Genomic DNA, 57,671 nt, shown 5'->3' with positions numbered 1-57,671 from the left:
GATGCATTATTGATTAGCCAATCATTGGTGACATTAGTTAGCAAGCAACTTGCAGAACAAGCTGCAATCGAGTCATTAGGCATCGCTATTTTAGATGTTTCCATTGCAGCAATTGCACCTTCACCTGAAACCCTCAAAGCATTAGAAGCACAAGCGAGAGAATCCATTTTGAAAGAAGCGGATGACGCTATCTATGCCAGACGAAAATTTTCTGTCGAACAAGAAAGGACGATTAAAGAAGCTGAGCTAGAAACTGATTTATCTGTGCAGGCCAAAAAGCAGCAAATTGAAGAAGCTCGCCTTGATAATGAACGTAAGTTGTTACGTGAACGTGCAGAGATTAAGCAAGAAGAATTAACAGCACAGGTGAGTGCGGAAGCAAAACGTAATGAGTTGGTGGCACTTAGCGTGGAAAACCAACGGATCCAATCTGATGCAGATGCCTATGCGATTGAATCTAAAATGAAAGCTTATAGCCAATTACCAGTGGAGAACTTAAAAGCGCTTGCGTTGGCGAAAATGGGACCAGAGCAATTGATGGCAATGGCATTTGAATCATTAGCACAAAATGCAGGAAAAATTGGCGAGTTAAATATTTCCCCTGATTTATTTGGACAGCTAATGAAAAAAGGGGCGAAATAATGAATAAGATTGATGATGCCCGATTCATTCTCGTGATACGTAAAACTCGCTTACAGGAGCTCATTGAACGTTTCAATACATGGCCTCAGGCAAAATTTTATTTGGAACATAATCATGTGGAAGTCGATGATTACTTGAATGAACATGATTTATATCAGCGGCAATTAGTTCAAGCTGAATCAATTTTGAAGTCTTTAGGCCGATTTCAATTATTGGAAAGAAAATTATTACCAAGCTACCAATTTTCTAAGCAGGACATTATCGTCGTGATTGGGCAGGATGGCTTAGTGGCTAATACGTTAAAGTATTTAAAAGGGCAGCCCGTTATTGCGATTAACCCCGATCCTGCAAGGTGGGATGGAAAACTACTGCCATTTGAAATTAGTCAATTACAGGAGGTGGTAACGAAAACATTGAAAGGTCAGGTTGAACAAAAATCAGTGACCTTTGCACAGGCAACAACCAATGACGGGCAATCACTACTGGCGGTGAACGATTTATTTATTGGCCCGAAAAGCCACACATCGGCACGTTATTTATTGAACTGGAATGGAGAACAAGAGTTTCAATCATCCTCTGGAATTATTATATCGACCGGACTTGGGTCAACGGGGTGGTTTCAATCTATTTTAGCGGGGGCACAGGCAATTATGGGAGGGAATAATCATCCGTTAGCACAAGGATTTGGCTGGGAGGAATGTAAGTTACAGTTTAGTGTTAGGGAGCCGTTTTTAAGTAAAACGACAGGAACCAGATGGGTATTTGGCACGATAGAGCCGAGCAACCCGTTAGCGGTGGAGTCATTAATGCCCGATAACGGCGTTATTTTTTCCGATGGTATTGAAGATGATTTTTTACAATTCAATGCAGGTTGTATTGTGACAGTGAAAATTGCAGATGTACGAGGGTTATTAGTTGCTTAGCTAGTTTCCCCACCTCATTTATAGACATCGAGGTGGGGTTAACATCGTTACTTTTGACGCCTATTCATAGCAAAACCGAGAATACCAAATACCACGACCACTCCCCACATCGGATAATTACTCCAACGTGCGTAAGGAGTCAGCCCTGTTGTTGGGGTGACTTCAGTAGCCAGTGTTGCCGTTTTAAATTGTGGCAGCATATCCTGAATAGAGCCATCTGCACTGATCACTGCGGTGATACCATTATTGGTTGAGCGCAACAGTGGGCGGCCTAACTCCAAAGAGCGCATCCGTGCCATTTGGAAGTGTTGCCAAGGGCCTATGGATTTTCCAAACCACGCATCATTTGAAACAGTAAGTAAGTAGTCGCTATCAGGCTTAAAGTTATCTCTGACCTGTGTACCTAAAATAATTTCATAGCAAATCGCAGCCGTTAGATGAATATTACCAACTGCTAATTGCGCTTGTTCATAATCGCCACGGCTAAAACCCGACATCGGCAAATTAAAGAACGGTGCGATAGGGCGCAGTAAATCTTCTAAAGGTACATATTCACCAAATGGCACTAAATGGTGTTTGTTATAGCGGTTTTTAGATGGATATAAATACGGTTTTTTATCGCCTAATACAATGATTGTATTATAAAAAGTATATTCACCATCCATCGGGCGTGCATCCACAATACCCGTAATTAACTGAGTGTTCGACTCTGCCAGTAATTGGTCGAGAGATTTAAGCCACGTTTGGTTGTCGAGCTCAACGGAAGGTACTGCCGATTCAGGCCAAACAATCAAAGACGCTTTACCGATATAAGGGCGAGAGAGCTCCATATAGGTGTCTTTGGTTTGTTGTAAGAAGCTGGCTTCCCACTTCATTGATTGGGGAATGTTGCCTTGAACCAGTGCCACTTCCATTTTCTTGTCTTCAAGGGAGGTAAACCATTGTACATTTTTGGCAATTAATGGGGCAAAAATTAAGGCAGCCGCAACAGCGAGCGCGATAAAGCTGCGGCGTAGGATAGCGAGTACTAGCAGACCACTGATGCTAAATAATAGCAACGTAATCATTTCCACCCCAAATATAGGAGCGAGAGCTTTCATCGGCCCATCAATTTGGCTATAACCAAATTGCAGCCATGGAAAACCAGTGAGAACCCAACCACGTAAAAACTCAGTAACCTGCCACAGTGCTGGGGCAAAAAAGACTAAACGCCAAATATTGGCATGTGGGGCAAATTTAGCCATCAATGCGCCAAAAAGCCCGGTATAAAAAGAAAGGTATGCCGCTAAAAGAATAACAATAAATACGTTAACAGGGCCTGGCATGCCGCCAAAATCTGCAATGCTGACGTAAACCCAGTTAACGCCACTACCGAATAGGCCAAATCCCCAAGCAAAGCCGATAGCAAAAGATTGCTTGACCGTGCGCTGCAAGGTCAGTAATTGGAGGAAAAGGATAGAAAGTAGTGCGGCAGGCCAGATGTCAAAAGGCGAAAAAGCCAGCGTTCCACTGGCTCCGAAAATTAAAGCCAGCAGTAACTGCAACCGCTGACTTTGATAAATAGACGTTGAGTTCATTAAGTCTTTTCTTCTTCCAAAGTTGGAACTGGCGCGTCGTCTGGGATTTTTACGTGAAGCAGAAGGATCCGGCGACTATCTGCCATCGCAACTTTAAATTGATAGTTGTCTATGGTTATGGTTTCACCACGAGAAGGTAGATGACCAAAGGCTTGCATAACGAGGCCACCGACCGTATCAACTTCTTCGTCACTAAAATGAGTCCCAAAGGCTTCATTGAAATCTTCAATCTGCGTCAGGGCGCGGACAGAATAAGAATGGCGGCTAAGCTGGCGAACATCAACATCGTCTTGGTCGTCATACTCGTCTTCGATTTCGCCTACGATGAGCTCTAAAATATCTTCAATGGTTACTAGACCAGAAACACCACCAAACTCATCAATAACGATAGCCATATGATAGCGTTGAGAGCGGAATTCTTTGAGTAGTCTGTCTACTCGCTTACTTTCAGGTACAACAACCGCTTGGCGTAATACCTTATCGATACTAAAAGGCTCTGCGTCGGTACGCATAAATGGCAGTAAATCTTTTGCCATCAATAACCCTTCGATATGGTCTTTGTCTTCACTAATAACAGGGAAGCGTGAGTGAGCAGAGTCAATAATGACATCAAGGCACTCATCAAGCGTTTGATTACGTTTTAAGGTAACAATTTGGGAACGCGGGATCATAATGTCGCGCACGCGTTGATCCGCGATATCCATTACCCCTTCAAGCATTTCGCGGGTGTCAGGATCGATCAAATCGTTCTGTTCAGAGTCGCGGATTAATTCGACCAAATCATCACGATTTTTAGGTTCACCATGAAATAGGTGATTTAACAGTGCAAAGAACCCTTTCTTAGGACCAGGGTTATCGCTACTCGAAGAGTTATCGTCGCTCATGGCGGTTAATTTTTTTTTCCTCAAAAAATACTCGTCATACTTCGAACCGCAGCGTTGTTGGCTGCACTCGGCTACTCGAATCACATACTTATGTATGCTCATCGAGATATCCTAGCTTGCCGCTTAGCTGCAATTCGAATTATTTAGAGTATTCACTCGTCGTATCTCGAACCGCAGCGTTGTTGGCTGCACTTGGTACCAAAAGTAGCCCAAGTCAAAGTATTTGGAGCTTAGGTTAGTTAATAAAAACAGTTTGCTACATTCTTTTTTAGCACAAAATTGACGGTTTATCTGCAAAATAACCGTCAGTTTTTTGTAAAATAATGCTTTCTTTGAGAAAGATATCTCAAAAAATTATAGTTAGGTCACTCTTTTTCTGCAAGATATGGGTCTTCGTAGCCTAATTCAGCCAGAATTTCGGTTTCTAAACTTTCCATTTCTTCTGCTTCATCATCTTCAATATGATCATAGCCTAAAAGATGAAGGCAACCATGAACGACCATATGAGCCCAGTGTTCTTCTGCCGTTTTTTGTTGCTCGATAGCTTCTTGCTCAACAACTTGGCGACAGATAATTAAATCACCGAGCAAAGGCAGCTCAATTTCTGGCGGAGCCTCAAAGGGGAATGACAACACGTTGGTCGGTTTGTCTTTGCCACGATAGGTTAAGTTTAAGTGATGGCTTTCGGGTTCATCAACCACCCTAATAGTGACTTCACTTTGTGCTTGAAATTTAGGCAAAACAGCTGTTAACCAACGCTGAAATTCGGCTTCAGGAGGCAAGCCTTCAGGGTTTTCGCACGCAATTTGTAAATCGAGAATAATGTCACTCATTTATAGATTTTCCTGCTTTTCAAATTGCTTTTGCTGTTCTTTTTCTTCACGTAACTGTTGGCGACGTTTATTGTCTTGTTCTTCCCATGCTTCATAAGCCATGACGACTTTGGCAACAACAGGATGACGAACCACATCTTCACTGTGGAAGAAATTGAATCTTAAATCATCGACTTCGGAGAGCACTTCAATGGCATGACGTAATCCTGATTTACTACCGCGAGGCAAGTCAACCTGAGTAATGTCTCCCGTCACAACCGCTTTAGAATTAAAGCCAATACGTGTTAAAAACATCTTCATCTGCTCGATGGTGGTGTTTTGGCTCTCATCTAAAATAATAAAAGCATCATTCAACGTACGGCCACGCATATAGGCCAGCGGCGCGACTTCGATAACATTACGCTCAATCAGTTTTTCAACTTTTTCAAAGCCTAACATTTCGAATAGCGCATCATAAAGTGGGCGCAGGTAAGGGTCGACTTTTTGGCTGAGGTCGCCCGGTAAAAAACCAAGTTTCTCACCTGCTTCAACAGCAGGGCGCGTAAGCAGAATGCGGCGAACTTCTTGGCGTTCTAAGGCATCAACTGCCGCGGCTACCGCTAAATAGGTTTTCCCAGTTCCCGCAGGGCCAATGCCAAACGTAATATCATGGTCTAAAATATTGGCGATATATTGCGCTTGATTTGGGGTGCGTGGTTTGATCACACCACGTTTAGTCTTAATATTCACCGCTTTACCGTAGTCAGGAACGCTATCGGCGGATTGCTCTAAAACACGGCTATCCAGAATGGCTAAGTGAATATTTTCAGGGTCGATATCAGGGATAACACCGCGCACAGGCGCGGTATCAACATACAGTTGACGCAAAATTTTGCTGGCCGCTTGAACGTTCAGCGGCTTACCCGATAACTTAAAACGGTTATCACGGCGATTAATTTCGATAGCAAGGCGGCGTTCTAGCTGCTTGATATTATCGTCAAATGGCCCGCAGAGGCTCATTAAACGTTGGTTATCTGCGGGTTCTAGAAAGATTTCTTGTGTTGCGATTTGCAAATTTTTTGTCTCGGTCACTGAATATCCTATGGTTGTGGCTTAGGGCTGAAAACTACCAACACCTAGCTCATCTTCTTTACGGGTGCGTGCAATAACAGACTCTGGCGATTCATGAACGCGAAGACCCATTTGATCTTCTGTACGAATGACTTTACCGCGTAATGAGTTGGTATAAACATCCACAATTTCGACATCCACAAATTTACCAATCATATCCGGTGTACCTTCAAAGTTCACAACACGGTTATTTTCAGTACGTCCAGACAGCTCCATAACATTTTTACGCGATGTTCCTTCAACTAAGATACGTTGAATGGTTCCCACCATTTGGCGGCTGAAGCTTAATGCCTGCTGATTAATGCGCTGTTGCAGTAAGTATAGACGCTGTTTTTTCTCATCTTCCGTTACGTCGTCAGGTAAATCTGCAGCGGGTGTGCCAGGACGTGCGGAATAAACAAAGCTGTAGCTCATGTCAAAATTCACGTCAGCAATCAGTTTCATGGTTTTTTCGAAGTCTTCGGTTGTTTCACCGGGGAAGCCCACGATAAAGTCTGAACTGATAAGAATACCAGGGCGTGCTTCGCGTAGTTTGCGAATAATGGCTTTGTATTCAAGTGCCGTATGAGCACGTTTCATCATCGTTAGAACGCGGTCTGAGCCACTTTGCACGGGTAGATGCAAGAAGCTGACTAATTCTGGAGTATCCCGGTAAACTTCGATGATATCGTCAGTAAATTCAATTGGGTGGCTAGTGGTAAAGCGAACACGGTCGATACCATCAATAGCTGCAACTAAACGCAGTAATTCTGCAAATGAGCAAATTTCACCATCAAAGGTCTCACCGCGGTAAGCATTCACGTTTTGACCCAGTAAGTTAACTTCACGCACACCTTGTGCAGCTAACTGTGCGATTTCAAATAGAATATCATCACAAGGGCGGCTAACTTCTTCACCACGGGTATAAGGCACTACGCAGAAGGTGCAATACTTATTACAGCCTTCCATAATCGAAACGAAAGCCGTTGGCCCTTCAGCACGAGGTTCGGGTAAACGGTCAAATTTTTCAATTTCAGGGAAGCTGATATCAATAACTGGGCTGCGCGTACCTTGAACTTGGTTAATCATCTCAGGCAAACGGTGCAAAGTTTGCGGGCCGAAAACGATGTCAACGCTTGGTGCACGTTGGCGAATAAAATCCCCTTCTTGTGAAGCGACACAGCCGCCTACACCAATAATAATGTCAGGGTTTTTGTCTTTAAAAAACTTCCAACGACCAAGTTGATGGAAGACTTTTTCTTGTGCTTTTTCACGAATTGAACAGGTATTAAGCAGTAATAAATCTGCTTCTTCAGCAATTTCAGTGAGTTGATAACCATGGGTATTTTCTAATAAAGAAACCATTTTGGATGAGTCATACTCATTCATCTGGCAACCCCAAGTTTTAATGTATAGCTTTTTATTCGTCGACATGTCGTATATCCGGTGTTTTCGAAGCGGCTAGTGTAATGGACTCCGAAACGCGTTGTAAATCCAAAGTCCTACCCTTTATATTTGGGAACTCGCATGCATTTTGATTAAGGACATCATTGTATGATGGGATAAATGCAAAGATATTTAAAATAATATCACCACACGAAATCTAAGGGCAGGCAATTTGCCTATTGTTTTAAAATTAGCACGTATTGTATTCATTTGCGGCATCAGTGACCAGAGGATGTTGCAAAATTGTGGTTGTTTTTTGTGCAAATTAAAGTGTTTTCGGCAAAATACACTGTTTGTAAGGTTATAAAGATGAAGGGCTCGAATAACCTCTAAGCCTTCAATGCTTATATTTCCTGTGAGGATCATCATTTTTCGGTACAATACCTTTATCAACGTGGTCACTGTTATCAAACAACAATCTTTATTAAACAATAAATAGTAGCGAACGTATGAATAAATTAATCGAATCTTATGATGTTGTCGTCGTTGGCGCAGGTATGACTGGCGCGGCAGCAGCATTGGGCTTTGCTCAAGAAGGCATGCGAGTCGCTTTGCTTGAAAAAGCACAACCTGCGGCCTTTGACCCACAAAGTGCTCCAGATGTTCGTATTTCTGCGATTAGCCGTGCTTCTGTTGAATTGTTGGAGCAATTAGGGGCTTGGCAACATGTTAAGACAATGCGAAGTGCTCCATATCGTCAGTTAGAAACATGGGAAGAGCCAGAGAGCAATGTGGTTTTTGATGCTCAGAGTCTTGGGTTGCCTGAACTTGGGTTTATGGTAGAAAACCGTGTGTTACAGCTTGCATTATGGCAAGAATGTGAAAAATACAGCAATCTAGACCTTGTCTGCCCTGCGAGACTTATCAATTTATACCAACCTAAGTCACAAGAAGAGTGGATATTAGCATTAGATGATGGCCGAGCTCTGCAAGCTAAGCTTGTTATTGGAGCTGATGGCGCGAATTCGCAGGTCCGCAAAATGGCAGGGATTGGTAGCCGTGGCTGGCAGTATCGCCAATCATGTATGTTGATTAGCATTCAAACACAGCAGTCTCAGCAAGATAAAACATGGCAGCAGTTTTTTCCATCAGGGCCTAGGGCATTTTTACCGCTGTATGATAATTGGGCTTCATTAGTCTGGTATGACAGCCCTGCAAAGATTAGGCGTTTACAAGGCATGTCAATGGAACAGTTGACGGGAGCGATTTCTGAAGCTTTCCCTGAACGTTTAGGGCCTGTTACCGCAATTGCGTCAGGGGCATTTCCACTGACTCGTCATCATGCTCGTCGCTATGTAATAGATGGATTAGCATTGATTGGTGATGCCGCTCATACCATTAATCCATTAGCGGGGCAGGGAGTGAATTTAGGCTACCGAGATGTTGATGCGTTGTTGAAAGAAGTGATTTACGCGCGCGAATACATACAACCTTGGCATTCCCTTGATGTATTGAAGCGTTATCAACGCCGTCGTTTGCCTGATAATTTAATTATGCAAGCTGGAATGGACGTATTTTATATGGCATTTAGTGAAAAGTTACCAGGATTGAAAATAGTTAGGAACCTTGGGTTGATGGCGGCACAGCGTGCTGGAGAAGCGAAAAAGCTGGCGTTGAAGTATGCTTTAGGTTTATAGAAATTATCTTGAATATAATAAATAGGCCGCTAATTAGCGGCCTATTTATTATTAAGTGAAGAAGTTATGGTTATTTATTATTAGCTAAATCAACCGGCTGAATATTACTTGTGTCTGTATTGATGCTGTCATCTTCAGTAATCACTGAATCTAATGTTTCATTTTTTGCTGAAAATGCATGAGCCAGTTTTTCTGTGTCGAGTTCTTTTTCCCAACGCGCAACAACGATACACGCACATGCGTTACCCACTAAGTTAGTTAATGCACGGCACTCAGACATAAAACGGTCGATACCTAAAATAAGCGCCATACCTGCGACAGGAACGCTTGGCACCACCATCAGTGTGGCTGCTAAGGTAATAAACCCTGCACCCGTCACACCAGCTGCACCTTTTGAGCTGATCATCGCAACTAACAGCAACGAAATTTGTTGCCAAATAGTGAGCTCAATATTAGTGGCTTGGGCAATAAACAATGCAGCCATCGTCATATAAATATTCGTACCATCAAGATTGAATGAATAACCCGTTGGGATAACTAACCCGACAACCGATTTTTCACACCCTGCATGCTCCATTTTGCGCATTAAGCTTGGCAGTGCCGCTTCGGAAGAAGAGGTACCTAAAACTAACCATAGCTCGTCTTTGATATATTTAATTAGCGCAATGATGGAGAAGCCGTTGTATTTAGCAACTGCACCCAGAACAAGTAAGACGAACAACAGTGAGGTAATATAGAACGTCATAATCAGCATCATTAAGTTGCCGATAGAGGATATTCCATATTTACCAATAGTAAATGCCATTGCGCCAAATGCCCCGATAGGTGCGAGTTTCATGAGCATCGCAACCATTTTGAACACAGGTTCAGAGAAGTTTTGTAGTAGTTTTACAATGGGCTCGCCGTGTTTACCTGTTGCAGCTAATGCTAATCCGAAAATGACAGCAATAAATAGAACTTGCAGGATGTTGCCGTTTACTAATGGACTAATGACGGTATCAGGGATGATATTCATCAAGAAGCCAACTATCGAAGATTCGTGTGCTTTTTCAACGTAGGTGGCAACTTTAGTGCTATCAAGGGTTGCCGGATCAATATTAAGGCCTGAACCTGGGCGAATGATATTCGCGACGATAAGACCGATGACGAGGGCGATGGTCGAGAAAGTGATGAAGTAGAGCATCGCTTTACCTGCGACGCTACCAACGGCCTTCATGTTTGACATGCCAGATATACCAGTAACAACAGTTAAGAAGATAACTGGCGCAATAATCATTTTAACGATTTTGATGAATGCATCACCAAGCGGTTTTAATGATTCTCCAATGTTTGGAAAAAAGTGGCCAAGTGCGATACCCAGAACGATGGCTACGATTACCTGAACATATAAAATCTTATATATTGGTTGCTTTATCATGTTTCGCATAAATTTTCTCTGTAAAAATGTTGCGTTTGGCAATTTATAATTATTAGGTTTAAAACTTTTATTAGAGTTTCTGAGAACTAATTTAGTTGGAATGGAAGAAGGGGCTGAATCTATTAGTACCAGAGGTTGATAATAATTTAACTGGTAATAATCATACCTAACTACAATTCGAGCGCAGATTACCACTTTCAGCAGTTATAGAGAAATGATTGAAGTCACATATTTGATAGAAAAGTTATGCAAACGTAAATTTTATGAGCTAAATGTTGCTTTAATATCACTTTAAGCGATTAAGCTATTGGTTATCCGATAATATTGGAATTAAATAAATAAAGAAACTACCAAAAAGTCATCATTTAAGCTAAAAATAGAGATAGAAATATAAAAAACAGTAGAGATGAAGCCTCAACCTATTAAAAAATGGAGTTATCTGCTATTTTTTTATTTTTTATTTAATTTATCAATAAAATCGATAAGCAAAATTAAGATAGTTTAGGCAGAGAAAGAGAGAATAGGCGTTAATTTAAGTGATATTGAAAAGAGAATGGCTGGGGTACCAGGATTCGAACCTGGGAATGCCAGGATCAAAACCTGGTGCCTTACCGCTTGGCGATACCCCAACAAAAGAAATGGTAGCTACGACGGGATTCGAACCTGTGACCCCAACATTATGAGTGTTGTGCTCTAACCAACTGAGCTACATAGCCATATATAATTTCTTTGAAATGAATTGTGCAACTCTAGGTAGGATAGTAGATGGCTGGGGTACCAGGATTCGAACCTGGGAATGCCAGGATCAAAACCTGGTGCCTTACCGCTTGGCGATACCCCATCCGGGAATTCTACTATTGATTGTTTTAAGATGGCTGGGGTACCAGGATTCGAACCTGGGAATGCCAGGATCAAAACCTGGTGCCTTACCGCTTGGCGATACCCCAATCTTAAATTCAATGCTACCGAGAAGGAAAATGGTGCGGGAGACAAGACTTGAACTTGCACACCTTGCGGCGCCAGAACCTAAATCTGGTGCGTCTACCAATTTCGCCACTCCCGCAAATAATGGTGGCTATGACGGGATTCGAACCTGTGACCCCAACATTATGAGTGTTGTGCTCTAACCAGCTGAGCTACATAGCCATCTTTTTTTGCATAACCTTCGTCGGCGTTGCGGGGCGCATTATGCTAATTACAGACCCGACAGTCAACAGCTTTTTGCACTATTTTTTAGAAAACGTGACTGTTTGTTTGTTGAATAATCATTTTGTCGATAAAGCCAGCAAAAAACAAGCCCGTATTTGAAAAAAATCACTTTTTGTCTTAGACGCTAGATAAATGTAATTTGGTTATGGTGTGAAATAAAACAGCGAAAGAGCTAAAAAATTTGTGTGGGGGAACAAAACGGAGGAATGGGGAGTATGCTAAAAGTGATGTATGGAATGCAGCGTTCAGTTTATAGACAATAAAAAAGCAGGTATCTCAACCTGCTTTAAAAAAACACGCCAAAAATTAGCTTTCAAACAGTTTTTGTAATAATTCACCATTGAGCATCGCGCGTTTAGTGAGTGCGAAAGCGCCTATTGCCGAGTTATGAACTAGCTGCGATGTGACGATGGGAAGATTTTCCCTAAATCCTTTTAAGGCTTGTGTATCAATGCAGCTTTGAATTGCGGGTAACAGAATTTGTTCTGCTTCCGTGATATCGCCTGCAATAACGACTTTTTCAGGGTTAAATAAGTTTATAGAGATAGCTATCGCTTTACCGATTTGCCGGCCAACGTGCTGGATAACTTCCGTAGCAAGTGGATCTCCCTTATTAGCGGCTTGGCAAATATGGGAAATCGTACAAGTTTCCAATGTAAGGGAGCTCGAATAGCCTTGTTCTAAACGCTGTTTTACGCGGGCTTCAATCGCTTGGTTTGAGGCAATGGTTTCTAAACAACCAAAATTACCGCAATGGCAAAGTTCGCCAAGAGGGTCAACTTGAATATGCCCAATTTCCCCGAGGTTACCTCGATGGTTGAGTAATATCTCTTTATTGATGACTAAACCCGCCCCTGCGCCTCTGTGGATGCGAACTAGTAGAGAGTCTTCGCAATCACGAGTAGCACCAAAATAGCTCTCAGCGAGGGCTAGGCTGCGAATATCATGCCCTGCATAACAGGTAATTTTAAAGTGTGCTTGTAAATTGTCGATGAGATGCCAATTGTCGACCTTGATATGTGGCATGTAGTAAACAATCCCACTATTTGGGTTAACTAACCCAGGGAGAATAATAGAAATCGCAATCAGCTCTTTTAAGCGCTTGTGATTGTGCTCAATAAAATCATCAAGAGCGGCAATCAACTTTTGTTCTACGGCTTGCTGAGAAGGCTCTGTGATAGGGTAATGGGCATCGACAATCATTTTGCCACCTAAGTCGTATAAGGCGATGGTGGCATCATAGCGCCCTAAGCGGACGCCAATCGTGTGAAAATTTTTGTGTTCAGAAACAATAGATATGGCACGACGGCCTCCAGTAGAGGCCTGTTGGTCAACTTCTTTAATTAAACCACGTTCGAGTAACTGGCGAGTGATTTTAGTCACACTGGCTGGGGCAAGTTGGCTTTGCTCCGCGATTTGAATTCTTGATATCGGGCCATGTTGGTCAATTAAACTATAGACGACAGCGCTATTTAGTTGTTTGACGAGATCAATATTACCAATTTGCTTCAGCGAGTGGCTTTGATTCATTAGCTAGTTACTCATTTTTTGTAGACTTCTGCTCCGTTAACATAGGTTGCAAGGACGTCGAAGTCGTGGTTAAACGCGGTTAAATTCGCAATTTTACCCGGAGCAATAGACCCTAAAGTCTCATCAACTCCAATGGCTCTTGCGGGGTAGAGCGTTGCCATTCTCAGTGTTTCATCTAATGGAATACCCACGTACTCTACACTGTTTCTCACTGCTTCTATCATGGTGAGTGACGAGCCGCTGAGTGTGCCATTTTCATCTACACATAATCCATCGCGGTAGTATATGGTTTTACCCGCGAAGATAAAATGATCCATTTCACCAGTTTGAGGATCTATTCCTGCCGGCGCTGTGGCATCAGTCACTAAAATTAATTTATCACCTTTTAAGTGCTTACTATTACGGATATTTGCCCACTGAACATGTAAGCCATCAGCAATAATTCCTGCATACACTTCAGGAGTGTCATAAATAGCACCAACTAAACCGGGGCCACGGCCTGAAATATATGGCATGGCGTTGAAAAGATGCGTTGAAAAGCGAATTCCGGCTTTAAAGCCCTGTTTAGCCTCTTCATACGTTGCATTTGAATGCCCAGCAGAAATAACAATGCCGGAATCTTTCAATTGATGAATGTAATCAAGTTCAACCATTTCAGGCGCTAAAGTGATTTTAGTGATGGAGTCTGCATGAGCAGCTAAATAATCAATCATCTGCGCGGATGGTTGGCGGATAAATTCAGGGTTATGTGTGCCTTTTTTAATAACATTAATATATGGGCCTTCTAAATGGAGCCCGAGAGCTTGGTTCTTGTGGTCTTTTAAGTACTCAGTCATGACCTCAATACCATGCTTCATCAATTCGTCAGAGCAGGTAATCAGCGTTGGCAGGTAACTGGTACATCCTGTACGCTCATTGGCTTTTTGCATGATATCCAAATTCTTTAATGTGACATTTTCTTTATTATCATTGAATTGGACACCACCACAGCCGTTGACTTGCAGGTCAATAAACCCTGCAGATAACGTCGCACCTTGTAGGTCATGTTGTGGAATATGGGAAGGTAATTCAGAGACAGGACAAACATCTTTGATGATTTCACCATCAATGACGACCGCATGGTTATCCAGTCTTTCATGACCTGTATAAATAATGCAATTTGTTAATGCATACATGGCTTAAAACTCCTGACCTCTGGAAAGTGGGTCACCGATCAGCCTTCGCTGATCGGGTGATTGATAAATATAATCTTAGTTAAACTTTTCAATAATTTCAGATTCTAGCTGTTTGAAATATTTAAGCGTTTTAACTTTTAATTCGAGTGTTGCGGGTTCATCACAGACGACCAGTGCTTTTGGGTGCATTTGCACGCAGCTCACTGTCCACATATGGTTAATTGAACCTTCAACTGCGGCATGAACTGCGTTCGCTTTATTCGCACCCGTTGCAAGTACCATTAACTCTTCAGCATCCATTAATGTGGCGACACCGACAGTTAAAGCAAATTTTGGTACTTGATTGATATCATTATCAAAGAAACGTGAGTTAGCTTGGCGCGTTTCTGGTGTCAATGTTTTAATGCGGGTGCGTGAGTTCAATGAAGAACCGGGTTCATTAAAAGCAATGTGACCGTCGTTACCTACGCCGCCCATAAATAAATTAATTTTGCCGTAAGATTTAATTTTATCTTCATAACGTTGGCATTCCGCATCAACATCTGGGGCATTACCATTCAGTAAATTAATATTTTGCGCTTGAATGTCGATGTGGTTAAAGAAATTTTCATGCATAAATGTGTGATAGCTTTGAGGATGATTAGCTGGAATACCAATATATTCATCCATATTAAATGTTACCACATGCTTAAAACTAACTTTTCCTGCGTTATATAAAGCAATCAGTGCTTTATAAGTGGCAAGAGGGGTACCGCCTGTTGGTAACCCAAGAACGAAAGGGCGATCAGCAGTAGGGTTGAATGCGTTGATTTTGTCAGCGATATACTGTGCGGACCAAATGCCAACATCATGCGCATTATTAAGTGGAATTAGCCTCATGTCTCAATTACCTCTAATAAGTCTGTGAAATCTTTCATGTATATATGTATCCCTGATGTTATTCATTAGATATAGGAATACTCGTTATACTTCAAATTTATTGTGCATTATCACTTGGTTGACATGCTATTTTTGTTTCAGGACATGCATTCAAGTGTGCTGAGAATATACAGGTTAATAGTACAAATAAGTTATTTTTAATCATAAAATAAGTTTTCGATAATAGCTAGTAATTTAGTCATATCAGTAACTCTTTCGTTGACATTTATCACAAATCGAACCTATTTATTTTGCATCGCGAAACAATTAATTTAGACTATGAAATTGATACTCTCAATAACCTAAATTATGATTTAGGTGTGTGAACAATAAGATCCCGTAAATGGGGCAAAAATAGGGCGATAAAGGGGGAGTTTGTGAATATTCTTAGCTACTTACAGCGGATTGGTAGGGCACTTATGGTGCCAGTTGCTGTACTACCAGCCGCAGCAATCCTGATGGGGATTGGCTATTGGATTGACCCAGATGGTTGGGGAGCCAATAGTGCAATCGCAGCGTTACTGATAAAATCGGGTGCGGCTATTATTGATAATATGTCCGTACTGTTTGCTATTGGTGTTGCTTATGGAATGTCAAAAGATAAGGACGGTGCGGCTGCGCTGACCGGTTTTGTTGGCTTTTTAGTCGTGACAACACTGTGTTCGCCGGCATCTTATTCCATGATCATGAATGTTCCGTTGGAAAGCGTTCCTGCGGCATTCGGTAAAATAAATAACCAATTCGTGGGTATCTTAGTTGGGGTATTGTCTGCTGAATTGTACAACCGCTACAGTGGCGTAGAGCTACCAAAAGCGTTGTCTTTCTTTAGCGGTCGTCGCCTCGTGCCGATTTTGACATCATTCTTAATGATCATCTTAGCCTTCATTCTGATGTATGTTTGGCCGGTGGTATATAATGGTTTGGTTTCTTTCGGTGAAAGCATTAAAGATTTAGGTTCTGTGGGAGCGGGTATTTATGCCTTCTTCAACCGTTTATTAATTCCTGTTGGTCTACACCACGCACTTAACTCTGTGTTCTGGTTTGACGTTGCTGGGATCAATGATATTCCGAACTTCTTAGGCGGCGCTAAGTCAATTGATGCCGGCTTGGCAACGGTAGGTATCACTGGTCGCTATCAAGCAGGCTTCTTCCCAATCATGATGTTTGGTTTACCTGGTGCGGCATTAGCGATTTACCACTGTGCTCGCCCGGAAAATAAAGCCAAAGTGGCTGGTATTATGATTGCTGGTGCGTTTGCGGCATTCTTCACCGGTATCACTGAACCACTTGAATTCTCATTCATGTTCGTGGCGCCAATTCTGTACGTAGTCCACGCATTGTTAACGGGTATTTCGGTTTATATCGCAGCAACAATGGAATGGATTTCAGGGTTCGGTTTCAGCGCAGGTTTAGTCGATATGTTATTGCAATCACGTAACCCATTAGCCGTTCAGTGGTATATGTTGATTGTTCAAGGCTTAGTCTTCTTCTGCATTTACTATGTCATTTTCCGTTTCATGATCCGTAAATTCAACCTGTTAACACCAGGCCGTGAAGAGAGCGCAGGTGATGAAACGATTGATGGTTATGACGAAAGCATTAGCCCTGCCGATAACAGTGACAGCGATATTCAAAAAGAAGCTCGCCAATATGTTGCAGCGGTTGGTGGTAGTGATAACATCGTCAGTATTGATGCTTGTATTACACGTTTACGTTTAGGCGTTAAAGATTCAGCAGTTGTTAACGATGCGATGACTAAACGTTTAGGCGCTTCAGGTGTTATCCGCTTAAGCAAACAAAATGTGCAAGTGATTGTCGGTACACGTGCTGAATTGGTCGCAAAAGCAATGACTGAAGTAATTGCAAAAGGCCCTATTGCCGGTTCTGCACCAGTTGCAGCAGCAGAAGAGAAAAAAGCCGCAGAGCCTGCGAAAACAAAAGGTAATGTGATTTTATCTCTGGTTGCGCCAGTCAGTGGTCAAGTGTTCTCCCTTGATGATGTGCCAGATGAAGCGTTTTCTAGCCGCATTGTGGGCGATGGTATTGCCATCAAACCAACAAGCAGCGAAGTGTTAGCGCCGGCGTCAGGTACGGTGGTGAAAATTTTCGAAACTAACCACGCATTCTGCCTTGAAACAGAAAACGGTGTTGAACTCATTGTTCATATGGGGATCGATACGGTTGCACTGAAAGGCGAAGGTTGCGCACGTTTAGTGGAAGAAGGTGCCGAAGTAACCGCTGGCACACCAATCCTGAACTTAGACCTCGCGTTCCTTGAAGCCAATGCTAAATCAATGATTAGCCCTGTTATCATCAGCAATATCGATGATTTTTCTGGCGTCGAAATTTTAGTTGAAGGTGACGTGAAAGCAGGTGAAACCGTTATTTATAATGTTCTGAAATAATTCAGTTTAATATTATAAGTGAGTAAGAGGGTGGCTTAGGCCACCCTCTTTGTTTATGCAGCTTAAATAAGAAAAAGATAATCATATAGGGCATAACAAATAATGATAATCACTATCAATTGAGTCCAGTGTATAAAGAAAATATAATTAATTGTTAGCTTTGTGGAGAGGCTGAAATACGAGAGTAATTAAAATAAAAGCGCCTAAAAGCAATATAACAAAGTATCTATAAGGAGAAAAAATGGGATTAAAAATTCATCTGGTTTGGTTTGATAAACAAACAGAAGAATATGTTGGTGAAGAGTATTCTCTTGACTTAGGGGATGATGGTAGCATTATAGAAAAAACTATTAACCCTGAAGAAAACATTATTAATAATGGTTGTTTTGATGTGCTTTCTGATTGGGCCTCTAATCTTCAAAAGCATATAAAACATAAATTTAAATTTAATAAATATGATTATCAAGTTTCATTCGATTATCGAGAAGAATGGTAATTATTTATATTTATAAATTATTAGTAAATCATTTAATTTGCTTTTTTTATGCAGGTTAATATTTACCCATAAAAATGGGGGGTATATAAAATAATTGGTAAATAATTTATTTATTTAAAATAAAGGTAAAAATCTGTAGAAATATTAGGGATTTATTCAAAGTAATAACATAAGGAATATGTATTATGACAGAGTCAATAAAGCACCTACAGATCCATAAACTAGAAGATATGAATATTCATAGAAACTTAGGCGCAGGTCATGACCCGATGCAGATAGGACCACCCAGCATAACCATTCATGTGGCGCCTAAAGGTAGTCCAATTTACAATCAGTTAGGAGAAGACACGGGGAATACATCACAATGGGGACATACCTATATTAGTATTCGAGGCATTAATCCTGTGACACATAATTATGAACAAATTAGCATGGGACTTAGTCCAGGAGAAGATTGGGGGTCATCAAAAGATAATTTGTCTTTTAATGATCATGTTCGTTATAAAAGTGCTTCCACATTGACGATAACATCAAATAATCAACAGTTTTTTAGTCATTTCAATAATCTATATACGGCTATGCATGATTATAAAACAGGAAAAACGCAGCCTCCGAATTATAATCCATTTAGTTTAACTGGGGAAAAAACGTGCGGTAAATTTGTTCAGTCAGAGCTAGAAAAAGCAGGCATGCAAGGTATTAATATCCCCTTTTGGCCTGATGATGCTTATGAGAATTTAGACAATTTGGCTGATGATTACGAAACACCATTAGTAATTGATTTAGGTGGTAATGGTGTACAAACTTTAGTAGATAGTTTTGGCGTTGAATTCGATTTTAAAGGAAATGCAATTAAGTCGCGAACAGGCTGGGTACACCCAGATGATGGATTACTGGTGTGGGATAAAAATAAAGATGGCATGATTAATTCAGGTAACGAATTGTTTGGTAACAATAGCCTACAGATTAGTAATACACGACTGAAAGATGGCTTTTCTGCTTTATCTGAATTGGACAGTAATACTGATAGAATTATTAATTCAAGTGATAAGTTTTGGTTGGAGTTAAAAGTCTGGCAAGATAAAAATTCGGATGGTATTAGTCAATTCCATGAATTAACAAATTTAAGTAATATGGGCATTAACGCAATTGAGTTGAATGCAAATGAGCTCAATTTTTATGATGAGAATGGTAATTTCCATAAATTAATGGCTAAGGTAAGTTGGGATAATAATAAGCAAACTGAAGTCGTTGATGTATTATTTCACCAGCGAGCGAATACGATTAATTTACAACAAAATTTTAATCAACTTATTGATAATATGGTTGGTTTTTCATTCCCCTCAAATGATGACTGTATCTTTTTAATTGCAGACACCATAACAAGCTATCCTCATGCAACTTCACTCTTTACCAATGATTTAGGAAAAATCTCGTGAGGTTGCTTTCATGGTCTATCGTTATAGGAGCGTTCATTATCGGGACTCCAACTTGGGGAGGGAATACAAATCCTCCTTTAATTCCAACTGTAAGAGATCGTCTATATACCATTGGGTATAATGAAACAGAACTACGTTATGACCCAGACCTACCTAAAAAAGTTTCTTATCCTGCAAACCAACAGCAAGTGCTTGAGTTATATCATCGGGCATTAAAAAATAATAATGAAGATGATAATTATGCCTTATTTTCTTTTTTCAGAATTGGTTGCACCGATTTTAAGCATTTACATAATGTGAAAGCTGCAAAAGAAGAGTGTGCACTGGCAAATTTCTTTTTGAAGAGAGTATTAAAAATTAATTCTAACAATGGGTTAGCTCTGTTATTTACAGGGGTAAACTATCAGCATGGTAATGGGGGGGAAGTAAATATGCCAGAAGCAATTTCATATTATGAACGAGCTTACCACCTTCATGGTAATAAGGTAATTGTAGCAGGAAAAAATCTTTCGACGATTTATTTACATGGACTCGGCGGGATCCCTCAGGACTTTAATAAAGCTAAATACTATTTAGAAATGGCCGCAAGAGATAACCCAAAGGGGCAAGATGCATATTACCTCAAGAATTTTGATACATATGTTGATTTACTTAAAATATCAAATGAAGGTGATAAATGTAAGCAACAAAACTCTAATAACCGTATCTGGGTAAAAGAATGTAATGATAAAGTAGAAAAGAAAATAGAAGCGTACTTAAAAAAACATAGAGGAAATCAGAAAGAGAAAGATGCGATTGGTTAATTTACCAAAATTTTATTTTATGACTAGTATGAAAGGTAGTTATGAATAATACGTTAAAAATAGAGTGTAAAAACACTCTATTTTTCGTATTAAAAAATTGCATTTATTAATAACATTGGCGAAATCTCAAACAAGGTTGTCAAATCTGCATAAGCAAGGGGCTTTTTTCATCGATAAGATATTTTCTCAATGACTGATGAGGAATTTTCTGTGGAACTGCTTCTGTGCTTATTTGGCTTTATTTCGGGGATCACCACCGCACTATTTGGTTTTGGTGGCGGCTTTATCACCGTTCCACTGTTATATGCGCTAATTACCTTAGTATGGGGGCCACAAAGCGATGCAGGAACTGTGGCGATGCAAATCGCGGTGGCAACATCCACTTGCGTGATGATTTTTTCATCAACATTATCAAGTCGCGCTCATTATTTAAAAGGAAATCTCAGCTGGCCAATTATAAAGCCACTTATTATCCCTATTTCAGTGGGGGGGATATTTGGGGCGATTGTGGCGTTATCGGTAGATAATGCATTAATTCGTTGGATATTTATTGGCTATCTCATCATCACTATTTTAGATTGTTTTATTCGTCCCGGTTTTATGAAGACAGAATCTACGGGGATACAACTCTCTCGTGGTGGTATTTTTGCAGATACTCCGATTGGTGTGGTGATTGGCGCGGTAGCGGCATTTTTAGGTGTTGGTGGCAGTGTGATGACTGTTCCATTAATGCGGCGCCGTGGTGCCAGTATGATCCAAGCCGCTGCCTTTGCGAATCCATTGACATTACCAATGGCGATCACGGGTACATTAACCTATTTTTATTTCGCTATTGATAAACACATTGACCTCGGATCGGGCTTTCTGGGGATGATCTATATCAAAGGGGCATTAATTTTAATTGTGACATCGTGGCTAGGGATACGTTTTGCTTCTTTATTAATGCCTTACCTTAGCGATAAACGTCATGCCCAAAGTTATCCACTACTGTTACTCGTGGTTTTAGCTGTTATGTTACTGGTTTAAAATCGCGTATTTCGGTAGGCAAAAATGAGGTTTTTGTCCTAAATTCCTTCTGATCATCGCTTTTGCCGCACTTGGCGCAATCAAACGGTTGTTTCCTGATTGATTATGGTAGAATATATTTAGTTACTACACGCTTTTAGCGCGCTTTTGGCATTGAGGAATGATGACAATGAATGAGGCAGATGCTCGCCCAACAAATTTTATCCGTCAGATCATAGATGAAGATCTGGCGACCGGAAAACACACGTCAGTGCATACGCGTTTTCCACCTGAACCGAATGGCTATTTACATATTGGTCATGCGAAATCAATCTGCTTGAATTTTGGCATTGCCAAGGATTATCAAGGCCAATGTAATTTACGTTTTGATGATACCAACCCTGTAAAAGAAGATGTCGAATACGTTAACTCGATTCAAGAAGACGTTAAATGGCTTGGTTTTGAGTGGAGCGGTAATGTTCGCTATTCCTCTGACTACTTTGATACCTTGTATCAATATGCAATTGAGCTGATCAAAAAAGGCTTAGCTTACGTTGACGAGCTCAGCCCAGATCAAATTCGCGAATATCGTGGAACATTGAAAGAGCCGGGTAAAAATAGCCCATACCGTGAGCGCCTTATTGAAGATAACTTAGCATTATTCGAAAAAATGCGTGCGGGTGGCTTCGAAGAAGGAAAAGCGTGTTTACGTGCGAAAATCGATATGGCATCCCCATTTATGGTGATGCGCGACCCGGTTTTATATCGCATTAAATTTGCGGAACATCACCAATCTGGCAATAAATGGTGCATTTACCCAATGTATGACTTCACGCATTGTATTTCTGATGCATTAGAAGGTATTACACACTCTTTATGTACCTTAGAATTCCAAGACAACCGTCGTTTATATGATTGGGTATTAGACAATATCACCATTGATTGCCATCCACGTCAGTACGAGTTTTCTCGTCTGAATTTGGAATACACGGTGATGTCTAAGCGTAAATTAAACCAATTAGTCACTGAAAAACACGTGCATGGTTGGGATGACCCTCGTATGTTAACCATATCAGGCTTACGCCGTCGTGGTTATACTGCAGCCTCTATCCGTGAATTTTGCCAACGTATTGGTGTGACAAAACAAGACAACAACGTTGAAATGGCCTCTTTAGAGTCCTGTATTCGTGATGATCTGAATGAGTCAGCACCACGTGCTATGGCGGTTATTGACCCAGTTCGTGTAGTGATTGAAAACATGCCAGCGGGTGAAGAGATTTTAACAGCGCCAAACCATCCAAATAAACCGGAGATGGGAACGCGCCAAGTGCCATTTAGCAATGAAATTTATATCGACCGTGCAGATTTCCGTGAGGAAGCGAACCGCCAATATAAGCGTTTAGTATTAGGCAAAGAAGTTCGTTTGCGTAATGCATACATTATTAAAGCAGAGCGTGTTGAAAAAGACGCAGATGGTAACATCACAACCATCTACTGTACTTATGATGCAGGCACATTAAATAAAGACCCAGCAGATGGCCGTAAAGTGAAAGGCGTTATTCATTGGGTAAGTGTCGCTCACGCATTACCTGCAGAAATTCGTCTGTATGACCGTTTATTCACTGTGCCAAACCCAGGTGCAGAAGACGATTTCTTATCGGTTATCAATCCAGATTCACTGGTTATTCGTCAAGGTTTTGTTGAGCCGAGCCTGAAAAATGCCGTGGCAGAAAAAGCGTATCAGTTTGAACGCGAAGGCTATTTCTGTGCGGATAACAAGTTAAGTAGTGCAGAACATTTAGTCTTTAACCGGACTGTGGGGTTGCGTGATACTTGGGCGAAACTCGAAAATTCTTAATTTGATGTCCCCGTCATACTTTGCACCACAGGGGTGTTGGCTTCATTAAGTTACTCGAGTCACATACTTATGTATGCTCACGGGATAACTTAATTTGCCGCCTACCTGTGGTACAAATTATTTAGGGGCCAGATCGAGTATTAGCACAAAAAACGCTGACAAATAAATGTCAGCGTTTTTTATAGTAATCTACAAAGCCTACAAAATCTGAAGAACCTATTTGGATTTGCTATCCACTTTTTCTTTTAATAATTCATGCAGATATTCATTCGCGGAAGTCACATTACCTTGCGCATCTTTAACTTGATACTCTTCGCCAGTAATGGACGATTTTGAAGCTACGTTATCAATAAATTGTTCTACAGTTTTGAGACGTTTTTCTGTTTTACGCAGTTTTAATCGCAAATGAGACTCTGCGTCAGCGGCAGAATATTCAGTGCCATTACGTGTAAAAGTAAGGTTTTGTTGTTTACCAAGCTCAGCTAATAATGATTCAGTACGCATTTTTTCTTCAGGGCTTAACGCAAGGGCTTGAGTAGTCACAAAAACACTTAAAAAAAGGACTAAAGCAGATGAAAAACGGTTTGATAGTTGGGCTGTGAGTGATTGCACGAATTTCTCTCCATAGAAAAAAGGTGAGTAAATTATAAGCAGTCTTTTAATTTAAACTATCGGTAAGATTCCTAGAATTCAATAAATGGTCATCTGTTAAGGCATAAACCGATAACCAATTCCTGTTTCGGTTAATAAGTGAATAGGGCGTGCTGGATCATTTTCTAATTTTTGCCGTAGATGGCCCATGTAGATGCGTAAGTAATGATTATGTTCCACATAATTAGGCCCCCAGACTTGCAGTAATAAGTGCCTCTGAGTTAATACTTTACCGCTGTTAGCCACGAGTTCACTGAGTAAACGAAATTCAATCGGGGTTAGATGAAGTTCTTCATTTTGTTTGGTCACGACACGATTAATAAAGTCGATGGTAATATCCCCAAACTGGCATTTTGAGTTTTCTTGAGTGGCTTTGCCGAAGCGCCGTAAAGCCACTCTAACTCGAGCCAGTAACTCACTAATTCCGAAGGGTTTTGTGAGGTAATCATCAGCACCTGCATCCAATGCTGCCACTTTTTGTGATTCTTCTTCACGAGCGGATAAAACAATAATCGGAATACTACTCCACTGACGTAGATCACGAATTAAATCAAGCCCATCACCATCGGGTAAGCCAAGGTCTAAAATTAACAAATCAGGTTGTCGCGTACCGGATTCAATGAGGCCGCGTTGGTAATTTTCCGCCTCAAATACCTTCCAGCCTTCACCTTCCAGCGCTAAACGAACAAAGCGGCGGATTTCTTTTTCATCTTCAACAACCAGAATTTGATGGCTAGTACTCACAATATTGTTAATCCTTTTATGTTTCTACTTCGATATCAGGTAGTTGCTTTAAAGGTAAGACAAAATGGAAACTCGCTCCACCTTTATTATTATTTTGCGCCCAAATTTCGCCTTCATGTAACTGAATAATAGCACGACAAATGGCGAGCCCTAAGCCAACTCCTGGAATTGCGGACTCTTTTTGCGCCCGAGAAAATTTATCAAAAATGGTTTTTTCTTGTCCGTTTGGAATCGCATTGCTGGCATCCCATATTTCAATATGAATTTTTTGCCCTTCAACTGTAGCTCGAATACCAATCGGGGTATCGTCATGACTGTATTTTACGGCATTTTCTAATAGGTTGATTAGCACCCGTTCAATCAAGTTAGCATCACAATAAAGTAGTAAGTCTGCTGGAATATCAATTTCTAAAGGATGGCTGTGTAAGGTGTAATCTAAGGTTCTAACAGCACTACTGGTAATTTCTTGCAGTGATTCCCACGCTAAATTGGGCTGAATACTGCCAGATTGTAAGCGAGCCATATCCAGTAAATTATTCACCAAGCGCGAAGTGCTAAGTACTTGCTGGCGCATTTGGTTCACTTGTTCTGTTAGTGGTGATTTTTCCGCAGACAAATTCAACATTAAGATTTCGGTTTGGCCGAATAAAACGGTGAGCGGTGTTTTTAGGTCATGAGACAGTGCGGCAAGTAAGGAGTTTCTTAGTTGTTCTCGTTCAATATCTAATTTGGCTGATTCAGCTTGTTTTGTCAGCTGCAGACGTGCAAAAGCACTCGCAATCAGTCCTGTAAAGGTTTGCAGCATGCGTTGCTGTTCTGGGATCAATAACTGGCGCATGTTTCTTGGTTCAATGGCAAGAACGGCAAGGGTTTGATCGGCAGTGGTGATAGGTTGCAATTGATAGGGAACGCTTGGTAGTGTATCCGTACCAGCACCGGCGGGTTGCCGCTTATCAAAACACCATTTAGCAATGGCTTTATCAATCAGCATTTCACTGTGGCCTTCACATTTTAATGGTGATAACTGGTCGTTTTCATCGGGGAGCAGTAAGCAGCTTTTGGCTTGAAATGCATTATTAAGGAAATGGTACCCAGTTCTCCCAATATCATCAGTCGTGATAGCTTGTCCTAATTCTTTTGTCATTTCATATAGGTGACGTGTTCGCTGCTCTCGATACCGAGCGATACGAGCTTGGTAGCGCATACCTGCAGTTAAATTCCCCACAACAACCCCCACAATTAGCATCACTGTAAACGTGACTAAATATTGCATATCCATGATAGCAAGGGAGAAATGGGGTTGAACAAAGAACAGGTCAAAACTGATCACGTTGACCAGAGCGGCGAAGACAGAGGGGCGTCGGCCATAAAATAATGCGATTAACACGACACCTAATAGATAGAGTGTCACGAGGTTGGCTTTATCGAGGGCCAATAAAAAGGTGCGCGAAAATAAGGTGATAGCAGCACACATCACAATAGCCATTAAATAGCCATTCATATCCGATCGCCATTTTTCAGAGAACGGCTTTCTTTCTGGTTCTTTGTCCCACTCACTTTTCTCTTCAAGTGCGACGATCACTAAATCCAGATCAGGGCCGAGCTTACCAAGACGATCGGCAAAACCGGGACGTAAATTGAGCTTAAACCATTTGTTTACTTTATTACGCCGACCAATCAATATCTTCCCTAAATTATGTTCTCGGGCATAACGTAATATCGCTTTTTCTTCCGAAGGGTCGGATAAAGTTGCTGTTTCTGCACCTAAGTCTTGAGCAAGACGCAACGCTTTTAAGATAGCTCTACGCTGGGTTTCAGGTAGCTGATGAAGTGAGGGAGTTTCAACATAAACAGCATGCCAGACACTACCGAATTTTGCAGCAAGTCGTGCGGCAGTACGGACTAATTTTTCATTTCCGGTATTATGGCCAATGCATAGCAAGAGCCCATCGCGAGTGTGCCATACGGGGGCTTGGCCTTTACCATCACGAAATTCACGCATCTGGTCATCAACCCGGTCAGCAGTACGCCGAAGAGCCAGCTCACGCAGTGCAATTAAGTTTCCTTTGCGGAAAAAATGCTCAATAGCGCGTTCGGCTTGCCCCGGTATATACACTTTGCCTTCTTTAAGGCGTTGTCGTAGGTCGTCAGGAGGAAGATCAACTAATACCACCTCATCAGCTGCATCAAAAATATGATCTGGAACTGTTTCACGTACGCGAATACCTGTAATACTTCCCACGATGTCATTCAGGCTTTCAATGTGTTGAACGTTGATGGTTGTCAGTACGTCAATTCCGGCATCAAGGAGTTCTTCGACATCTTGCCAACGTTTAGGGTGGCGGCTGCCATGGGGGTTACTAAATGCTAATTCATCCATTAAAATTATGGCTGGATGCCTAGCAATTGCTGCGTCAATATCGAAACCATTTAGGCGGCGACCGTGATGAGTTATGCGCCTAGGTGGCAACAGAGAAAGGCCGTCAAGTAGCGCGGCCGTTTCTTCTCTTTCATGGGTTTCTACTACGCCAATCAGCACATCTAGCCCTTGAGCTCTGAGTCTCTGTGCTTCTTGCAGCATGGCATACGTTTTTCCAACACCAGCACAGGCACCGAAAAAAATCTTTAATTTGCCACGCCCAATTTCATTGGCTTTGACCAAGAGTTCATCAGGGTTAGGGCGAATAGGTTCTTGATTGTCCATCACAGCCCCTAGTGAGTTTGACTGTTTATTTGTTGTTGATATTCATCAAGTGCTAAGTTCAGTTTTAGCACATTAATGACGGGTTCACCTAAAAAGGGCAACAATGCCTGTTCAGTATGCGTTTCTATCAATGATTTTACTGTATCTAATGGAATTTGCCTGCTTTTTGCAATACGTGGAGCTTGGTATAACGCTGCATCAATAGAAATATTGGGGTCTAAGCCACTGGCGGAAGACGTGAGTAAATCTACTGGGATGGCATTACCTGCATCGGGGTTCTCTGCGCGCAGTTGTTCGCTACGCTCTGCCATCGTTTGTTGTAATAATGGGTTACTGACAGCCAAATTACTTCCACCAGAAGCTAAGGTATTGTAGGGGATATCGACAGTTGCTGAGGGGCGACCGTGAAAATAGCGAATATTACCCACATTTTGCCCGATTAAGGCAGAACCAACAATGCGCTCATCTTGTGTGAGTAAAGAACCGTGAGCCTGCCAGGGAAAAAAAATATTAGCGAGGCCAGTCACCATTAATGGGTAAGCAATACCTGTAAAAATGGTGAGTATAAATAACATAATCATCGACGAACGGATCATATTCATAATCAATTCCTTATATTCCAAAGAGACTAATAAGCAGATCAATCAGTTTGATCCCAACAAATGGCACAATTAACCCGCCTAAGCCATATATGCCTAAATTACGTTGCAATAATGATTGAGAGCTCATTGGCCGATAATTGACCCCTTTAATGGCGAGGGGAATCAAGAAGATAATAATCAATGCGTTAAAGATAACCGCAGAGAGGATAGCGGATGCGGGTGAATGTAATTGCATAATATTTAACGCATTTAACTGTGGCCATGTTACGGCAAAAGCGGCAGGGATAATGGCAAAATATTTAGCAATATCATTAGCAATACTGAAGGTGGTTAATGAGCCACGGGTCATTAGCATTTGTTTACCAATATGCACCACTTCAATCAGTTTGGTTGGGTTGGAGTCTAAATCCACCATGTTACCGGCTTCTTTTGCGGCTTGGGTACCTGAGTTCATTGCGACTGCGACATCCGCTTGCGCGAGTGCTGGCGCATCGTTGGTGCCGTCACCGGTCATAGCAACTAAGCGACCCTCAGATTGATATTGGCGGATCAACGCCAGTTTGGCTTCTGGTGTCGCTTCTGCAAGAAAATCATCGACGCCTGCTTCGGCTGCAATTGCGGCTGCTGTTAAATGGTTATCTCCGGTGATCATCACCGTTTTGATGCCCATACTACGCATTTGGGCGAAGCGTTCTTTCATGCCCCCTTTGACGATATCTTTTAATGCTACGACACCTAAAACCGTTTTATTATCAACCACCACAAGTGGCGTTCCGCCTAAATGGGCCACTTTTTCGACCAGTTGATCCGCTTCGACAGGAAATTTACTGTGATTGGCTTCGATATAACGGCGGATGGCATCCGCAGAGCCCTTGCGGATCATTCGCTCGCCAATATTGACACCACTCATACGTGTCATTGCGGAGAAAGGAACAAAAGTTGCATTCAGGGCATGAATATCTCTTTCACGTAAATTAAATTTTTGTTTTGCCAAGACCACAATACTGCGTCCTTCTGGGGTTTCATCCGCTAAAGACGATAGTTGTGCGGCATCCGCCAGTTGCTGCTCTGTAATACCTGTTAGCGGTAAAAATTCAGAGGCTTGGCGGTTTCCCAGTGTAATGGTCCCCGTTTTATCAAGTAATAGAACGTCGACATCACCTGCTGCCTCTACAGCACGGCCGCTGGTGGCAATTACATTTGCTCCTAGCATGCGGCTCATCCCTGCCACACCAATAGATGAAAGTAAGCCACCGATGGTTGTTGGAATTAAGCACACTAATAACGCTATTAACACTAAAATAGAAACGGCACTGCCTGCGCCTGCATGCTCTGCGGCAAAAACGGTGAATGGGTACAAGGTGGCACAAACTAACACAAAGATAATAGTCAGTGCAGTTAATAAAATAGTGAGCGCGATTTCATTGGGGGTTTTACGGCGTTGTGCGCCTTCAACCATGGAAATCATTCTATCTAAGAAGGTTTCACCGGGATTGACGGTACACTCGACTATCAGCCAATCGGAAAGTACGCGAGTTCCGCCTGTCACTGAAGAGAAATCACCACCAGATTCGCGGATCACGGGAGCGGATTCCCCCGTGATGGCACTTTCATCCACGGAAGCACCACCTTCGATGACTTCGCCATCGCAAGGAATGGTTTCTCCGGCACGGATCAACACAATATCGCCTTTACGTAACTGATCTGAACTCACGATATCTTGGTTCGCCTCCAATGAGGCAGACGCTAGCCGCGTTGCGCTACTTTGTTGCTTTACGCCTTTTAAGCTTTGAGCTTGTGCTTTACTTCGCCCTTCAGCAAGCGCTTCTGCAAAGTTGGCAAAAATAACCGTGAACCACAGCCAAAGGGTGATCATTCCGCTGAACCAAGCACTGCCTTGTGTGTAACCCGTTACCATCGCTAACCAGAGTAACGTGGTGATAATACTGCCAATAAAAACTACAAACATGACTGGGTTACGCCATTGTGCTTGTGGTGTACATTTTTTGATAGATTCAATAATGGATTGTTTAATTAATTGATTATTGAATAATTTAGTTTGTTTGTTTTTCATTTTTTTTTCCTCATTATCCGGCAAAACCAATGTGTAATTGCTCAGCGATAGGGCCTAATGCAAGAGCGGGTACAAAGGTCAGTGCGCCAATGAGAAGTACGGTGAAAACCAGTAAGCCAATAAATAATGGGCCAGTTGTCGGCAATGTGGCATGGCTTTTGGCTTGGGGTTTCTTATTGGCCATGGAACCTGCGATAGCCAAGACAGGAAGAATGACACCAAAGCGGCCTATAAACATCGTAATGGCAAGTAGCACATTGTAAAACGGAGTGTTAGCGCTGAGCCCAGCAAAAGCGCTACCGTTATTATTAGCCGCAGAAGAAAAGGCGTATAACACTTCACTAAACCCATGCGCTCCAGGGTTTAAAATTCCTGCACGGCCCGCTTCGGTTATTAATGAAAGAGTGGTACCAAGTAGCACTAAGGTTGGGGTGACTAAAATCGCCAGTGCCACCATTTTCATTTCTCGAACTTCGATTTTTTTACCGAGGTATTCAGGCGTACGACCAATCATAAGTCCAGCAAGGAAGACAGCGAGTAGCACAAACAGCAACATACCGTATAAGCCGGAACCAACGCCACCAAAGACCACTTCACCAATTTGCATTAACCACATCGGTACCATTCCGCCCATTGCGGTAAAGGAGTCATGCATGGCGTTAACTGCTCCGCAAGATGCGGCAGTGGTAACGACAGCAAACAAAGCGGAACCAACAATCCCAAAGCGGCTCTCTTTTCCTTCCATATTGGCAGAGCTAGTGGCATGTAGTTCGGTTAAAAATGGGTTTCCCACATATTCAGCCTTAACCACAACGATGGCGGCAACCACAAAAATGATCCCCATAACCCAGAGTAAAGTATGGCCTTGTTTGTTGTTACCAACTGCACGACCAAAAGCAAAGCAAAGTGCAGTAGGGATCAGGAAAATAGCAAACATTTGCACAAAATTACTCAGTGCGGTTGGGTTTTCAAAAGGATGTGATGAGTTAGCGCCAAAGAAGCCGCCACCATTAGTGCCGAGCAATTTTATCGCTTCTTGGGAAGCTACTGGCCCCATCGGCAATAGTTGTTCACTGTTATCTAAAGGGTGAATAAGTAAATAACTGGAATAATTTTGAATAACCCCTTGGCTGACAAAAAATAATGCAAAAATAATCGCTAAAGGAAAGAGTAAATACACCGTAATTCGGTAAATATCTAACCACGCATTACCGACAGTTTTACTACCATGGTGTGAAAAAGCGCGAATAATTGCGAAAGCAACGGCAATACCTGTCGCTGCGGAAAGGAAGTTTTGTACCGTCAACCCGGCCATTTGGCTCAAATAACTTAATGTATTTTCGCCGCTATAAGCTTGCCAGTTAGTATTAGTAATGAAACTAACGGCGGTATTAAAGGCTAAATCCCAGCTCATCCCTTCAAAGTGTTGAGGGTTAAGGGGCAAACGGCCTTGGCAGATTAAGATAACGAATAATAAAATAAAACCTAAAAGATTAAATAATACAATCGCTAAGGCATATTGTTTCCAATTCATCTCAGCCATGTCTCTTCCTGGCTGTTTGACTCCGGTTAAACGCCAAAGTAAGGACTCACTGCTTGCTAACCGATGAGGTATATCATTGTCGATTAACCGAGCAATAGCATTGCCTAAAGGCTTTGCTAAGATGAATAAGAACAGTAAAAAACTACCTAAAAATAGCAATGTGGTGGTAGTCATATCAGAAATCCTCCGCGTTAAGCAGGGCATAAATCAGATACGTCAGCAGTAAAACAACGAGAACTGCCCCAATAATGGAAAGTAATGACACAGTATTTTCTCCTTATTATTTCCATGTGATAAGGCTAAAGAGTTCGCTGTAAAGAAGCTGATAAAAAGCACGGGTAGGGTGTAAAAAAAGTATAAAAATGGCTGTTTATTTAGCAAAAATAGAGAGCTTAATAGAGAAAGCGGCGTACGGCCTTGTTTGTTAAATTATTGTGATTTAAATGTATAATTAAAACATTGATTGGTTAAAAAATGTAATAAAAATACGGAATGAGCAGATTTTTTAGAAAAATTTACAGATTGAGTGGTCAGATGAGTAGTTTTATTACACAATTTGCGATATCCTATCTACAGTCAATATATTTCATATTATCTGTCCGGTTTTAGTCGCTCTTTACTACTGTGTTAATGGGAAATGTGTGTTAATGGGGAATGATAGAGCAAAGCTGGAATCGACAAATAAAGTGGCAACTGAAGGAGGATACCGATGTCCACATATCGCGAATATTCCCGTAATCAGGTACTTGCACGCCGCACTGCTGCTGTAACAGCTGGCATTATTGCGTTTCCGGTTATGGTTTTTTATCCAAAAAGAGCAAAGTTTTATAGTCATTTACATAAGGTTTGGGCAAAAACCAGTGATAAACCTGTTTGGCTAGAACGTTCAGAAACAACCCTAGAAGGCCATCGTTAATTTAGTGCTTAATGGTGAGTAATAACCCCTGCAATATTGAATTGTGGGGGTTTTGTTTTTAATCCCGCCTATTTTTATTCTATATACTTCAAATAACACAGAAAAAAATCATGTTTCCGTTTATGCTTATTGATTATCAGTCAATTACGTTCAAACTGGTGGATAAACCGTTTAGCTGTGCAGTAAAAAGGACAACATAATGCATAACTTAAGATTAGAAGAAATCATTAATGACGAATTGAAAGTTAGTGAGTTCCAAGATTTTGCACCGAATGGATTGCAAGTTGAAGGGCGACCACATGTACATAAAATCATCACCGGTGTGACAGCTTGCCAAGCATTATTGGATGTTGCCGTTGAAAAGAAAGCCGATGCCATCATTGTTCATCATGGCTATTTTTGGAAAAATGAGCCCGCCATTATCAAAGGAATGAAGAGAAATCGCTTAAAAACATTATTAGCGAATGATATCAACCTGTATGGTTATCACCTTCCATTAGATGCACATCATCAATTAGGCAATAATACACAACTTGCTTATATTATGGGGGTGCAGGTAAATGGCCAAATCGACCCATTAATGCCATTTGGTTTTTTTGATCAACCGATTACTCCTTCAGAGTTAACGTCTCGTTTAGAAACTCGCCTTGGTCGTAAAGTCTTACATTGTGGTGATAATGCAAAAGAAGAAATTCGTCAAATCGCATGGTGTACAGGGGGAGGGCAAGGCTTCATCCTACAAGCGGCTGAATTTGGTGTAGATGCCTTTGTAACAGGGGAAGTTTCTGAACAAACCATTCATATAGCAAGGGAAATGGGGATCCATTTCTACAGTGCAGGGCATCACGCAACGGAACGTTATGGGATTAAAGCGCTGACTAAGTGGCTTGTAGATGAACATGGGTTAGATGCGGAGTTTATCGATATCGATAACCCTGCCTAAATTCTCGTCATATTTCGAACTGTGGCTGTGTTGGCTTCACTCGGCTACTTGGGTCACATACTTTTGTATGCTCCCCAAGATACCCTTATTCGCCGCCTAGCCACAACTCGAACTATTTAGAGAATTAAATTTTTGCCGCCTTTTACATCAAAGCGTTGTTGGCTGCATTCACGAACCCTAGTCACATACTTGTGTATGTGACTAGGGCTTCACTCTTTTGCCGCCTAGCGGTGATTCGAAATACTTAGAAGATTTATAATCTATTGAAAATAAAAATAAAAATAGCTATTGGGTTCGGTATTTTAACGATGCGAAAACCAATACTGCACTTGAAATAGTTAACACTAAACCTAAGTGCTGGCTCCAACCTGCAACCATCAAACCAATGGCGAGCCCGATGTAGTAAAATAACCCTAAAATGGCGCCGGCGGTGCCTTTTTGCTCACCATAACGGTTTAATGCATGGGCAAGTATGTTCGGGATCGCAATTCCATAACCAATAACAATGCCAATAACGGGTAAAACAAACCAAATTGAATCCATTAGCACAAAAACTAAACAACCACTCACCAATGAAATGAGGCTGGCAAGCTTAACAAGTTGTTCAGATGTGTGTTTTTTAGCCAATAAATAGCGATTTGATATCGAACCTAAACCGACTCCAAGTGCTAATAAAATCCCAGTTAATCCAAACTGTTGTTGAGTGAGCATTAATTGTTCAAAACTGAATGGTGCCAGCTGATAATAGCTAAATAAATTAATGTTGAAAAATGCTATCAAGATCACATTTCTAACAATTTCTTTATCTGCGATCATGCGTAAAAATGTCTTAATAAATGAGATATGAGTCACGGTTTTAGGCTTAGTCTCGGGTAAACGACAGATTGACCAGAGAAAAAGCACCACAGCTAAAATCGCTAAGCCGATAAAAACGGTTCGGTAACCGCCAAAAATAACGAGTCCAGCACCAGATAACATCCCTAAAGCAGGGCTGATAGCCAAAGCAACGCCCATAATAGAGAAAACTTTGGCTAATTCATGGCCTTGGTAGCTATCGCGCATGGCGGTTTGTGTACCAATTGAACCTACGGCAGCGCCAAAGGCTGACAACATTCTCATTAGTAATAATAAATAAAAATGTGTGACAAATAACGCGCCAATAGACGCAATACCATATATCAATAAACCCGCCAGAATCGTCGGGCGGCGCCCTAAGGTGTCACACATACGCCCCCAAAACACCACGCCTAATGCAAAAGCAAAGAAATAAAGCGACAGCGTTTGTGAAGCTTGTTCCGCATTTACTGAGAAAGCACTAGCGATATCAGTGAGTGCGGGGCTGTATATGGTCTCCACAATTTGTGGAAACATCATCAAGGCAACAGCAAGCCATAATGAAAGAGGGTGTTTCATACTTTTTTTCCTGCCAATCTACTAAAAATAAAGGGTCTAATTAGATACAACGATTCAATGGCAGGCAGTTTAGTGTTATTTTTATTGTCTTATTACAATAATAAAGACTATAAATATCAAAAAAGAGACATTATGGCTTGGCTAAATCAAACAGATGAATTTCAAACTCACTGGTACCGCTCGCCAGTATTGGGAATTGCAGCAAAAATGGGGCAGCATGACTCTGGCTTTCATAAACATGAAATGGGACAACTTCTTTTTACACAACAAGGATGTATACGAATTTCACTGGAAAATCGTTTGTCTTTACTTCCTCCGGGAAGAGTGGCTTGGATCCCACCATTTGTTCTTCATCGGGCTCAAATGCGGGCATCAGTGGGTTACCGTTCGGTTTATTTAGCGCAAGAATACGCTGACAGAATAGGGAATGAAGTGATGATATTAAGCATTTCATCCTTATTGAGAGAAGTACTTGAACGTATTGCGATTGCGCCATTTGATAGTGATTGGCAACAAGGGAATTTAGCTAATTTATTGCCCGTATTTATCGATGAGTTACAAAGTGCAACTTTAGAGCCAACACTGCTACCATTACCGCAAGATAGGCGTTTTAAAGGGGTTGATATCGAACAATTACCTCCAAATTTAAACCAATTAGCACAAACTGTTGGGGCGAGTGAGAAGACGATTACCCGGATTTTTTTTAAAGAAACAGGAATGAATTATCAAGCATGGCGTCAACAATGGCGTTACATTAAAGCGATTGAATTACTCGCACAAGAAAAACCCTATCACTATATTACTCAAGAACTTGGTCTAACAAGCGATAGCGCATTTATTAGTTTTTTCCGTAAAATGAGTGGGATGACACCAAGGGAATATCAACAACAGTAAGTTAAACAACTTCGGTAAACAAAAATGAAAAAAGCCCCGAAAATTCGAGGCCTTAGCATGTGTAGGGGTAGATTTAATTAAATATTATTTTTTTGCTAATTCTGAGTTGAATTCACGTTTATCATAACCCGTGTACAACTGACGAGGGCGAGCAATTTTCAAGCCGTCATCGTGCATTTCATTCCAATGTGCAATCCAGCCAATAGTACGTGCAATGGCAAAAATAACAGTAAACATTGAAGAAGGAATACCCATTGCTTTCAAGATGATACCTGAATAGAAGTCAACGTTCGGGTACAGTTTTTTCTCAATGAAGTACGGGTCGTTTAATGCGATACGTTCCAGCTCCATTGCGACTTCTAGCAAACTGTCATTCAGGCCAAGTTCGTTTAGAACTTCATGGCAAGTTTCACGCATTACTGTTGCACGTGGGTCATGGTTTTTATAAACACGGTGGCCGAAGCCCATTAAGCGGAAAGAGTCATTTTTGTCTTTAGCGCGCTCGATAAATGCTGGGATGTGCTCGACGGTTTGGATTTCTTCCAACATACGCAAGCAAGCTTCGTTAGCACCACCATGAGCAGGCCCCCACAGTGATGCAATACCCGCTGCGATACAAGCAAATGGGTTTGCACCAGATGAACCCGCAGTACGAACTGTAGATGTTGAGGCGTTTTGCTCGTGGTCAGCGTGCAGAATCAAAATACGATCCATTGCGCGCTCTAAAACAGGATTAACCGTGTATTCTTCACAGGGTGTAGAGAACATCATGTGCAAGAAATTACCCGCGTATGACAGGTCATTACGTGGATAAACAAAAGGTTGGCCAATTGAATATTTGTAACACATCGCTGCAACTGTTGGCATTTTTGACAGCAGGCGATAAGCCGTAATTTCACGGTGACGTGGGTTGTTAACATCCAACGCATCGTGATAGAACGCGGCTAATGCCCCCGTAACACCACATAAAACGGCCATCGGGTGTGAGTCACGGCGGAAACCATTAAGCATGCGTGTAATTTGCTCATGGATCATTGTATGGCGAGTCACCGTATTTTTAAATACGTCATATTGTTCTTGAGTCGGTGCTTCACCGTATAGCAGGATATAACAAACTTCGAGATAAGAGGCTTCAGTGGCGAGTTGATCGATAGGGAAACCACGGTGCAACAGAATGCCTTGATCACCATCGATATAGGTGATTTTTGATTCACAGGATGCAGTAGAAGTAAAACCAGGGTCGTAGGTAAAGAACCCTTTAGAACCTAAAGTTCGGACATCGATAACGTCTTGACCAATCGTTGGGCTTAAAATATCTAGGTCAATATCACCCTTACTACCAGTCGTTAGCTTAGCTTTGTTATCAGCCATTACGGTCTCCTTAGCGCTTGATAATCGACACCCAACAACCCAGAAGCTCAGCGTTATACTGTGTCTTCGTGCATTGTTCTACCGGTATGCTTTGGAAATCAGCTCGCTATCACATAAAACCTGAAATCTGAGACCGACGACAATGTAATTAGGTTGTTTATGAGTGTGTAGATGTTATGTTCTTTTTGTTGTTTTCCCTACAATATCATTATTTGTGGTAAGAGGAACAACTTTCATAACTTTTGTTATTAATACCCATCATAGTTCAAATTGAAGAGTATTTAACATTGCAACATTCACGTTTTTTCTTTTCCGATGAAGGGTAAACAGCACCGTTAAGATAATTCTGCCAGACCTATATGTAAGATAAATGTTGAATCATTGTCAAATAAGATAAGCACATTTATACAAAATGTTTAAATCGTGATCCTTCTCACTGTTCGGGCTAAATGTCTCCAAACATTTTGTGTGGGAATTGTAATGGCATTGTGAAGACTTTATACTAGCGGCAGGTCTCCGGATTACCCTGTAGTAGGAGTTCCCAGCGTGATCAGTATGCAACTTTATTTAAACATGATGGATTAGAGTTTGTGTTAAGTTGCATTTTGTACCCCTGTCGCTGTCTGATTTCCACCCCAGGTCCGGAGGATGGAAAATAATAAAGAGCTGTGTGGGCAAAATTGTGAAAAAACAAAGACCTGTCAACCTTGATTTGCAGACGATTCACTTCCCGATCACTGCAATATCTTCGATCTTGCACCGTGTCTCTGGCGTCATTACTCTCATCGCAGTTGGTATTCTGCTTTGGTTGTTAGGGACATCTCTCTCCTCTCCAGAAGGTTTTCAATACGCGTCTGAAATAATGACTGGCTTTTTTGCTAAGTTCATTCTTTGGGGCATCTTGACTGCTTTGGCTTACCACATCTGTGGTGGTATTCGTCATATGCTAATGGATTTCGGTTGTGTTGATGAAACGCTTGCTGCTGGTAACTCATCTGCAAAAATTACATTTGTCATTACCGTGATTTTAGCAATTCTGGCGGGGATTTTAGTATGGTAAGTAATGCTTCAGCTTTAGGCCGTACTGGTATCCAGGACTGGCTATTAATCCGTGGTTCTGCGATTGTCATCGCACTCTACGTACTCTACATTGTTGGTTTTGTTGCTATTAACGACATTACCTATGAAGTCTGGCGTGGCTTTTTCGCCTCTTCTGTGACGAAAGTATTCACAATCCTCACCTTGTTCTCGATTCTTGTCCATGCGTGGATTGGCATGTGGCAAGTGCTGACTGACTACGTTAAACCTTTAGCAATTCGTTTAGTATTGCAGCTGGCTATCGTTGTAGGTCTGTTGGCTTATTTAATTTACGGAACAATTGTTGTGTGGGGTGCATAAATGAATCTGCCAATCAGAGAGTTTGACGCTATCGTTATCGGTGCGGGTGGCGCAGGTATGCGTGCCGCATTACAAATTTCACAGATGGGCCTATCTTGCGCACTTCTGTCAAAAGTCTTCCCAACCCGTTCTCATACTGTATCAGCACAAGGCGGTATTACTGTTGCTTTAGGTAATACTCACCCTGATAACTGGGAATGGCACATGTACGATACCGTGAAAGGTTCCGACTACATCGGTGACCAAGATGCGATTGAATATATGTGTAAAACAGGGCCAGAGGCTATCCTCGAATTAGAGCATATGGGGTTGCCATTCTCTCGTCTTGATGACGGAAGTATTTATCAACGTCCATTTGGTGGTCAGTCTAAAAACTTCGGTGGTGAGCAAGCTGCACGTACTGCGGCTGCGGCTGACCGTACTGGCCACGCACTGTTACATACTTTGTATCAGCAGAACTTAAAAAACCACACAACCATTTTTTCTGAATGGTATGCCCTTGATTTAGTTAAAAACCAAGATGGTGATATCGTAGGTTGTACTGCAATTTGTATGGAAACAGGTGAGCTGGTTTATTTCAAAGCGAAAGCCACTATTTTAGCAACCGGTGGTGCTGGTCGTATTTACCAATCAACTACTAACGCACACATCAATACGGGTGATGGCGTAGGGATGGCTGCTCGCGCAGGTGTTCCACTACAAGATATGGAAATGTGGCAATTCCACCCAACAGGTATCGCAGGTGCAGGTGTTCTCGTCACTGAAGGCTGCCGTGGTGAAGGTGGTTATCTGTTGAACAAAGACGGTGAACGCTTCATGGAGCGCTATGCGCCGAACGCAAAAGACCTTGCGGGTCGTGATGTTGTCGCACGTTCTATTATGATTGAAATCCGTGAAGGTCGTGGTTGTGATGGTCCATGGGGCCCACATGCCAAACTGAAACTGGATCACTTAGGAAAAGAAGTTCTGGAATCACGTTTACCGGGTATTCTTGAGTTATCTCGCACCTTTGCTCACGTTGACCCAATCAAAGAGCCAATTCCAGTTATTCCTACTTGTCACTACATGATGGGCGGTATTCCGACTAAAGTCACTGGTCAAGCTATTCGTTATAACGAAAATGGCGAAGATGAAGTTATTCCGGGTCTGTTTGCTGTCGGTGAAATTGCCTGTGTATCTGTACATGGCGCTAACCGTTTAGGCGGTAACTCACTTCTCGACTTAGTCGTATTTGGTCGTTCAGCGGGTCTGCATTTGAAAGAGTCCATCATGGAACAAGGTTCAATGCGTGATGCGTCTGAATCTGATATCGATGCAGCGATGACTCGCTTTAACCGTTGGGAAGGTGCTCGTACTGGCGAAGACCCAACTGAAATCCGTAAAGCACTGCAAACCTGTATGCAGCATAACTTCTCGGTATTCCGTGAAGGTGATGCGATGGCGAAAGGCTTAGATGAGCTGAAAGTGATTCGTGAACGTCTACAAAACGCGCGTCTTGATGATACCTCGACTGAATTTAATACTCAGCGTATCGAATGTTTAGAACTGGATAACCTGATGGAAACGGCTTATGCAACTGCTCAAGCTGCAAACTTCCGTACAGAAAGTCGTGGTGCGCATAGCCGCTTTGACTACCCAGAGCGAGACGATGCGAATTGGTTATGTCACTCATTATATTTACCGCAATCTGAAACGATGACGCGTCGTGAAGTCAACATGCAGCCAAAACTGCGTGAAGCCTTCCCACCGAAAATTCGTACCTACTAATGCGTGGTGTTAATCCAGTTGCGGAGAAATAAACTATGAAATTACAATTTTCGATTTATCGCTACAATCCTGATGTGGACAACGCACCTCGTATGCAAGATTACACGCTAGAAGTTCCTGAAGGGCGTGACATGATGTTGCTGGATGCGTTAATCCAAATCAAAGAGCAAGATCCAACATTATCTTTCCGTCGTTCTTGTCGTGAAGGGGTGTGCGGTTCTGATGGTCTGAACATGAACGGTAAAAACGGGTTGGCATGTATTACGCCATTATCTGCTTTAATCCGTGGTGGGAAGAAAATTGTCATTCGTCCATTGCCGGGTCTGCCTGTTGTGCGTGACCTGATTATCGACATGACACAATTCTATACCCAATACGAAAAAATTCGTCCATATCTCATTAATGATAACAAGAATCCACCGGCGCGTGAGAATTTACAAACTCCTGCACAACGTGAAAAACTCGATGGTTTATATGAGTGTATTTTGTGTGCTTGTTGTTCGACTTCTTGCCCATCTTTCTGGTGGAATCCGGACAAGTTTATCGGGCCTGCAGGCTTGTTGGCAGCGTATCGCTTCTTAATTGATAGCCGTGATACTGAAACCGATTCACGATTAGATGATCTGAACGACGCTTTTAGTGTCTTCCGCTGTCATAGCATCATGAATTGTGTCAATGTATGCCCTAAAGGACTAAATCCAACGAAAGCTATTGGTCATATTAAATCTATGTTACTAAAACATAGCGCTTAATGATGAATATTTAACCCGCAGTGCTCAGGTGCTGTGGGTTAAAATAGAAATAGCACAAAATAAAAACATAAGTTAAAAGAAACGCGTAAAGTAAAAACAATGACATGATTTTAATGCGCGGAAGCTCACAAAAGCGCGAAAACGAAATACCAACAATGAGCATCAGAAAGTAACATTGTCACCCATAAAAAGTAGTATTTATTAAAACGTTGTCATTACAAAAGCGTAAAAAAGTGAAAGCAAAGAAAGTAACAGTAAAAAGTAGAAAAAATAGCCAACTGCAAAAGATGAAGACGACAGCCCAAGCATAGGGGCCTTTAAAAACCGCAGCCAGTTTTTAAAGGTTCCTTAAAAGGGAAACCCTTACTGATAAAGGGCCTCCCAAAGAGAGAACATGCATAAAGCACGTCCAAGAGAACCTTTATCGAGGTCGCTTAAATGCGGCGATTAGTTAACCACGGCGAAAACTAAAGCTTTAATAGCTTAAGGGATCACAATGCAGAACGGCGTAATGAAGGACTGGCTGGATTCAAGCTTTCTGGCAGGCGCGAACCAGACTTATATAGAACAGCTCTATGAAGATTATCTGACTGACCCTAACTCTGTCGATGCCGAGTGGAAAGCAATTTTTGAGCAACTCCCTGGTGCAGCATTAGGCACTAGCGGCGAACAATTCCACTCCCAAGCGCGCGATTACTTCCGTCGCTTAGCAAAAGACTCTACACGTTATCACACCTCTGTTAGCGATCCAGCTATCGACGCAAAACAAGTTAAAGTTTTGCAATTAATCAATGCGTTCCGCTTCCGCGGGCACCAAAATGCGAATCTTGACCCGTTAGGTCTTTGGAAACGTGAATCTGTTCCAGATTTAGACCCAGCATTCCACAACCTGACGAAAGAAGACTTCAACGAAACATTCAACGTGGGTTCATTTGCTATTGGCAAAGAAACCATGAAGCTTAGTGAGCTATATGAGCACCTGAAACGTATTTATTGCGGTTCTATCGGTGCTGAATATATGCATATCACGAATACAGAAGAAAAACGTTGGATCCAACAACGTCTTGAGTCTGTTGACGTTTCTAAGATCTTCTCAGTAGAAGAGAAAAAACGCTTCTTAGCTGAATTAACCGCGGCTGAAGGGCTTGAGCGTTACATTGGGGCTAAATTCCCAGGCGCCAAGCGTTTCTCATTGGAAGGTGGTGATTCACTGATCCCAATGCTGAAAGATTTAATCCACCACGCAGGCAAGCAAGATACCCGTGAAGTTGTTTTAGGTATGGCTCACCGTGGTCGTTTAAACGTTTTAGTTAATATCTTAGGTAAAAAACCGGGCGAATTATTTGATGAATTCGCGGGTAAACATAAAGACCACTCTAGTGCGGGTGACGTTAAATATCACCAAGGTTTCTCTTCTGACTTTGAAACCGCAGGCTCTCGTGTTCACTTAGCATTGGCATTTAACCCATCTCACCTTGAAATTGTTAGCCCTGTGGTTATTGGTTCAGTACGTGCTCGTCGTGACCGTTTAGATGAAGGCCGTAGCAACATGGTTCTGCCTATTACTATTCACGGTGACTCCGCAGTAACTGGCCAAGGTGTTGTGCAAGAAACGTTGAATATGTCACAAGCACGTGGTTATGAAGTCGGCGGTACGGTGCGTATCGTAATTAACAACCAAATTGGTTTTACCACTTCTAACCCGAAAGACACCCGTTCTACAGAATACTGCACAGATATCGTGAAGATGGTGCAGGCCCCAATTTTCCACGTGAATGCAGATGACCCTGAAGCAGTGGCATTTGTAACTCGTTTGGCACTGGATTTCCGTAACACGTTCAAACGCGATGTTATGATTGATTTAGTATGTTATCGCCGCCATGGCCATAACGAAGCGGATGAGCCAAGTGCAACTCAGCCAGTGATGTATCAAAAAATCAAGCAGCACCCAACACCACGTAAAATTTATGCAGACCGTTTAATTGCAGAAAATGTGTTAAGTGCTAATGATGTCACTGAAATGGTCAATCTGTATCGCGATGCGCTAGATGCAGGTAACTGTGTGGTTGAAGAGTACCGTGAAATGGGGCTGAATTCATACACATGGGCTCCATATTTAAACCATGAATGGGATGCATCATATAAATCAACCGTTGATATTAAACGCTTAACTGAACTGGCAACTAAAGTTAGTACCATTCCAGAGGGCGTGGTTGCGCAATCTCGTGTTGAGAAAATTTATGCAGACCGTGCCGAAATGGCGAAAGGTGAAAAGCTTCTCGACTGGGGTGCAGCTGAAACTTTAGCGTACGCAACATTGGTTGATGAAGGTATTCCTGTTCGTTTATCGGGTGAAGATGCGGGCCGTGGTACATTCTTCCACCGTCATGCAGTGGTCCACAACCAAACGAATGGTTCAGTTTATGTTCCACTGCAAAATATTCATAACGGCCAAGGCGTGTTTAATGTTTGGGACTCTGTTCTGACTGAAAATGCCGTATTAGCATTCGAATATGGTTATGCAACCACAGAACCTCGTGCATTGACTATCTGGGAAGCACAATTTGGTGACTTCGCTAACTGTGCTCAAGTGGTTATCGACCAATTCATTAGCTCTGGTGAGCAAAAATGGGGTCGTATGTGTGGTCTGGTCATGTTACTGCCTCATGGTTATGAAGGTCAGGGTCCAGAGCACTCATCTGCACGTTTAGAGCGTTACTTGCAACTGTGTGCTGACCAAAACATGCAAGTGTGTGTTCCGTCAACACCTGCTCAGGTTTACCACATGTTACGTCGCCAAGCCTTACGTGGCATGCGTCGTCCTCTGATTGTGATGTCACCAAAATCTCTGCTACGTCACCCATTAGCGGTCTCTAGCATGGAAGAATTGGCAAATGGTACATTTGAGCCAGTTATCGGTGAAATCGATGAAATCAATCCGAAAAATGTGAAACGCGTCGTTATGTGTTCAGGGAAAGTCTATTACGATCTGTTAGAACAACGTCGTAAGAATGAACAAACTGACGTTGCTATCGTGCGTATCGAACAGCTATATCCGTTCCCACACGAAGACATTCAAAAAGCGTTGGCGCAATTTACTGATGTAAAAGACTTTGTATGGTGTCAAGAAGAGCCATTAAACCAAGGTGCTTGGTATTGCAGTCAACATAACTTCCGTGAAGCTATCCCAGCAGGGGCAACTTTACGTTATGCAGGTCGAGCTGCTTCTTCATCTCCAGCAGTTGGCTATACGTCCGTACACCAGGAACAACAAAAAGCCCTGGTTAATGACGCTTTGAACATTGAATAATTAAAGGATAGAAAATGAGTAGCGTAGAAATTCTTGTTCCCGATCTTCCTGAGTCCGTTGCAGATGCTACGGTTGCCACATGGCATAAAAAACCAGGTGACAGTGTTCAGCGTGATGAAGTACTGGTTGAGATCGAAACAGATAAAGTCGTATTAGAAGTTCCTGCAAGCGAAGCGGGTGTTTTAGAAGCTATCGTTGAAGATGAAGGTGCAACGGTATTATCTAAGCAATTACTGGGGCGCATTCGTTTAGGCGACAGCACTGGTATTCCTGCTGAAGTGAAAGAAGCACAAGAATCAACACCTGCACAACGTCAAACTGCAAGTCTAGAAACAGAAAGCAACGATGCGCTGACCCCAGCTATTCGCCGTTTAATTGCAGAGCACGATTTAAACCCTGCGGATATCAAAGGGACTGGCGTTGGTGGACGTTTAACTCGCGAAGATGTTGAAAAACATTTAGCGGCAAATAAATCTGCGGCACCTGCGGCGAAAGCACCAGAAGCGCCACAAGCGCCTTTAGCGCATCGTAGCGAAAAACGTGTTCCAATGACGCGTTTACGTAAACGTATCGCAGAGCGTCTGTTAGAAGCGAAAAACACCACTGCAATGTTGACGACGTTTAACGAAGTCAATATGCAACCAATCAAAGACTTACGTAAACAATATGGCGAAGTATTCGAAAAACGTCATGGTGTTCGTTTAGGCTTTATGTCTTTCTATGTGAAAGCTGCTGTTGAAGCACTGAAACGCTACCCAGAAGTGAATGCTTCTATCGATGGCGATGATGTGGTTTACCATAACTATTTCGATATTAGTATTGCAGTTTCAACACCACGTGGTCTGGTAACACCTGTTCTACGTGATGTCGATGCAATGAGCATGGCTGATATCGAGAAGAAAATTAAAGAACTGGCTGTCAAAGGTCGTGATGGTAAATTAACTGTTGAAGACTTAAGTGGCGGTAACTTCACTATCACTAATGGTGGCGTATTCGGTTCTCTGATGTCTACACCTATCATTAACCCACCACAGAGCGCGATTTTAGGCATGCATGCGATTAAAGACCGCCCTATGGCTGTAAATGGTAAGGTAGAGATTCTTCCTATGATGTATTTAGCACTGTCTTACGACCACCGTTTAATCGATGGTAGTGAGTCAGTTGGCTTCTTAGTCGCTATCAAAGATATGCTGGAAGATCCAACTCGTTTACTGCTGGACGTATAGCAACATAACAGGGCAGGGTACAACTTGTCCGGTCTGAAGTAACCGATGCAGCCCGTTCGCGGGTTGCTAAATCAGTAACAATTGCAGGAGGCGAATAAACGCCTCTTCAGACTCAATTATGGATAGAACATCATGAATTTACACGAGTACCAGGCAAAACAGTTGTTTGCACGTTATGGGATGCCTGCACCGACAGGTTATGCCTGTTCATCAGTCGCTGAAACCGTCGATGCTGCTAAAAAAATTGGTGACGGCCCATGGGTAATTAAATGCCAAGTTCACGCAGGTGGACGTGGTAAAGCTGGCGGCGTAAAAGTCACTAGTGATATCAATGAAGTGAAAGCATTTGCAGAACACTGGTTAGGTAAAAACTTAGTTACCTATCAAACTGATGCAAACGGCCAGCCTGTTAACCAAATTCTGGTTGAAACGGCAACTGATATTGCTAAAGAACTCTATTTAGGGGCGGTTGTAGACCGTAGCACTCGTCGCGTTGTATTCATGGCATCTACCGAAGGTGGCGTGGAAATCGAGAAAGTAGCAGAAGAAACTCCAGAGTTAATTCATAAAGCGATTATCGACCCACTGACTGGCCCAATGCCTTTCCAAGGCCGTGAATTAGCATTCAAATTAGGCTTAACCGGTAAACAAGTTAGCCAATTCGCGAAAATTTTCATGGGTCTGGCAACATTATTCTTAGAACGCGATTTAGCATTAGCTGAAATCAATCCACTGGTTATTAGTACTGCGGGTGATTTAGTTTGTTTAGATGGTAAATTAGGTATCGATAGCAACGCGTTATATCGCCAACCAGAAATTCGTGAACTGCGTGATGAATCACAAGAAGATGCACGTGAAGCACAAGCCGCTCAGTGGGAACTGAACTACGTTGCGTTAGATGGCAATATCGGCTGTATGGTTAACGGTGCGGGCCTTGCAATGGGTACCATGGACATCGTTAAGCTGCACGGTGGTGCACCAGCTAACTTCTTAGATGTTGGCGGCGGCGCGACAAAAGAGCGTGTAACTGAAGCATTTAAAATCATTCTTTCTGATGAAAACGTGAAAGCAGTTTTTGTTAACATCTTTGGTGGTATCGTTCGCTGCGACCTGATTGCAGACGGCATCATTGGTGCAGTTGAAGAAGTTGGTGTAAATGTACCAGTAGTTGTGCGTTTAGAAGGTAACAATGCAGAGTTAGGTGCTAAAAAACTGGCAGACAGCGGCTTGAATATTATCGCTGCGAACAGCCTGACAGATGCAGCTAAGAAAGCAGTAGCAGCAGCGGAGGCTAAATAATGTCTATTTTAATCGATAAAAACACCAAAGTAATTTGCCAAGGTTTCACAGGTGGCCAAGGTACATTCCACTCAGAACAAGCGATTGCTTATGGCACGCAAATGGTGGGTGGTGTGACTCCAGGTAAAGGTGGCACTGTACACTTAGGTTTACCTGTATTTAACACTGTTCGTGAAGCTGTAGAAGCTACGGGTGCAACAGCCTCTGTTATCTATGTTCCAGCACCATTTTGTAAAGATTCTATCTTAGAAGCTATCGATGCTGGCATTAAACTGATTATCACCATCACTGAAGGTATCCCAACGTTGGATATGCTGACAGTTAAAGTGAAATTAGACGAAGCAGGCGTTCGTATGATTGGTCCTAACTGCCCAGGTGTTATCACTCCGGGTGAATGTAAGATTGGTATCCAACCTGGTCATATCCATATGCCAGGTAAAGTCGGTATCGTTTCGCGTTCAGGTACGTTGACTTATGAAGCTGTTAAACAAACAACAGATGCAGGCTTAGGTCAATCAACGTGTGTTGGTATCGGTGGTGACCCAATCCCCGGTTCAAACTTTATTGATATCCTGAAATTATTCCAAGCGGATCCACAAACTGAAGCTATCGTCATGATCGGTGAAATCGGTGGTAACGCAGAAGAAGAAGCAGCGGCTTATATTAAAGAGCACGTCACTAAACCTGTTGTCGGTTACATCGCAGGTGTAACTGCACCAAAAGGCAAACGTATGGGCCACGCAGGTGCAATCATCGCAGGCGGTAAAGGCACTGCTGATGAGAAATTTGCTGCATTAGAAGCGGCTGGTGTGAAAACCGTTCGTAGCCTTGCAGACATCGGTGATGCAGTAAAATCACTGTTGAACAAATAAGTAATTCGCTAGGTAACTAGCAAGAGTAAGAGACGAAAGCCCGTGCTCATGAGAGCGCGGGTTTTTTTATACCTTGCAAAAATGTTTCAAACAATTTTTGTATGGTTATGCGGTTTTATGAAAAGTATGTCTATACTTAAAAATGCGGACTAAAGGGTTATATGAAGGAAAATGGGTAATAAAATGCCAATTAGGCGAGGAAGGGGGGAGTTAGTCGCATTTTGTGCAAAAAATAGCAAAATTGCGACATGTCAATTTTATAATATTGACGATAATTCAATTAAGCCAATATAACCGTTTTTTGATAAAAAAGGCTATATTAATAAAATTCATAATAAGTTTAAAATAAGATACTATTACAAAATAAATATTCTTTTTTCGAGGCTTTAATTCATAGATTATATTTTTTGTTAATCTTTGGAAAAATTAAGAACATTTATGTCATTATCAATAACAGCATTTTAACAAGTAAATAACCATTAATTGACTGGCAGGTATAGCAATTAACAATAGGAAAAAAATTGACGTAAATCAATTCATTGCCTCTGGCTTTATTTGCTTAAATTGCTTAAATTGGTGCTCGATCAAATACTCGGTTTTCTATTAAAGGGTATAATTATTGATGTAAATTCAGAATTCAAATCTGAGTCACGTAAAAGAAGTTTATTGTGTGTGAAGATAGGCGTACTATTATTATAGTAATGTTCGTTCTTTTAATTTTGTTAATTATTTGTTGTTTTGAGGCATTTTTTGCTGGTAGTTAAGAGGCTTTCTAAGTATTAAAAACTGGAAGCTGGGTTGCCGCAAGTCGGTGTCTTCCTGCTAGGAGCAAGGAGTCAAGATGTTTGATATTGTCGAACTGTCACGATTACAGTTTGCCTTAACTGCGATGTATCACTTTCTGTTCGTACCATTAACGCTAGGTATGGCGTTTTTGCTTGCGATCATGGAAACGGTATATGTACTGTCAGGCAAGCAAATTTATAAAGATATGACTAAGTTCTGGGGTAAGTTATTCGGTATTAACTTTGCCCTAGGTGTTGCAACGGGTTTGACCATGGAGTTCCAATTCGGTACTAACTGGTCTTACTACGCGCACTATGTTGGAGATATCTTCGGTGCACCTCTTGCAATCGAAGGTTTGATGGCGTTCTTCTTAGAATCTACCTTTGTCGGTTTATTCTTCTTTGGTTGGGATCGTTTAAGCAAAAAACAACACCTTGCTGTAACATGGTTAGTTGCTTTAGGTTCTAACTTCTCTGCTCTGTGGATTTTGGTTGCGAATGGTTGGATGCAAAACCCAATCGCTGCTGATTTCAACTTTGAAACTATGCGTATGGAAATGGTTAGCTTCTCTGAGCTAGTCTTGAACCCAGTTGCACAAGTTAAGTTCGTCCACACAGTTGCTGCGGGTTATTGTACCGGTGCAATGTTTATCTTAGGTATTAGCTCTTACTACCTGCTTAAAGGTCGTGATGTTGCTTTTGCTAAGCGTTCTTTTGCAATTGCAGCAAGTTTTGGTATTGCAGCGGTTCTATCTGTTATCGTTCTTGGTGATGAATCAGGTTACGAAATGGGTGACGTGCAAAAAACTAAACTTGCAGCGGTTGAAGCTGAGTGGGAAACTCATGCTCCTCCTGCCGCGTTTAACTTAATCGCTTGGCCAGATACCGAGAAACAAGAAAATAAATTTGCGATCTCGATTCCTTGGGCGATGGGTATCATTGCAACCCGCTCGGTTGACACTCCTGTTTTAGGTCTGAAAGACCTAATGAAACAACATGAAGTTCGCATTCGTAACGGTATGATTGCATATGGTCAGTTACAAGAACTTCTTGCAGGTAACAAAGATCCTGAATTGCGTGCAGCATTTGAAGCAAGCAAAAAAGATCTTGGGTATGGTCTGCTGTTAAAACAATATGCACCAAATGTTGTTGATGCAACTGAAGCTCAAATCCAAAAAGCAGTGAAAGATAGTATTCCTAACGTTGGGCCTCTGTTCTGGGCATTCCGTATCATGGTTGGTGTTGGCTTCCTGTTACTGTTAATTATTGGCTGGGCATTCCTGTCAGTAGTTCGTAACCGTATTGGTCAAAATAAACTGTTGCTGCGTATTGCACTGCTCGGTATTCCACTACCATGGATTGCAATTGAGTCAGGTTGGTTCGTTGCAGAGTATGGTCGCCAGCCATGGGCAATTGGTGAAGTGTTACCTGTTTCGGTTGCACACTCTAACTTGACGACTCATGACCTGATCTTCTCTATGGTATTGATCTGTGGTCTGTACACACTGTTCTTAATTGCTGAAATGTTCTTAATGTTCAAATTCGCTCGTAAAGGGCCAAGTAGCCTGAAAACCGGTCGTTATCACTTTGAACAGAAAAACACTTCTGCACACGACGTTCAGTAAATAGGAGTCCACTTATGTTTGATTATGAAGTTCTTCGATTTGTGTGGTGGATCCTTATCGGTGTATTACTGATTGGGTTTGCTGTCACAGATGGCTTTGACATGGGCGTTGGCTTCTTATTACCTATTTTAGGTAAAACAGATACTGAACGCCGTATCATGATTAATGCTGTTGCACCGCACTGGGATGGTAACCAAGTTTGGTTAATCACTGCGGGTGGTGCAATGTTCGCTGCATGGCCACAAGTTTATGCTGCGGCATTCTCTGGTTTCTATGTTGCTATGATTTTGGTATTAGCTGCATTGTTCTTCCGTCCGGTTGGTTTCGACTACCGTTCAAAACTGGAGAACCCAAAATGGCGTAACATGTGGGACTGGGGTCTGTTTATTGGTGGTTTCGTTCCACCATTAGTTATCGGTGTTGCGTTTGGTAACCTGTTATTAGGTGTTCCACTGCAAATCGATAATCAACAGTATCTGACTTACACAGGTAACCTGTTTGGTCTGCTAAACCCATATGGTCTGTTAGCGGGTGTTGTCGGCTTAATGATGATTGTGACGCAAGGTGCAACTTATTTGCAAATGCGTACCACTGGTGAACTGTACTTACGTGTTCGTAAAGCAACTTATATCTGTGCATTAGTCACTTTAGTGGCTTTCGCAGGCGCAGGTGTTTGGTTAGTGATGGGTATTGATGGTTATGTTGTTACTTCAACTATCGATACATTAAGCGTATCTAACCCACTAAACAAAACTGTTGCCGTTGAATCTGGTGCTTGGTTAACTAACTTCAATACTTACCCAATCCTGTGGGCGTTGCCTGCTCTGGGTGTAGCACTGCCGTTAGTGACAATGCTGTTTAGTAAAGCAGACAAAAATGGTTTGGCGTTTGTGAGTTCTTCATTAACCATCGCTTGTATCATTTTAACCTGTGGTGTAGCAATGTTCCCATTCATCATGCCTTCAAGCATCATGCCAAACGCAAGTTTGACCATGTGGGATGCAACATCTAGCTTGTTCACACTGCAAGTAATGACTGTTGTTGCTATTATCTTTGTACCAATCGTACTGGCATACACCGCATGGTGTTACTACAAAATGTTCGGTCGTTTGGACAAAAACTTCATCGAAGGCAACAAGCATTCACTGTATTAAGGAGCATAACTATGTGGTATTTCGCCTGGATCCTCGGCACGCTGTTAGCTTGTAGTTTTGCAGTGATCGCAGCATTAGCGTTAGAGCACTCTGAAGACTCTAAAGCCGCTAAAGATGGTGAGTAATAAAAATGCTGGTGGATAAAACCTATCAGCTATTGGATAAGGGGCCGATAAGGGCCCTTATCCTTATTTTAGCTTTAGTTACTGCAGGTGCAGTCATGTGGGATCCAACCCTATTTGCTGCAAAAACTAGTTCATTTCAAATATGGCAAGGGCTGCTGTTAATATGGGCAACGTGTACCGCGATGATTTTTGGTGTGGGTTTTAAACCTAAAAAAGTTATCTTTCGTGCAATTTTTCATCCATTGCCTGCTGCCATCATTCTTATTTGGGGACTTTTTCAGGTCTTTAGATAATTCTAATTGCTAATTATGGGTCAATGGACCCATAATTATTTTTGATATCTTTACTTTCAAAGTGATTCCAAACTGGCACTGTCTTGCGTATAGTGGCACCGTTAATTAATTTAACCTAAGACGGAGTGATTGTTATGTTATTTCGCTGGCCTGTTCGCGTGTATTATGAAGATACAGATGCGGGCGGTGTTGTTTATCATGCACGCTATTTAGCCTTTTTTGAGCGAGCAAGAACCGAAATGCTGCGAAATAAAGGTATCAATCAACAAAGTATGCTTGCTGAGAACCTTGGCTTTGTTGTGCGAAGCATGACAATTGATTTTGTCAAAGGGGCGAAGCTGGATGACCTGCTGGAAGTTGAAACACAAATTATTGAAATGAAACGTGCTTCATTAACTTTTCAGCAAAGGTTAGTTGATTCGCAAGGTAACCTGCTTTGTGGGGCAAATGCCCTTATTGCTTGTGTGGACACATCAAAAATGAAGCCAATTGCGCTTCCTAAGTCTATTGTCGCGGAGTTTAAACAGTGACTGACATGAATATCCTGGATTTATTCCTTAAAGCGAGCCTTTTGGTTCAGCTCATTATGTTCGTTTTGATCGGTTTTTCTATCGCATCATGGGCGATCATTATTCAAAGAACGAAAATTTTAAATGCGGCAACGCGTGAGGCTGAAGCATTTGAAGATAAGTTCTGGTCAGGTATTGAGCTATCGCGCTTATATAAAGAAAGCCAAGCTCGCCGTGATGAATTAAGTGGTGCCGAACAAATTTTCCATTCTGGTTTTAAAGAGTTCGTTCGTTTACACCAAGCGAACATTCATGCGCCAGATGCAGTAGTGACGGGAGCTTCCCGTGCAATGCGTATTTCAATGAATCGTGAACTCGAATCAGTTGAAGCACATATCCCATTTTTAGGTACTGTTGGTTCAATTAGCCCATATATTGGTTTATTTGGTACTGTTTGGGGGATTATGCATGCGTTTATTGCATTGGGAGCGGTAAAGCAAGCAACATTACAAATGGTTGCACCGGGTATTGCTGAAGCGCTGATTGCAACCGCAATTGGTTTGTTTGCAGCGATCCCAGCAGTTATGGCATTTAACCGTTTGAACTTACGTGTCAGCAAATTAGAGCAAAACTACGATAACTTTATGGAAGAGTTTTTAGCCATCTTGCATCGTCAAGCCTTCTCTGCTGATAAGAAATAAGACGGGGAGATAAGCGAATGGCGCGCACAAGTCGCAGACGTGAGCTGAAATCCGAAATCAACATTGTTCCATTACTGGACGTATTGTTGGTACTGTTGCTGATATTTATGGCAACAGCACCGATTATTTCTCAAAGTGTGGAAGTTGAATTGCCGGATGCAACAGATACACAAACCGTATCATCAAGTGATAACCCACCGATTATTTTAGAAGTGTCGGGGGTTGGCCAATATAACATGCGCCTTGATGGTGAGGTTTTAGAATTGCTGCCACCAGAGCAAATTGCTGCAGAGGCGAAATCTCAACTAGAGAAAAATCCAAAAGCAATTTTCTTGATTGGTGGTGCAAAAGAAGTCCCTTACGAAGAAGTGATTAAGGCGCTGAATATATTACACAGCGCAGGGATAAAATCGGTTGGCTTGATGACTCAGCCTATTTAGGCTGGGTTATTGTCGTTTGAATAAGTCACAATTCTTTTTTTGGATACCAGAGTGGGAAAGACAAAAGAGAAAAAAGATAACTTAAACCGATCGTTAGTGATGTCAATCGTATTGCACGTCCTATTGATTGGTTTGATTGTTATAGGCTCTTTAGTTTCCGTCGTCAAACTTGGTGGTGGCGGGGAAGAGGGAACTGTCATCGATGCGGTGATGGTTGACCCTGGCGTGGTTGTTGAGCAGTATGAAGAAATGCAAAGACAGCAAAATAACGTCAGACAAGCGGCAAAAGAGCGCAAAGAGCAAGAACAAAAGCAAGAGGCTGAGCTTAGAGAACAGCAAGAAAAGGAACAAAAGCGTCTTCAGCAGCTTGAAGAAGAGCGTATTAAAATTCAACGTGATACAGCTGAGCAACAAAAGCAAGCTGAGGAACAACAGAAAAAAGCATTAGATGCTGCTAAAAAAGCGAAGGAAGAGCAAAAAATAGCGGAAGAAGCTGCTGCAAAAGCGAAAGCTGAAAAAGAAAAGCTAATTAAAGAGCAAGCGGCTGAGAAGGCGAAGGCTGAGGCGCAAGCGCAGAAAGAAGCCGAAGCCGCTAAAGCCAAAGCTGAAAAAGAAGCTAAAGAAAAAGCGGAAAAAGAAGCCAAGGAAAAAGCCGATAAAGAAGCTAAAGTAAAAGCTGAAAAAGAAGCGAAAGCTAAAGCGGATAAAGAAGCTAAAGAAAAAGCCGATAAAGAAGCTAAAGCAAAAGCGGCGAAAGCCAAAGCTGAAGCGGCTAAAAACGCGGCTTCCGTAGATGATTTGCTTGGTGATTTAACTGCCTCGGGCCCAAGCAAACAAGGTGGTGAAGCCGCAGCTGGAAAAGGTGGTGGTAAAAAATCGGGCGCTTCCAATGCGGATGTGGACAGCTATGCTGGTAAAGTCAAAGCGGCTATCCAAAGTAAATTTTATGATTCAGATACTTTCCGTGGACGTACTTGTGAACTTCAATTGAAGCTCGCGCCTGATGGGTTATTGGTGAGTATTACACCAAAAAATAGCCCAGCTAATGACGCGGCACTCTGTGATGCAGCAATTCGTGCAGCAAAACTTGCAACGATGCCTAAGCCACCGAGCAGAGAAGTCTATGATACGTTTAATAAAGCGGGTAGCACAGTTGTGTTTAAACCTTGATTTTCAATAACTCAGAGCAGTCTGTATTGATATTATTAAGGCAATAGCATAAATAGTTTGTGTGGTATCTAGTTTTGTTATTATACCTTTGTTAAAATTCAGCGAATTATTGCGGTAGTAAATAATCCGCAGTAAGGGAGATAAGAATGAAGCAGGCTTTTAAAGTAGTTTTAGGGTTCCTAATGCTATGGGCGACAGTGGCTCAGGCTGAAATACGTATTGAGATCACTGAAGGTGTTAATTCAGCTCAACCTATTGGTGTTGTGCCGTTTAAATGGTCAGGTGCGGGTGCACCACCACAAGAAATCGGTCAAATAGTCGGCGCAGATTTACGCAATAGCGGGAAATTTAACCCTATCGAGCCAAGCCGCATGCCTCAACAACCTGGTACCGCTTCTGAAGTGATTCCTGAAGCGTGGACAGCATTAGGTATTAATGCTGTTGTTGTGGGGCAGGTACAGCCAGCAGCAGATGGTAGCTTTGTCGTTAGCTATCAGTTAGTTGATGTTGCGGCTAACCCAGGTGCTGTTTTATCTCAGAACCAATATAAAGTAACCAAAGAATGGTTACGTTATGCAGCGCATACTGCAAGTGACGAAGTCTTTGAAAAATTAACAGGTATTCGTGGCGCATTCCGTACTCGTATTGCTTATATTGTTGTTAACAAAGGCGGTCAGTATCCATATGAATTACGAGTTTCTGATTATGACGGTTTTAACCAGTTTACGGTTCACCGTTCACCAGAACCTTTGATGTCGCCAGCATGGTCACCAGATGGTGAGAAATTGGCTTATGTTACATTTGAAAGCGGTAGTTCAGCACTTGTCATTCAAACGTTATCAACAGGAGCAGTTCGTCAGGTCGCATCATTCCCACGTCATAATGGGGCACCTGCATTCTCTCCAGATGGCACAAAATTGGCATTTGCACTGTCTAAAACAGGCAGCCTGAATTTATATGTTATGGACTTAGCGAGTGGGCAAATTCGTCAGGTGACTGATGGACGTAGTAACAATACGGAACCAAGCTGGATGCCAGATAGCCAAACTTTAGTCTATACTTCAGATCAGGCGGGACGTCCGCAGATCTATAAAATAAATATTAATGGTGGCAGCCCTGAACGTGTGTCTTGGGAAGGAACACAAAATCAGGACGCTGATGTTAGCCCGGATGGTACTTTCTTAGTGATGGTCAGCTCCGGCGGCGGTCAGCAACATGTCGCCAAACAAGATCTGGCAACGAACAACGTTGAATTTTTAACGAAAACGTTCCTAGATGAAACGCCGAGTATCGCACCTAACGGCACTATGGTAATTTATAGCTCCTCTCAAGGCTTGGGGACTATATTGCAGCTAGTTTCGACCGACGGGCGTTTCAAAGCGCGTCTTCCGGCTACCGATGGACAGGTTAAATTCCCTGCCTGGTCGCCGTATCTGTGATGCATAATAATAATGTGTGGCAAAAAATATTAAGGATCAAAACGATGCAACTGAATAAAGTGCTTAAAGGGCTGATGATCGCGTTACCAATCATGGCAGTCGCAGCTTGTAGCTCTAACAAAAACAATGACCAAGATGGCGTAGATACTTCTACTAACCAAACTAACACTGGTCTGTCTGCGGAAGAGCTGGCACGTCAGCAAATGGAACAGCTGCAACAAAACAACACTGTTTACTTTGGCTTTGACAAATACAACGTATCTCCAGAATACGCTGAAATGTTAGATGCACACGCAGCATTCCTGCGTAGCAACCCATCTGTACGTGTTGTTGTTGAAGGTCATGCGGATGAGCGTGGTACTCCAGAATACAACATCGCGCTGGGCGAGCGTCGTGCTAATGCAGTTAAAATGTACCTGCAAAGCAAAGGTGTTTCTGGTGACCAAGTTTCACTGGTTTCTTACGGTAAAGAAAAACCAGCTGTGTTAGGTCACACTGAAGCAGACTACGCGAAAAACCGTCGTGCAGTCATTGCATACTAATAGATAAGCGAAATTATCTATTATGAACAGTAACTTCAGACACTTACTAGTCGGTCTGTCGTTATTGGTTGGCGTAGCGGCCCCTTGGGCCGCTATTGCCCAAGCGCCAATCAACAATGTCGGATCTGGTTCAACAACAGATCGCCTTACCCAACTTGAGACAGCAGTTAGCTCTCAAGGTCAAATCATGTATCAAATTCAACAACAACTCGCTGACAACCAACGCGACATCGACATGTTACGTGGTCAGATTCAAGAAAGTGAATACAAATTGAATCAAGTTATTGAGCGCCAGAAAGATTTATACATGCAATTAGACAATGCAGGCGGTGGAAACTCAGCAACTTCAGGTGATACAACAACACCTGACACTAGTGCATCAAACGCATCACCTTCCTCAACGGCACCTACGGCAGCTGCTAATACAGGTGGGAATGAGAAAGATGATTACAATGCTGCAGTCAAATTAGCGATGGAAAGCAAATCCAAAGCTCAAATTGATCAGGCAATAGGGGCATTACAAGGCTTTGTTAAAGCCTACCCTAAGTCTGGGTATCAATCTAACGCCAATTATTGGTTGGGGCAGTTAAACTACAATAAAGGTAGCAAAGACGATGCTGCTTTTTATTTCGCAACTGTAGTTAAGCAATATCCTAAATCCCAAAAAAGCAGCGAAGCCTTATATAAAGTTGGGCTGATCATGCAAGATAAGGGACAGAAAGATAAAGCAAAAGCTGTTTACCAACAGGTGTTGAAACAATATCCAAACAGTGCTGGTTCAAAATTAGCCGAAAAAAAGCTGAGTACACTTTAATTTATAACCCCGAAGCCATATTACCGAATATTTCGGGGTTATCAGTATGATAAGTGTGCATTTAATCTTTTTTTGCAAAAAAATCATTGCACCCTCGCCAGAAATCAGTAATATAAGCCGCCGTTGATACGAGAATACGGTTAGCCAAAAATCTCGAAAGACAAAAAGAAATTTAGTTAGAAATATTGTTTTAGATGGGTCGTTAGCTCAGTCGGTAGAGCAGTTGACTTTTAATCAATTGGTCGCAGGTTCGAATCCTGCACGACCCACCATCTAAAACCTATAGTAGCAAAAAGAAGTAATCCAGAT

General features: G+C 42.0%; 49 protein-coding genes and 7 tRNA genes (1 of these 56 running past the window's edge). 32 read left to right on the top strand and 24 right to left on the bottom strand.

Annotation, left to right across the window (positions count from 1 at the left end; genetic code table 11):
- Both PR725_RS19865 and PR725_RS19860 read left to right on the top strand, forming a co-directional pair.
- Positions 1-642: the 3' portion of an SPFH domain-containing protein gene (locus PR725_RS19865; protein WP_272570191.1), read on the top strand. Its footprint begins 378 nt before the window's first position; only the last 642 of its 1,020 coding nucleotides appear in the window; its start codon lies off the left edge, out of view; its stop codon occupies positions 640-642.
- A complete protein-coding gene (locus tag PR725_RS19860; protein ID WP_109913201.1) occupies positions 642-1,565 on the top strand; it encodes a sugar kinase in 924 nt (307 codons plus the stop codon). Before PR725_RS19865 ends, PR725_RS19860 begins: the two co-directional genes overlap by 1 nt.
- A 47-nt stretch (positions 1,566-1,612) precedes the next feature.
- On the opposite strand, the gene lnt is transcribed toward PR725_RS19860, so the two are convergent.
- From lnt to miaB, 5 genes are all read right to left on the bottom strand, one after another.
- Positions 1,613-3,142, bottom strand: coding sequence for an apolipoprotein N-acyltransferase (lnt, locus tag PR725_RS19855; RefSeq protein WP_272570189.1), 1,530 nt, complete (start codon positions 3,140-3,142; stop codon positions 1,613-1,615).
- The gene (gene corC / locus PR725_RS19850; RefSeq protein ID WP_004908986.1) at positions 3,142-4,026 is read right to left on the bottom strand and encodes a CNNM family magnesium/cobalt transport protein CorC; all 885 of its coding nucleotides are present in this window, start codon (positions 4,024-4,026) and stop codon (positions 3,142-3,144) included. Before corC ends, lnt begins: the two co-directional genes overlap by 1 nt.
- A 365-nt stretch (positions 4,027-4,391) precedes the next feature.
- A complete protein-coding gene (gene ybeY, locus PR725_RS19845) occupies positions 4,392-4,859 on the bottom strand; it encodes an rRNA maturation RNase YbeY (RefSeq protein ID WP_004908987.1) in 468 nt (155 codons plus the stop codon).
- The gene (locus PR725_RS19840; RefSeq protein ID WP_272570212.1) at positions 4,860-5,912 is read right to left on the bottom strand and encodes a PhoH family protein; all 1,053 of its coding nucleotides are present in this window, start codon (positions 5,910-5,912) and stop codon (positions 4,860-4,862) included. It lies immediately after the preceding gene.
- 39 nt (positions 5,913-5,951) lie between these two features.
- Positions 5,952-7,382: a tRNA (N6-isopentenyl adenosine(37)-C2)-methylthiotransferase MiaB gene (miaB, locus tag PR725_RS19835; RefSeq protein WP_004908990.1), complete on the bottom strand. Its 1,431-nt coding sequence runs from the start codon at positions 7,380-7,382 to the stop codon at positions 5,952-5,954.
- A 461-nt stretch (positions 7,383-7,843) separates the two neighbouring features.
- Between miaB and ubiF the strand changes: the two genes are divergently transcribed.
- Positions 7,844-9,031 (top strand): 3-demethoxyubiquinol 3-hydroxylase, encoded by a 1,188-nt coding sequence (gene ubiF / locus PR725_RS19830; protein ID WP_211888881.1) that lies wholly within the window; start codon positions 7,844-7,846, stop codon positions 9,029-9,031.
- Positions 9,032-9,101: 70 nt separating this feature from the next.
- Here ubiF and PR725_RS19825 read toward each other — a convergent pair whose 3' ends face one another.
- From PR725_RS19825 to nagB, 10 genes are all read right to left on the bottom strand, one after another.
- Positions 9,102-10,457 carry a dicarboxylate/amino acid:cation symporter gene (locus tag PR725_RS19825; protein WP_272570188.1) on the bottom strand — a complete coding sequence of 452 codons (1,356 nt, stop codon included), beginning with the start codon at positions 10,455-10,457 and terminating at the stop codon, positions 9,102-9,104.
- 545 nt (positions 10,458-11,002) lie between these two features.
- Positions 11,003-11,077, bottom strand: a tRNA-Gln gene (locus PR725_RS19820).
- 10 nt (positions 11,078-11,087) lie between these two features.
- A tRNA-Met gene (locus PR725_RS19815) sits at positions 11,088-11,164 on the bottom strand.
- Positions 11,165-11,214: 50 nt separating this feature from the next.
- A tRNA-Gln gene (locus PR725_RS19810) sits at positions 11,215-11,289 on the bottom strand.
- 31 nt (positions 11,290-11,320) lie between these two features.
- Positions 11,321-11,395 (bottom strand) — tRNA-Gln (locus PR725_RS19805).
- 31 nt (positions 11,396-11,426) lie between these two features.
- A tRNA-Leu gene (locus tag PR725_RS19800) sits at positions 11,427-11,511 on the bottom strand.
- A 6-nt stretch (positions 11,512-11,517) separates the two neighbouring features.
- A tRNA-Met gene (locus tag PR725_RS19795) sits at positions 11,518-11,594 on the bottom strand.
- A 369-nt stretch (positions 11,595-11,963) separates the two neighbouring features.
- Positions 11,964-13,187 carry a DNA-binding transcriptional regulator NagC gene (gene nagC / locus PR725_RS19790; protein WP_109912837.1) on the bottom strand — a complete coding sequence of 408 codons (1,224 nt, stop codon included), beginning with the start codon at positions 13,185-13,187 and terminating at the stop codon, positions 11,964-11,966.
- 11 nt (positions 13,188-13,198) lie between these two features.
- Positions 13,199-14,362 carry an N-acetylglucosamine-6-phosphate deacetylase gene (gene nagA / locus PR725_RS19785; RefSeq protein ID WP_123382157.1) on the bottom strand — a complete coding sequence of 388 codons (1,164 nt, stop codon included), beginning with the start codon at positions 14,360-14,362 and terminating at the stop codon, positions 13,199-13,201.
- Between the two features lie 75 nt (positions 14,363-14,437).
- Entirely contained in the window at positions 14,438-15,241 is an 804-nt protein-coding gene (gene nagB / locus PR725_RS19780) for a glucosamine-6-phosphate deaminase (RefSeq protein ID WP_004909001.1), read from the bottom strand.
- A 416-nt stretch (positions 15,242-15,657) separates the two neighbouring features.
- On the opposite strand from nagB, the gene nagE reads away from it, so the two are divergent.
- The 6 genes from nagE (at position 15,658) to glnS (ending at position 23,286) form a co-directional block, all read left to right on the top strand.
- Entirely contained in the window at positions 15,658-17,685 is a 2,028-nt protein-coding gene (gene nagE / locus PR725_RS19775) for an N-acetylglucosamine-specific PTS transporter subunit IIBC (RefSeq protein ID WP_110731782.1), read from the top strand.
- Between the two features lie 241 nt (positions 17,686-17,926).
- Positions 17,927-18,181, top strand: a complete 255-nt coding sequence (locus PR725_RS19770) for a colicin E3-like toxin immunity protein (protein WP_004909005.1) — start codon at positions 17,927-17,929, stop codon at positions 18,179-18,181.
- Between the two features lie 185 nt (positions 18,182-18,366).
- The gene (locus PR725_RS19765) at positions 18,367-19,620 is read left to right on the top strand and encodes a hypothetical protein (protein WP_164529086.1); all 1,254 of its coding nucleotides are present in this window, start codon (positions 18,367-18,369) and stop codon (positions 19,618-19,620) included.
- A complete protein-coding gene (locus PR725_RS19760; protein WP_241254165.1) occupies positions 19,617-20,423 on the top strand; it encodes a sel1 repeat family protein in 807 nt (268 codons plus the stop codon). Before PR725_RS19765 ends, PR725_RS19760 begins: the two co-directional genes overlap by 4 nt.
- A 210-nt stretch (positions 20,424-20,633) precedes the next feature.
- Positions 20,634-21,449, top strand: a complete 816-nt coding sequence (locus tag PR725_RS19755) for a sulfite exporter TauE/SafE family protein (protein ID WP_272570185.1) — start codon at positions 20,634-20,636, stop codon at positions 21,447-21,449.
- A gap of 169 nt (positions 21,450-21,618) precedes the next feature.
- Positions 21,619-23,286, top strand: coding sequence for a glutamine--tRNA ligase (glnS, locus tag PR725_RS19750; RefSeq protein ID WP_004909016.1), 1,668 nt, complete (start codon positions 21,619-21,621; stop codon positions 23,284-23,286).
- Between the two features lie 216 nt (positions 23,287-23,502).
- On the opposite strand, the gene PR725_RS19745 is transcribed toward glnS, so the two are convergent.
- The 7 genes from PR725_RS19745 to kdpF all read right to left on the bottom strand — a co-directional run bounded on the left by PR725_RS19745 (position 23,503) and on the right by kdpF (position 31,869).
- Entirely contained in the window at positions 23,503-23,898 is a 396-nt protein-coding gene (locus PR725_RS19745) for a DUF5329 family protein (protein WP_109912835.1), read from the bottom strand.
- Positions 23,899-23,994: 96 nt separating this feature from the next.
- Entirely contained in the window at positions 23,995-24,681 is a 687-nt protein-coding gene (gene kdpE / locus PR725_RS19740; protein WP_004909034.1) for a two-component system response regulator KdpE, read from the bottom strand.
- A 16-nt stretch (positions 24,682-24,697) separates the two neighbouring features.
- Positions 24,698-27,385 carry a two-component system sensor histidine kinase KdpD gene (gene kdpD, locus PR725_RS19735; RefSeq protein ID WP_198641775.1) on the bottom strand — a complete coding sequence of 896 codons (2,688 nt, stop codon included), beginning with the start codon at positions 27,383-27,385 and terminating at the stop codon, positions 24,698-24,700.
- A gap of 8 nt (positions 27,386-27,393) precedes the next feature.
- Positions 27,394-27,987, bottom strand: a complete 594-nt coding sequence (kdpC, locus tag PR725_RS19730) for a potassium-transporting ATPase subunit KdpC (protein ID WP_109912833.1) — start codon at positions 27,985-27,987, stop codon at positions 27,394-27,396.
- 10 nt (positions 27,988-27,997) lie between these two features.
- Positions 27,998-30,061, bottom strand: a complete 2,064-nt coding sequence (gene kdpB, locus PR725_RS19725; protein ID WP_109912832.1) for a potassium-transporting ATPase subunit KdpB — start codon at positions 30,059-30,061, stop codon at positions 27,998-28,000.
- 13 nt (positions 30,062-30,074) lie between these two features.
- Positions 30,075-31,778: a potassium-transporting ATPase subunit KdpA gene (gene kdpA / locus PR725_RS19720; RefSeq protein ID WP_109912831.1), complete on the bottom strand. Its 1,704-nt coding sequence runs from the start codon at positions 31,776-31,778 to the stop codon at positions 30,075-30,077.
- A gap of 1 nt (position 31,779) precedes the next feature.
- Positions 31,780-31,869, bottom strand: a complete 90-nt coding sequence (kdpF, locus tag PR725_RS21910) for a K(+)-transporting ATPase subunit F (protein WP_071524535.1) — start codon at positions 31,867-31,869, stop codon at positions 31,780-31,782.
- 444 nt (positions 31,870-32,313) lie between these two features.
- Between kdpF and PR725_RS19715 the strand changes: the two genes are divergently transcribed.
- Together PR725_RS19715 and PR725_RS19710 are read left to right on the top strand one after the other, a co-directional pair.
- A complete protein-coding gene (locus PR725_RS19715) occupies positions 32,314-32,520 on the top strand; it encodes a YbfA family protein (RefSeq protein WP_004909050.1) in 207 nt (68 codons plus the stop codon).
- Between the two features lie 199 nt (positions 32,521-32,719).
- Positions 32,720-33,463: a type 2 GTP cyclohydrolase I gene (locus PR725_RS19710; protein ID WP_004909053.1), complete on the top strand. Its 744-nt coding sequence runs from the start codon at positions 32,720-32,722 to the stop codon at positions 33,461-33,463.
- A gap of 285 nt (positions 33,464-33,748) precedes the next feature.
- On the opposite strand, the gene PR725_RS19705 is transcribed toward PR725_RS19710, so the two are convergent.
- Positions 33,749-34,876 (bottom strand): multidrug effflux MFS transporter, encoded by a 1,128-nt coding sequence (locus PR725_RS19705; protein ID WP_123382154.1) that lies wholly within the window; start codon positions 34,874-34,876, stop codon positions 33,749-33,751.
- A gap of 132 nt (positions 34,877-35,008) precedes the next feature.
- On the opposite strand from PR725_RS19705, the gene PR725_RS19700 reads away from it, so the two are divergent.
- On the top strand, positions 35,009-35,770 hold the full coding sequence (locus PR725_RS19700; protein ID WP_117162219.1) for an AraC family transcriptional regulator: 762 nt from the start codon (positions 35,009-35,011) through the stop codon (positions 35,768-35,770).
- Between the two features lie 84 nt (positions 35,771-35,854).
- Here the strand turns inward: PR725_RS19700 and PR725_RS19695 are convergent, their stop codons facing one another.
- Entirely contained in the window at positions 35,855-37,141 is a 1,287-nt protein-coding gene (locus PR725_RS19695) for a citrate synthase (RefSeq protein ID WP_004909058.1), read from the bottom strand.
- Between the two features lie 670 nt (positions 37,142-37,811).
- Here PR725_RS19695 and sdhC point away from each other — a divergent pair.
- From sdhC to PR725_RS19595, 20 genes are all read left to right on the top strand, one after another.
- On the top strand, positions 37,812-38,201 hold the full coding sequence (sdhC, locus tag PR725_RS19690; RefSeq protein WP_004909059.1) for a succinate dehydrogenase cytochrome b556 subunit: 390 nt from the start codon (positions 37,812-37,814) through the stop codon (positions 38,199-38,201).
- Positions 38,195-38,539, top strand: a complete 345-nt coding sequence (gene sdhD, locus PR725_RS19685; protein WP_004909064.1) for a succinate dehydrogenase membrane anchor subunit — start codon at positions 38,195-38,197, stop codon at positions 38,537-38,539. The genes sdhC and sdhD overlap by 7 nt, the downstream gene beginning before the upstream one ends.
- Entirely contained in the window at positions 38,540-40,306 is a 1,767-nt protein-coding gene (sdhA, locus tag PR725_RS19680; RefSeq protein WP_272570181.1) for a succinate dehydrogenase flavoprotein subunit, read from the top strand. It begins immediately after the preceding gene.
- 35 nt (positions 40,307-40,341) lie between these two features.
- A complete protein-coding gene (locus tag PR725_RS19675) occupies positions 40,342-41,058 on the top strand; it encodes a succinate dehydrogenase iron-sulfur subunit (RefSeq protein WP_004256824.1) in 717 nt (238 codons plus the stop codon).
- A 496-nt stretch (positions 41,059-41,554) separates the two neighbouring features.
- Positions 41,555-44,368 carry a 2-oxoglutarate dehydrogenase E1 component gene (gene sucA, locus PR725_RS19670; RefSeq protein ID WP_004909072.1) on the top strand — a complete coding sequence of 938 codons (2,814 nt, stop codon included), beginning with the start codon at positions 41,555-41,557 and terminating at the stop codon, positions 44,366-44,368.
- 14 nt (positions 44,369-44,382) lie between these two features.
- Positions 44,383-45,594, top strand: a complete 1,212-nt coding sequence (gene odhB, locus PR725_RS19665) for a 2-oxoglutarate dehydrogenase complex dihydrolipoyllysine-residue succinyltransferase (protein WP_004909074.1) — start codon at positions 44,383-44,385, stop codon at positions 45,592-45,594.
- Positions 45,595-45,726: 132 nt separating this feature from the next.
- Complete coding sequence (gene sucC / locus PR725_RS19660) at positions 45,727-46,893, top strand: ADP-forming succinate--CoA ligase subunit beta (RefSeq protein WP_004909077.1); 1,167 nt, start codon at positions 45,727-45,729, stop codon at positions 46,891-46,893.
- Positions 46,893-47,765, top strand: a complete 873-nt coding sequence (gene sucD, locus PR725_RS19655; RefSeq protein WP_004256808.1) for a succinate--CoA ligase subunit alpha — start codon at positions 46,893-46,895, stop codon at positions 47,763-47,765. Before sucC ends, sucD begins: the two co-directional genes overlap by 1 nt.
- An 841-nt stretch (positions 47,766-48,606) precedes the next feature.
- Entirely contained in the window at positions 48,607-50,175 is a 1,569-nt protein-coding gene (gene cydA, locus PR725_RS19650) for a cytochrome ubiquinol oxidase subunit I (RefSeq protein WP_004256799.1), read from the top strand.
- A gap of 14 nt (positions 50,176-50,189) precedes the next feature.
- Complete coding sequence (cydB, locus tag PR725_RS19645) at positions 50,190-51,329, top strand: cytochrome d ubiquinol oxidase subunit II (RefSeq protein WP_004909081.1); 1,140 nt, start codon at positions 50,190-50,192, stop codon at positions 51,327-51,329.
- Positions 51,330-51,340: 11 nt separating this feature from the next.
- Complete coding sequence (gene cydX, locus PR725_RS19640; protein ID WP_004909083.1) at positions 51,341-51,454, top strand: cytochrome bd-I oxidase subunit CydX; 114 nt, start codon at positions 51,341-51,343, stop codon at positions 51,452-51,454.
- Between the two features lie 5 nt (positions 51,455-51,459).
- A complete protein-coding gene (ybgE, locus tag PR725_RS19635; RefSeq protein WP_004256791.1) occupies positions 51,460-51,747 on the top strand; it encodes a cyd operon protein YbgE in 288 nt (95 codons plus the stop codon).
- Between the two features lie 134 nt (positions 51,748-51,881).
- A complete protein-coding gene (ybgC, locus tag PR725_RS19630; RefSeq protein ID WP_004256789.1) occupies positions 51,882-52,277 on the top strand; it encodes a tol-pal system-associated acyl-CoA thioesterase in 396 nt (131 codons plus the stop codon).
- Positions 52,274-52,957, top strand: a complete 684-nt coding sequence (gene tolQ / locus PR725_RS19625) for a Tol-Pal system protein TolQ (RefSeq protein ID WP_004256787.1) — start codon at positions 52,274-52,276, stop codon at positions 52,955-52,957. Before ybgC ends, tolQ begins: the two co-directional genes overlap by 4 nt.
- A 17-nt stretch (positions 52,958-52,974) precedes the next feature.
- Entirely contained in the window at positions 52,975-53,397 is a 423-nt protein-coding gene (gene tolR, locus PR725_RS19620) for a colicin uptake protein TolR (RefSeq protein WP_004256786.1), read from the top strand.
- A gap of 51 nt (positions 53,398-53,448) precedes the next feature.
- Positions 53,449-54,567: a cell envelope integrity protein TolA gene (gene tolA, locus PR725_RS19615; protein WP_109912828.1), complete on the top strand. Its 1,119-nt coding sequence runs from the start codon at positions 53,449-53,451 to the stop codon at positions 54,565-54,567.
- Positions 54,568-54,713: 146 nt separating this feature from the next.
- Positions 54,714-56,006, top strand: coding sequence for a Tol-Pal system beta propeller repeat protein TolB (tolB, locus tag PR725_RS19610; protein WP_240105939.1), 1,293 nt, complete (start codon positions 54,714-54,716; stop codon positions 56,004-56,006).
- A 44-nt stretch (positions 56,007-56,050) separates the two neighbouring features.
- The gene (pal, locus tag PR725_RS19605) at positions 56,051-56,548 is read left to right on the top strand and encodes a peptidoglycan-associated lipoprotein Pal (RefSeq protein WP_004909091.1); all 498 of its coding nucleotides are present in this window, start codon (positions 56,051-56,053) and stop codon (positions 56,546-56,548) included.
- A 22-nt stretch (positions 56,549-56,570) separates the two neighbouring features.
- Positions 56,571-57,362, top strand: a complete 792-nt coding sequence (cpoB, locus tag PR725_RS19600; protein WP_109912827.1) for a cell division protein CpoB — start codon at positions 56,571-56,573, stop codon at positions 57,360-57,362.
- A 196-nt stretch (positions 57,363-57,558) separates the two neighbouring features.
- Positions 57,559-57,634 (top strand) — tRNA-Lys (locus PR725_RS19595).
- Positions 57,635-57,671 lie beyond the last annotated feature (37 nt).

Source organism: Providencia sp. PROV255 (assembly GCF_028478065.1).
Classification (GTDB): Bacteria; Pseudomonadota; Gammaproteobacteria; order Enterobacterales; family Enterobacteriaceae; genus Providencia; species Providencia rettgeri.
The sequence above is the reverse complement of the archived record's forward strand: the minus strand, read 5'-3'. Positions and strand labels throughout refer to the sequence as shown.

Bases quoted from the DNA above. Each gene is read 5' to 3' on its own strand.
- PR725_RS19860 (WP_109913201.1), top strand. From the start codon at position 642: ATGAATAAGATTGATGATGCCCGATTCATTCTCGTGATACGTAAAACT.
- lnt (WP_272570189.1), bottom strand. From the start codon at position 3,142: ATGAACTCAACGTCTATTTATCAAAGTCAGCGGTTGCAGTTACTGCTG.
- corC (WP_004908986.1), bottom strand. From the start codon at position 4,026: ATGAGCGACGATAACTCTTCGAGTAGCGATAACCCTGGTCCTAAGAAA.
- ybeY (WP_004908987.1), bottom strand. From the start codon at position 4,859: ATGAGTGACATTATTCTCGATTTACAAATTGCGTGCGAAAACCCTGAA.
- miaB (WP_004908990.1), bottom strand. From the start codon at position 7,382: ATGTCGACGAATAAAAAGCTATACATTAAAACTTGGGGTTGCCAGATG.
- ubiF (WP_211888881.1), top strand. From the start codon at position 7,844: ATGAATAAATTAATCGAATCTTATGATGTTGTCGTCGTTGGCGCAGGT.
- PR725_RS19825 (WP_272570188.1), bottom strand. From the start codon at position 10,457: ATGCGAAACATGATAAAGCAACCAATATATAAGATTTTATATGTTCAG.
- nagC (WP_109912837.1), bottom strand. From the start codon at position 13,187: ATGAATCAAAGCCACTCGCTGAAGCAAATTGGTAATATTGATCTCGTC.
- nagA (WP_123382157.1), bottom strand. From the start codon at position 14,362: ATGTATGCATTAACAAATTGCATTATTTATACAGGTCATGAAAGACTG.
- nagB (WP_004909001.1), bottom strand. From the start codon at position 15,241: ATGAGGCTAATTCCACTTAATAATGCGCATGATGTTGGCATTTGGTCC.
- PR725_RS19770 (WP_004909005.1), top strand. From the start codon at position 17,927: ATGGGATTAAAAATTCATCTGGTTTGGTTTGATAAACAAACAGAAGAA.
- PR725_RS19765 (WP_164529086.1), top strand. From the start codon at position 18,367: ATGACAGAGTCAATAAAGCACCTACAGATCCATAAACTAGAAGATATG.
- glnS (WP_004909016.1), top strand. From the start codon at position 21,619: ATGAATGAGGCAGATGCTCGCCCAACAAATTTTATCCGTCAGATCATA.
- kdpD (WP_198641775.1), bottom strand. From the start codon at position 27,385: ATGGACAATCAAGAACCTATTCGCCCTAACCCTGATGAACTCTTGGTC.
- kdpC (WP_109912833.1), bottom strand. From the start codon at position 27,987: ATGAATATGATCCGTTCGTCGATGATTATGTTATTTATACTCACCATT.
- kdpB (WP_109912832.1), bottom strand. From the start codon at position 30,061: ATGAAAAACAAACAAACTAAATTATTCAATAATCAATTAATTAAACAA.
- kdpA (WP_109912831.1), bottom strand. From the start codon at position 31,778: ATGACTACCACCACATTGCTATTTTTAGGTAGTTTTTTACTGTTCTTA.
- PR725_RS19715 (WP_004909050.1), top strand. From the start codon at position 32,314: ATGTCCACATATCGCGAATATTCCCGTAATCAGGTACTTGCACGCCGC.
- PR725_RS19710 (WP_004909053.1), top strand. From the start codon at position 32,720: ATGCATAACTTAAGATTAGAAGAAATCATTAATGACGAATTGAAAGTT.
- PR725_RS19705 (WP_123382154.1), bottom strand. From the start codon at position 34,876: ATGAAACACCCTCTTTCATTATGGCTTGCTGTTGCCTTGATGATGTTT.
- PR725_RS19700 (WP_117162219.1), top strand. From the start codon at position 35,009: ATGGCTTGGCTAAATCAAACAGATGAATTTCAAACTCACTGGTACCGC.
- PR725_RS19695 (WP_004909058.1), bottom strand. From the start codon at position 37,141: ATGGCTGATAACAAAGCTAAGCTAACGACTGGTAGTAAGGGTGATATT.
- sdhD (WP_004909064.1), top strand. From the start codon at position 38,195: ATGGTAAGTAATGCTTCAGCTTTAGGCCGTACTGGTATCCAGGACTGG.
- sdhA (WP_272570181.1), top strand. From the start codon at position 38,540: ATGAATCTGCCAATCAGAGAGTTTGACGCTATCGTTATCGGTGCGGGT.
- PR725_RS19675 (WP_004256824.1), top strand. From the start codon at position 40,342: ATGAAATTACAATTTTCGATTTATCGCTACAATCCTGATGTGGACAAC.
- sucA (WP_004909072.1), top strand. From the start codon at position 41,555: ATGCAGAACGGCGTAATGAAGGACTGGCTGGATTCAAGCTTTCTGGCA.
- odhB (WP_004909074.1), top strand. From the start codon at position 44,383: ATGAGTAGCGTAGAAATTCTTGTTCCCGATCTTCCTGAGTCCGTTGCA.
- sucC (WP_004909077.1), top strand. From the start codon at position 45,727: ATGAATTTACACGAGTACCAGGCAAAACAGTTGTTTGCACGTTATGGG.
- sucD (WP_004256808.1), top strand. From the start codon at position 46,893: ATGTCTATTTTAATCGATAAAAACACCAAAGTAATTTGCCAAGGTTTC.
- cydA (WP_004256799.1), top strand. From the start codon at position 48,607: ATGTTTGATATTGTCGAACTGTCACGATTACAGTTTGCCTTAACTGCG.
- cydB (WP_004909081.1), top strand. From the start codon at position 50,190: ATGTTTGATTATGAAGTTCTTCGATTTGTGTGGTGGATCCTTATCGGT.
- cydX (WP_004909083.1), top strand. From the start codon at position 51,341: ATGTGGTATTTCGCCTGGATCCTCGGCACGCTGTTAGCTTGTAGTTTT.
- ybgE (WP_004256791.1), top strand. From the start codon at position 51,460: ATGCTGGTGGATAAAACCTATCAGCTATTGGATAAGGGGCCGATAAGG.
- ybgC (WP_004256789.1), top strand. From the start codon at position 51,882: ATGTTATTTCGCTGGCCTGTTCGCGTGTATTATGAAGATACAGATGCG.
- tolR (WP_004256786.1), top strand. From the start codon at position 52,975: ATGGCGCGCACAAGTCGCAGACGTGAGCTGAAATCCGAAATCAACATT.
- tolB (WP_240105939.1), top strand. From the start codon at position 54,714: ATGAAGCAGGCTTTTAAAGTAGTTTTAGGGTTCCTAATGCTATGGGCG.
- pal (WP_004909091.1), top strand. From the start codon at position 56,051: ATGCAACTGAATAAAGTGCTTAAAGGGCTGATGATCGCGTTACCAATC.
- cpoB (WP_109912827.1), top strand. From the start codon at position 56,571: ATGAACAGTAACTTCAGACACTTACTAGTCGGTCTGTCGTTATTGGTT.